Raw genomic sequence first — 54,778 nt, 5'->3', positions numbered from 1 at the left:
GACCCCGCCCGCGACGAGCTGCCACGACGTCATGGCCAGCACGCCGGCGCCCGTTCCCCAGCGCTTGCCGAGCACCGCGCCCAGCGACGACATCGCCATCGCCGCCACGGACGCCGCCACGCCCAGCGCGCCGGCGGCCGTGGTGCCGGCGAGCAGCATGAGGCACACGCCGCCGACGCCGATCACCGCCCCCGCCGCCGGAAGGACCCCCGGGCGCTCGGACAGCAGCAGCCAGGCCAGGAGCATCATCATGACCGGCGACGTCGCCATGATCATCGAGGCGAGGCTGGTGGGCAGCGTCTGGGCGGCGACGTAGACGAGCGCGAAGAACGCGCTCATGTTGAGCGTGCCGAGCACCAGGGACTTCCACCACCACGAGCCGCGGGGGAGCGCGCGGGTGACGGCGAGCAGCAGTAGCCCGGCGGGCAGGGCCCTGACGGCGGCCCCGTAGAGGGGGTACTCGGGCGGCAGGAATTCGCGGGTCACGTAGTAGTTGGCGCCCCAGGCCACCGGTGCGATCGCCGTGACGAGCGCCCAGCGGAAATTAGCTTCCATGGAAGCTAATATAGCTTCCGAGGAAGATATATTGGAGCCCGTGACGGAACCTCTCGACCACGTAGCCCGGATCCAGCGCGAATGGGCCCGCGAACGCCCCGACGTCGACGTCTCCCCACAAGGCGTGATCGGCCGGCTGCACCGGCTGGCCGGCCACCTCACCGAGCAGCTGTGCCTCGTCTACCGGCGCTTCGGGCTGGGGGAGGGTGACTTCGACGTGCTCGCCGCGCTGCGCCGCGCCGGGCCTCCCTTCGAACGCGCCCCCGGCGAGCTGGCCGCCTTCACGATGGTCACCACCGGCGCGATGTCCAAGCGCATCGACCGGCTGGAGCGGGACGGCCTGGTGACCCGCCGGCCGAGCGAGCACGACGGCCGCGGCCGGGTGGTCGCGCTCACCCCGGCCGGCAGGGAGCTGATCGACCGGGCCTTCACCGAGCACATGCGCAACGAGCGCCGCCTCCTGGACGAGCTGAGCCCCGAGGAGGCCGCCCAGCTCGAACGGCTGCTCGCGAGCTGGCTCGCCCGCCTCGAACCGCCGGTGGACACGCCATGAGCAAGCCGCGGACCGAACAAGAAGAACCGACGGCGACGGGCCCGGCCGGCTCAGAGCGGCCGGCCGGGTCACGTGGCTCACGCGGGCGGGTCGAAGCTCCACACGGCGCGGGCCCCGGGCCCCACCGCCAGGGTCGAGCGCCCGATCCGCTTCTCCGTCATGTACGGCAGCAACTTGTTCAACGAGAAGCGCACCTCCTTCAGCCCGGCCTGCTCGCGCGGCACCGCGTCCAGCTGGATGCGCGTGCCACCGCCGTCGGCGACGACGCCCCCGCCCGGGAGTGACCGCACCGCGAAGCCGCCCGCGCGCAGCAGCGGCGTCGCGTTCGCCACGTCACGCGCCGGCACCCCGATCCGGATCGCCGTGACGTCGCGCATCAGGTGCTCCTTGTAAGCGTCCGGCAGGTAACGCTCCCGCCCCACGTCGCCGGGAAAGCTCGCCGGCTCGGTCTGGCTGCGGGGATCGGCGAAGTACTCCGGCAGGTACTCCATCGCCCACGGGTCGAACGCCTCGTACTGCTCGCCGGTTACCCGGACCGTGTCGAACCAGGGCACCCGCACGCCGTCCCCGAAGTCCCGGGTCTGCCGGTACGGGAACGGCTCGGCCACCCCGAGGGCCTTCAGCCGCTCGGTCACCGTCGCCAGGTCGCCCGCCCGCTCCGTCGAGACGCCCAGCCCGGCCGAGCCGAACTCGGCGTCCTGGCCGGGCAGGTCGCCCACGGCGAACAGCTCCAGGTACGTCTCCCGGCCCTTCAGGTAGCGGCCCTTCCACGTCATCCCGCCACCGGTCGTGGTGCGGACCTCGAAGTTGGCGAACTCCCGCAGGTAGGCGGAGTTCTCGATCGCGTCGGCGGTCTCCTTGTCCACCACGCTGTAGGCGTGGTTGTAGAACAACAGCTGGCGCTCCTCGGCCGACGCCGGGCCGGTGAGCGTCCCGGACAGCGCGACGGCCAGCGTGGCGGCCAGGGTTGTGATCGTGCGTAAGGTTCGGCGAATCACCATGGGCGTGATCTTAAGCTGACGAAGATCGCGTCTACTGCCGATCTGACAAAATCCTGACAATCGGCGGGAGGTGCCTTCTGGCATCATGCAACCACTGTCACAAGGAGGCGCGAACGCATGCACACGCCGTCATCGCCATCCGGAGCGGGCGAGGCCGGCGGGCCGGCCGTCCGCGTCGGCGCTCTCGTCCCGCTGACCCGGCCCGGCTGGGTCGAGGCGGGCCGGCACCTGCTCGCCGGCCTCGAACTGGCCACCCGCGAGGTCAACGACGCCGGCGGGATCGGCGGCCGGCCGCTGGAGCTGGTGGTCCGGGACACCGCCGCCGATCCGCGCAGGGCCGAGGCGGCCGTGGACGAGCTGGCCGGCCTGGGCGTGGCCGCTCTGGCGGGTGAGTACCACAGCGTCGTCGCGCGCGCCGCCGCCGCCAGGGCCGACGCCCTCGGCCTGCCGTTCCTGTGCTCGTCGGCGGTGCTCGACGCGCTCACCGAGCGGCCGACGGAACGGGTCGCGCGCCTCGCCCCCGCCCAGTCGCGCGGCTGGCGGGTCTACGCGGACTTCCTCCTGGACGCCGGTCACCGCCACCTCGCCGTGGCCGCCGAGCCGAGCGTCTACTGGGCGTCGGGGATCCGCGTCCTGCGGGAGCACCTGGCGCCGCGCGGCGGTACCGTCGCCGAGCTCGACATGCGCGCGCTCACCCCCGAGGCCGCGTGCGACGAGCTGGCCGGCCACCGCGCGACGGCGCTGCTCCTCCTGGTCGGCCACCCGGAGCCGGCGGTGCCGATCGTCACGTCCGTTCGCCGCGACCCGCGCCTGGCCGGGATCATGATCGGGGCGCCGGCCGGGCAGCCGGAGTTCGGCGCGTGGGCGGACGCGCTGGGAGGCGACGGCGCCGGGATCCCGTTCCTGCGCTACCTGCCCGAGCGCCTCGGTCCGCTCGGCACGCGGGTCGAGGCGGCCCTTCGCGAGCGGCTGGCCGAAGCGCCCTCCTTCGTCGCCTTCGAGGGCTACGACACGGTCGCCGTCCTGGCCGAGGTGCTGCGTGCGCACGGCGCCGGCCGGGCGCGCCTCGCCGGGGGGTGGCCACGCGTCGAGGTCGAGGGCACCCGGGGGCTGATCCGGTTCTCCCGCGTCCCGGGCGTCGGCGTCTGGCAGTGGGCCTGGCCGCCGCTCCAGGTCGCCGACCGGGACCCGGCCCGCCCCGACCGCTTCCGGGTCCTGCACACCGGCTGAGAACACGGGCCGGACCACGGCGACCGGGCGGCGCGGTGGCGCTCGCGTTACGCGTCCCGGGCGCGGAGCAGCAGCCCACCCCCCAGCAGTGCCGCGGCGGCCCACGCGGCCGGCACGCCCAGGCCCGCCCACGGGGCGAGCGGCAGGGCGGACAGGCCGGTGGTGGCCTGGACGGCGAGCCCGGCGTTCATGGGGGACAACTGCCAGAGCAGCCGCTGCCAGTCCCCGTCCGCGACCATGAGGATGAGGGCGGGGAAGAGGTACAGCGTCCCCAGGACGGTGGCGATGCCGGCGCCGGAGTCGCGCACGGCGGTGGCCACCCCCAAGGCGAACAGGGCGATGAGCACCAGGTACGACACGGAGCCGCAGGCCGCGCGCAGCATCGGGCCGCCGGTGAGGTCGAGCAGGCCGGGCGGGAAGCCGCGCGCCAGCAGGACGGGCCGCGCCACCAGCAGGGCGGCGGGCACGGCGGCGATCCCGGCGGCCAGCGTCAGGCCGGCCAGCACGATCGCCTTGGCGGCCAGGACCCTGGCCCGGTGCGGCATCGCGGCCAGGGTGAGGCGGATCATGCCGCTGCCGTACTCCCCGCTGACGGCCTGGACGGCCAGGACGGCGACGGCCGCCTGGCTGATCTGGACCCCGAAGAGGCCGATCCTGGCGGGATCGTAGCCGCAGCCCCGCCCGCCGCAGGTGACCACGGCGGAGGCGGCGGCGCCACCGGCCACGGTGAGCACGATGACGGTGGCCAGCAGCCACCCGGTGCCCGGCGCGGTACGCAGCTTGGTCCATTCGGCGTGCAGGTACGCTCTCACGCGCGCCTCCCGTGGCCCGGGTTCGAGGGGGTCATGCGTCCGTCCCGCGAAGCCGGAGGACGGCCGCGGCGAGGGCGAGCGCGGCGTAGCCGGCCGGCACGGCGAGACCCGCCCACGGCGGCAGCGGGTAGAAGCCGGCGATGGGCGCGTAGTGCGCCACCACCTGCGGGTACGCGGGGACGCTCTGCTGGACGGCGAAACCGGCCGCCGGGGTGAGGCGCAGCAGCCACCGCGCGGCGCCGTCGGGCAGGACCGAGGTGGTCGCCAGGACGTGCGGCACCACGATCACCACGACGGCGGCGATGACCGCCGCGACGCTGCGCCGCAGCAACGCGCCGAGAGCCAGGGCGAGCACGGCGGCCAGCGCGAGCAGCGCGGCCGTGCCCGCCACGACGCGCACCTGGGTGGATAGGGGCACGGGCAGCACGGCGTTGCCGTTGGACCGCAGCAGCCGTCCCCCGACCACGAACGCGGCCGCGACGGCCGGCAGCGTGGCGGCGAAGGTGACCAGGCCGAGCACGAGGGCCTTGGCGAGTAGCGTCCGGCCGCGGCGCGGGCCGGCCAGCAACGTGGTGCGGATCAGGCCGTAGCGGTACTCGGCGGTGACGAACCTGACCGCCACCACGATGACCAGGACCAGGGCGGCCAGGGCGCCGCTGAGCGGGCGCTCGGCGGTCGTCCCCTCGACGGCCGGCGCGATGTCGCCGGCGCCGGTGACGGAGAAGGAGTCGCCCGAGCGGGCGGCACGCCCCGGGTGGTGGACCGACCCGCCGGGGTCGACGGTGGCGCCGAGGTCGTCCTCGCGCCAGGCCCGCACCCCGTCGCCCGTCCCGTCGCCCGTCCCGTCGCCTGCCGTGCCGCCCGACACGGTGACGTGGTCGAACTCGCCGGTGGCCTCGGTGAAACGCTCGGCGGCGACGGACCCGCCGAGATCCCCCTGGGTGACCGTCAGGTCGCCGGGCGAGGTGGCGAACAGGCCGATCCGGACCGTGCGCGGCAGCCCGGCGAGGGTGGCGGTGCCGATCCGGGTCCAGGTGGCGCCGTCGGCGGACTCGTAGCCGGTGAGGGTGTCGCCCGAGCGGGCCAGCCGCAGCCAGCGCGGCGACCGCGGCGAGACCCCGCCCGGCCGGCCGGCCCGGTCGTGGACGAAGTCGTGCTGCATCCGCACGCCGTGCCGCCCGGTCATCATCACCGCCGCGTACGCGGAGCCCTGCCCGGTGCCCGCCTTGATCATGACGCCGGCCTTCGCCCACGGCACGACCCCGGCCACCAGGTTGCGCTCTCCCGGGGTGACGTCGGGCTTGCGGATCCGGCCGGTCATGGACGTCAGGCGCGCGGTGATGCCGCCGTCCCCGGTCAGCGCCCGGTGCACGAAGAAGAACTTGTCGGTCACCGCCTGGCCGCCCGGCCCGGTCACCGGCGGCGGGCAGGCCACCTCGGCACCGCCGGCACCGGCGCACGAGGCGTGGCTGCCCGCGGCGGACGTCACCCCGAGCAGCACGACCACCAGCGCCGCCGTGGCCAGGGTGGCGACCCAGCCGCGTACCGTGCGGAGCTTGGTCCATTCGGCGCGCAGCAGCCGGTGGAAGCCGGCCCGCCCGGACGGGAGCGGCCTCATCGCGCCACCCCCCGGTACTCGGCCGCCCCGCCGGTGAGGTCCAGGTAAGCCTGCTCCAGCGTCACCCGGTACGCCGCTACCTCCGAGAACGGCACCGCGCCGGCGTTGAGGACGGCCACGACGCGCTCGGCGGGCAACCCGGACACCACGAGCGTGTCGCCGTCGCCCGTGGCGACCGCCGCGCCGGCCCGGCCCAGCACCGGCACGGCCTCGGCGCGCGCCGGGGTGCGTACGGTGACCCGGCCCCGGGAGGCGGCCGCGATCAGCTCGGCCACGCCCGTGTCGGCGATGACGCGGCCCCTGCCGACCACCACGAGATGATCGGCCGTGTCCTGCAACTCGCTCATCAGATGGCTGGAGACCAGCACCGCCCGCCCCTCGGCGGCCAGCGACCGCAGCAGGCCGCGCATCCACACGATGCCCTCGGGGTCGAGGCCGTTGACCGGCTCGTCCAGCAGCAGCACGGGCGGGTCGCCGAGCAGCGCGGCGGCGATGCCGAGCCGCTGGCGCATGCCCAGCGAGAAGCCGCCCGCCCGGCGCCGGGCCACCGGCCCGAGGCCGACCTGCTCCAGCACCTCGTCCACCCGGCGGCCGCCCAGGCCCTGGGAGTGGGCCAGCCAGAGCAGGTGGTCGCGGGCGGTGCGGCCCGGTTGCAGCGCGCCGGCGTCCAGCAGCGCGCCGACCTGGCGGAGAGGGGTGCGCAGGCCGGCGTAGGGGCGGCCGCCGATCAGGGCGCGGCCCTCGTCGGGGGCGTCCAGCCCGAGGATCACGCGCATGGTGGTGGACTTGCCCGCCCCGTTCGGGCCGACGAATCCGGTGACCTGGCCGGGCCGGACGGTGAACGTCATCCCGTCCAGGGCCAGGGTACGGCCGAACCTCTTGCGCAGCCCGGTGACTTCGATGGTGGGGTGCATGCGAACCGGTTGTAGTGGCCCGGGCCTAACACGGGCCGAACGGGGCCTGTCACCTCGTTGTTAGGCCCGGCACGGCATCCTGGGACGCATGAGAAAGTGGCGACGCCCGGCACGCACCGCACGCGTGCGCCTCACCGCCCTGTACGGGGTCATGTTCCTGCTGTCCGGCGCCGGGCTGCTGGCCATCGCCAACCTCGTGGGCCTCGGCGGGACGAGGGTCAGCCGCTCCCTCTCCACGGGGTCCCCGCCGGCCGGTCCGGTCACGCTCGCCGACGCCACCGAGCGCATCGCCTGGTTGCAGGCCCGGCTGGCCGACACCCACGCGGCGCAGTCGCGCCAGCTCCTGATCGGCTCGGCCGTGGCGCTGGCGGTCATGGGCGTGCTCTCGCTCGTGCTGGGCCGCCTCGTCGCCGGCCGGGTGCTGCGCCCGCTGCGTACGATCACCGCGGCGACCCGCCGCATCACGGCCGACAACCTCGACGAGCGGCTGGCCGTCCAGGGCCCGGACGACGAGGTCAAGCAGCTCGCCGACACCATCGACGACCTGCTGGAACGGCTGGAGGGCGCCTTCGCCGCGCAGCGCCGGTTCGTCGCCGACGCCTCCCACGAGCTGCGCACCCCGCTGACCACCATCCGTGCCTCGCTGGACGTCGCGCTGGCCAAGCCGGAGCCGGTGCCGGCGCAGACCGTCGCGCTGGCCGGCCGCGTGCGTACCGAGCTGGACCAGGTGGACCGCCTGCTCGAAGGGCTGCTCGCGCTCGCCCGCGCCCAGCACGGCTCGCCGCCCGGCCGCACCACGCTCTCGCTCGGCCACCTGGCGGCCACCGCCCTGCGGGCGCGGGCCGACGCCGTCGCCGCCAAGGACCTCGCGGTCGACTCCTCCGGGGTCGGCGAGGAGGACGCGTGGGTGCGGGGCAACCGGGAGCTGCTCGCCCGGATGGTGGACAACCTGCTCGACAACGCGGTCACCCACAACCGGCACGGCGGCTGGATCCGCCTGGCCGTCACCACGGCCGGCGCCGATGCCGTCCCCACAGCCGGCACCGATGCCGTCACCACAACCGTCACCACAACCGTCACCACAACTGGCACCACAGCCGGCACCACAGCCGGAACGACCGCCCGGCTCGTCGTCGAGACCGGCGGCGACGTCCTCGACCAGGAGCAGGTCGATCGGCTGGCGCGGCCCTTCCAGCGGCTCGGCGCCGACCGCACCCGTTCCGGGCCCGGCTCGGGGCTCGGCCTGTCGATCGTCCAGGCCGTCGCCGCCGCGCACGGCGGCGCTCTCGACCTGCGGGCCCGACCGGACGGCGGGCTCCTGGCCGCCGTCTCGCTGCCCGCCGCCCCGCCGCCCGCCAGCCCGCCGCCCGCCAGCCCGCCGCCCGCCACCCCGCTCCCCGCCGCGGGCGTGGCGGCGGAGGCGACGGCATGAGGGTCCTCGTGGTCGAGGACGCCCGCTCCCTGGCCGACGTCCTGGCCGAAGGGCTCGGCGATCAGGGCATGGCCGTGGACGTCGCCTACGACGGGCTGGAGGCCGCCGCCAAGCTCGACCTCAACGCCTACGACGTGGTCGTCCTCGACCGCGACCTGCCGGGCATCCACGGCGACACGCTCTGCCGCATGATCACCGAACGCGACGACCGGGTCATGGTGCTGATGCTGACCGCCGCCGGCTCGCCCGGCGACCGCGTCATCGGGCTGACCCTGGGGGCCGACGACTACCTGGCCAAGCCCTTCCACTTCCCCGAGCTGGTGCTGCGCATCCGGGCCCTGGCCCGCCGCCAGCCCGCCGCCCGTCCCCGGACGCTGCGGGCGGCGGACGTCACGCTCGACCCGCTGCGCCGCGTCGCCACCCGCGACGGGCGGCATCTGGAGCTGTCGGTCAAGGAGTTCGCGCTGCTCGAAGCCCTCCTGCGGGCGGCTCCCGGCTTCCTCAGCGCCGAGGACCTGCTGGAGCAGGTCTGGGACGAGCACGCCAACCCGCTGACGAACACCGTCACCGTCACCGTCGGCCGGTTGCGCCGCAAGCTCGGCGACCCGCCTCTCATCACCACCACGCCGGGCGTCGGGTACCGGATCGCGGCCCCCGAGCTCCCCTCCTGACGCGCGTCCCGTCCCCGCCGGCTCAGGCCCTGCGGGCGTGGCCGAGGTAGGTGACCACGGGACGGCCGTGCGGGTCCAGGACGAAGCTCACCATCCGCGCGATCTCCTCGTCGCCGATGCGTCCCCGACGGCGGGCCAGGGTGGCCCGGACCAGGGCGCCGGCGCTGCGCGGCTTGAAGCCGCAGACGTCCTGCGGGAGCAGGCCGTGCCGGCGCATCGCGGCGGCGAGCTCCGCCGGCGGCCGCAGCCGGTCGGCGGCGTAGCGGCCGGGCGGCATGATCCTGGTCATCGGCAGTGCCTGGAAGGCGCCGAGGTAGACCAGCCGGGACAGCGGGGTGCGGTTGACGGTGTCGAAGATCAGCGGCGCGCCGGGGCGGAGCAGGCGCGCCGCCTCCGCCAGCACGTCGTCCAGGCTCCGGGTGATCTCGAAGGTGTCGGCGTAGTAGGCCAGGTCGTAGTCGCCGTCACCCAGCGCGGCCAGGGATTCGGCGGGCGCCGTCACGTACTCGATGCTCAGGCCCTCCTGGTCGCCGGCCTGCCGGGCGAGGGCGGTCGCCCTCGGCGAGGGGTCGGCCGCCGTCACCGCCAGCCCCAGGCGGGCCAGCCCCCGGGCCAGCAGGCCGCGCCCGCTCCCCACCACCAGCGCCCTGCCGCCCCGGGGGACCTGGAACCGCTCGATGACGTCCTCGGCGTAGGTCATGCGCACCCGCTGGAAGGACACCGCCCTGAGCTGGCGGCCATCGACGGCCTGCGGCGATGCGGCGTCCAGCTCGATGACGGGGTGATGGCTCATGACGGACTCCCTCAAGGTAGGTTTCCTGAGGAAACCCTACCCATCGCCGGTTTCCTCGGGGAACCCGGGTAGGCTCGCAGCATGACGCGGACCTCGCTGGCGGGCGTGACCTGCTCGATCGCGCGTGCCGCCGACGTTGTCGGCGACGCGTGGAGCCTGCTGATCATGCGGGACGTGCTGGTCGGCATCACCCGCTTCGACGACCTCGCCACGGACCTCGGCATCTCCCGCAAGATCCTGGCCGCCCGGCTGTCCCGGCTGGTCGAGGAGGGCATCCTGGTCCGCGAGCGCTACCAGGACCGCCCGCCGCGCGAGCACTACCTGGCCACCGGGAAGGGCAGGGAGCTCTACCCCGTGCTGCTGGCCCTCATGAACTGGGGCGACCGGTGGTACGCGGGCGAGGACGGCCCGCCGGTCCGCATCCGCCACCTCGACTGCGGCCACGACACCGCCCCCGTCACGGCCTGCGCCCACTGCGGCACCGAGCTGACCACGGACAACACTACGCAGCTCCCCGGCACCGGCGGCCGCGCCGGACCCGGCACACGCGTCCTGGGCCCCCTGATCGGCTCCCGAGCCACCCAGCCGGGCTGATTCCCTCCCGGCGCCGCCGTGAGATGCGCGGTTTTCCGCCCATCCGCTTCACCGTCATGACAGAGTGGTCAAGGCCGGTCAGGCCGAGGCCGGTGGCCGGTGTGCGCGAAATGGCGCGACCCATCCTGAGGTTCGGTCGCTTCAGTCGCTTCCGGAGCTGCCGGACCGCCTCTGAACAGGCCGGATGTCCGGCGTTCCGCGCCGGGTGAGGTGAGTCGCCGGTCCGGCCGCACGGCTTTTCCGGACCGGCGGGAACGCAGGGCCGGGGCGGCGAACGCGAGGCGTGCTCAACTCCAACCTTCAGTCGCTTCGGTCGCTGTCGGGCCGCTTCGTCCGCGAGGGCATCGTCGGGTACGTCGCCACGAGCGGCGCCCCCGCCGCCCGCGTCCACCGGCTGCACCTGAACAACCGCTCGAACCGGCGGGTGGCCCTCACGGCGCACAAGGACTCGATCCTGCGCGACGAGCCCGGCTGGACGCTGGACGGCCCGCTCGGCTCCTTCCTGTAGACCGGCCGGCGGGGCCCGCCACGCGCCACGGGCGGGCCCTGCCGGGCGCCGGGGTACGAGGTCAGCGGGCGGACCCCATGACGAGCCCGGAGACCGCGTCGACGACGGTGTCCACCTCTTCCTCGGTGTTGTAGTAGTGCGGCGACAGCCGCAGGCACCACTCCACGTCCTTGTCGCCGAAGTCGTAGAGCGCGAACTCCCGGAAGCTCAGCGCCGAGTTGATCTTCTGCTCGTCCAGCGCCTGCTTGAACGGCTCCGGCCGCAGTCCCTCCACCGCGAAGGTCACCAGGGCCGCCGGCGCGGGCCCGCGGTCCAGCACCCGTACGCCGGGAAGGGCGGCCAGCCGGTCCCGCAACCGCGCGGCCAGCCACGGCGTGCGGCGGGAGATGGCCGGGACGCCGACCCGCAGGGCGTAGCGGGCGGCGGCGGCGCAGCCGAGGAGCGTGGCGTACGGGAACTCCCACTCCTCGAACCTGGCGGCCGTCTCGACCGGGCGGTAGCTCCGCGGCTCGGTCCAGCGGGCTCCGTACATGTCGATGAAGAGCGGCTCGTAGCCCTCCCGCAGGACGCGGTCCGAGACGTACAGGAAGCCCGAGCCGCGCGGGCCGCGCAGGAACTTGCGGCAGGTGGCGGTGAGGAAGTCGCAGCCGATCTCCTCGACGTCGATCTCGTACTGGCCGACGGACTGGCAGGCGTCGACCAGGTAGAGCAGGCCCAGCTCCCGGCAGCGGCGGCCGATCTCGGCGACCGGCTGCACGAGCCCGGAGTTGGTCGGGACGTGCGTGACGGCGACCAGCCGCGGGCGGCGCGAGCGCATGAGCGCGGTCATCACCTCGACGTCCACGCCGGAGCCGTCCGGGTGGTCGGGGGCGTGCAGGACCTCGACGCCGAAGCGGTCGCGCAGGGACATGAACGCGATCTGGTTGGAGATGAAGTCGTTGCGGGTGGTGAGGATGACGTCGCCGCGCCGGAACGGGATGGCCGACAGGGCCTTGCTGTAGGCGTGGGTGGCGCTGCCGGCGAAGGCGATGTTGTGCGGGCCGGCGCCGATGAGCTCGGCGATCGCGGCGTAGAAGTCCTTCACGGCGGTGGCCTGGGCGGCCGACGCCTCGTACCCGCCGATGCTCGCCTCCAGCTGGAGGTGGTCGAGCATCGCCCGCAGCACGGGGGCGGGCATCAGGCCGGCGCCCGCGTTGTTGAAGTGGATCACCGACGCGCAGCCCGGGGTGTCGGCGCGCAGGGCCTCGACGTCGAGAAGCGATTCTCCGCTAGAGGCGAAAGCGTTATCCGTATTTCTCATGAACAAGGATATCAATCGGTCAAGCGCTTCTCCAGTACGTCCTGCCCCAGAGTCCTGGCGGCGCGGGCGAGCCGGCGCACGCCCTCCCGCAGGTCCGCGGGCTCGGCCGCGGCGGCGAAGCTGAGGCGCAGGTAGTGGGCCGGCGGCTCGTCGGGGAAGTACCGGTGGCCGGCGTCGACGACCACGCCGTGCGCGCGGGCGGCGTCCGCCACCGCCGTGTCCGCGAGCCCCGGCGGCAGGCCGACCCACAGGTGCAGCCCCGCGTCGGGACGCCGGTCGAGGCGCCATCCCGGCAGCTCGGCGGCGAGCGCGCCGGCCAGGACGCCGCACCGCTCGCGCAGCGCCGCGGACAGGGCCCGCCGGTGCCGTTCCCAGGAGGGCGAGCTGAGCAGCTCGACCGCCGCCTCCTGCAGCGGCCGGGCGGTGAAGAAGTCGTCGATGGCGCGCATGTCCCGCAACCGGCGCGACACCGGCCCCCGCGAGATGACGGCCGCGATCCGCAGGCTCGGCGAGGCGGGCTTGGTCAGCGAGGTCAGGTAGATCACCGCCCCGTCGCGGTCGTCACCGATCAGCGGGCGCGGCACCGGCCGTCCGTGGCCGAGGAAGCGGGCGAAGTCGTCCTCGACGAGGAACGCGCCCGCCGCCCGCACGACGTCGATGATCTGGTGGCGGCGCTCGGACGACAGCGCGGTGCCGGTGGGGTTGTGGCAGCCGGGCTGGCAGTAGAGGACCCGGGCGCCGGTCATGCCGAAGGCGTCGGAGAGCAGGTCGGGGCGGATGCCCTCCTGGTCCATCGGCACCGGGATGGGGCGCAGCCCGGCCGCCCGCGCGGCCGCCAGCGCTCCGGGGTAGGTGGGCGACTCGACCAGCACCGGCCCGCCGGGCGCGGCCAGCGCCCGGAAGAGCATCGACAGGGCTCCTTGCCCGCCACCCGTGACGAGCACGTCCTCCGGGGTCGTGCCGTTGCCGACCAGCTTGGCGAAGATGGCCCGCAACGGCGCCAGCCCGCTGGTGGGCGCGCGGTCCCAGGCGTCGGGGCGCCGGGCCGCGCGGGCCAGGGCCGCGCCCAGCGCCTTCCCCGGCTGCAACGCGCGGTGCAGGTAGCCGCCGGCCATCAGGACGCCGCCCTCCGGGAGCGCGGCCGGCGCGTCGTCCGCCTCCGGCGCGGAGCCGCCCTCCCGCGGGCCGCCGGGGTGGACCGCGCCGCCGCGCCCGGCCAGCGTGACCGCCTGCCAGGAGACGTCCCCCGGCACGCCGTCACGGGAGGGGCGGCGCGGCGCGACGTAGCTCCCGCTGCCGGGCTGGGTCGTCACCAGCCCTTCGGCGGCGAGCTGGGCGAAGACCTTGGTGACGGTGACGGGGCCGACCTTGTGGCGGCGCGCGAGCTCGCGGCTGGTGGGCAGCCGCGAGCCCGGAGGGAGCCGCGCGATCTCGGCCCGCAGCCCGTCCAGCAACGCTTCCACGGAAGTGCTGTTCGTCATGCGAGCGAGAGTAGCGCTTCGCACCGGGGCGGGCCCGCGATAGCCGGTGGCTATGACGGCAGGTATTGGCCGTGACCAGGCGGGGCTCGCGAGGATGGGGGCACGTTCGACAGGAGGTTCCCCCATGACCGAGCTCAGCCGAGCCGCCGCCCTGCGCACCCTGGGCGCCGCCGGCCTCACCCTCGCGGCGACGGGCACGCCCGCCGCCGCGAGCACGTCCGCCGCCGCGGGCAAACCCGCCGGCGAGCACCCCAACATCAAGCTGATCCGCGGCTACTACGACGCCTACGCCCGCAACGACCTGACCGCGTTGAGGGAGCGCTTCTTCGCCGCCGACATCGTGTGGACCATCCCCGGCCACCACCCGCTCGCCGGGACCAAGCGGGGAGCCGACGAGGTGCTGGCCTTCTTCACCGAGCTCGCCCGCGCCGGCTTCCGCGCCGACCCGATAGCGCTGGCCGCCGACGGCGACTGGGTGATCGACCTGCACCGGGGGTGGAGCACGCGGCCGGAGGGGCTGGACATCCTCTGGGCGCTCGCCTTCCGCATCCGCGGCGGCCGCATCGCCGAGGCGGTCAACTTCGCCGCGGACCAGCACGCGGCGGACGCCTTCTTCTGGCGCAGGTACCCGCTGGCCGGCATCCCCGCCCGGCTGGCGCCACGGGCCGGCGACTGAGCCGCCCGCCCGTGGCCCGCGCCGGCCCGCATCACCGGCACCGGCGCGGCCGTCCGCTCAGCCGCAGGTGGTGGTCCAGTAGTGCGAGCTGAGGCGGTTGTCGGGCAGCGAGCCGTCCGAGAACCTCTCCCTGCCGAGGGTGAAGTCCTGCCAGTAGTCGCCGTGGCCGAGGCACATGTACACCCCGCGGCTGTACGCCTCGGACCACATCACCACGTCGTCGTAGTAGTCCAGATAGCCCTGGTTGTAGACGGACGAGGCGATGTTGTCCATGTTGCCGCAGGGGCCGGAGCTCGCGTAGTTCGACCAGTCGTCGGGGTAGCCGCAACCCCGGCCGCCGCGGTAAGGATGCTCGTACACCCAGAAATTGCCGTCCTCGGCGGCCGCCGTGAGCTGCTTCTGCCCCTTCTCCTGGTACGCGGGCGTCGGCACGCCCTCGGATCGTACGGTGTCGGTCCTGGCCGGCGCGGGAGCCGGATCGGCGCTCGCGGCCGGGGTCATCGCGAGCACGCCGCCGAGGACGGCGGCGGCGAGCACCGCGGTTCGGATGGCTTTCATGTTCTTCCTCCTGTCGTGAGGGCTGTCGTGCGGGCTGTCGTGGGGGTGGTTCGGTTCGCCGCGGTTCACGGCTGCCGGTCGCCGGCGATCTCGCGGGCTCGTGGCAGGGCGGCGAGCTCCAGGGCGCGCTTGGCGTCGAGGAAGGGGCGGTACCGCGCGGAGATCTCCCGCTCGTACTGCCGGTCCAGCCGGTGGATCGTCGCGGTGAGGCCGCTCTCCGCCGCGCAGGCCGCCTCCGCCGTGGCGACGGCGATCTCCTTCGCGCGGTCGGTGGCGCCGTTCGGTGGCAGGGCGGCCTGCCGCGCCTCGGCCGGATCGGCGTACGGGTGGCCGTGGGCCCGCATGCACGCCGACCAGCGGGCGACGCTCCTTCCGAAGCGGGGGTCCTTCATCACCCGCCCGACGCGCAGCGGTGTCAGCTGCTCGACGACCTTCTTGGCCCGGTACCAGCCGCGAAGATCGCCGTACAGGCGTCTCTCCGCCTGGGAGACGCATCCCTGGTCGCTCCTGCGCATGGTCCCGCCCAGCGGCAGCTCGGCCTCCAGGCCGACGGGCGCGGCGCCGTTCAGCGCCGCCCTGGCCCTGGCCTTGTCGCTCGGTGAAAGGCTGTCGAAATAGCGTTTGTTCGGGTCGGCGGCGGCCAGTTTCGCCGCTTCCGCCCGCTGGTCGCCGCCGTAGCCGTGCCGCTTCGCCCAATTCAGGTCGGTCACGGCGTAGGGGAACGCGCGCAGGCTGTCCACGGGCAGCTCGTCACGGCGAATGAGCCATACCTGAAAACCGTGGGCTTTCATGCAGTCGCGCACCAGTAATTGCTCGGCCAGGTCCAGCACGGCCGATTCCGGCACGCCGGTCCTCCCTCGCGGGGCTTCGCCCGCGCAGACGCCGAGCAGCAGCAGGACGGTCACGGCCAGCGAATTCAGTTTTACCGTTCGCGACGATCTGCGCTGCATCAACGTTCCCGGAATCAGGAGAGCGGACTTCGGCGGTTGAACGACGGCGCCGGGGCCCGGATTTCGGAAAGGCCCGATCGGCATTTCGAGTATGGCAAGGGGCCGGCTCCCCGGATAAGCCGATATACCGTCAATTTCCGGCTGATTCCCGCCTAGATCGTCCTCGTTTTCCGGGAAATCCCGGCCGCCGCGCCCCCGCCGATCCGGGCTAAAATGGCGCCCCATGATCGACGATGATGAGCTGATCCACCTGCGGCGTTGCATCGAGCTGGCCCGGCAGGCGCTGGAGGCGGGCGACGAGCCCTTCGGATCGGTGCTGGTCTCGGGCGAGGGCGAGGTGCTGGGCGAGGACCACAACCACGTGGCCGGAGGCGACCACACCCAGCACCCGGAGTTCGCGCTGGCCCGCTGGGCGGCGGCGCACCTGACGCCGGAGGCGCGGGCCCGGGCGACCGTTTACACCTCGGGGGAGCACTGCCCGATGTGCGCCGCCGCCCACGGCTGGGTGGGGCTGGGCCGGATCGTGTACGTGGCGTCCTCGGCGCAGCTGGCCACCTGGCTGGCCGAGATGGGCGTGCCGCCGGCCCCGGTGCGGCCGCTGCCGGTCCACCAGGTCGCGCCCGGCGTCACCGTGGAGGGCCCGGTGCCGGAGCTGGCCGACGAGGTCCGCGAGCTGCACCGCCGCTACCACGACGGCTGACCCCGGTGACCGGCGTCGGGCGGGGCGCCGGATGCGGGGCCGGCGTCCCGCCCGCGTTCGGCGCTCAGCTCACGGTGAAGTTCTCGCCCACCTCCCGCTGCAGTCCGGTGAGGGCGTCGTCCACCAGCGCCCGCATCACGTCCTGCGCGCCGCCGGGCGCCTGCACGCAGACCTCGACGCGGGCCGCGCCGGCGCCCGCCTGCCCGACCTCCAGCCAGCCGCCGGCGCCCTGCGGCTGCTCGGCGCGGCACTCCATCCGCAGCCGGTCGGCGTCCCTGGAGACCGCGAGCCGCGCCTGCCCCTGCCGGTCGTCGATCCGCCAGCGGAGCTGGACCGTCCCGTCCTCCAGGTGCTCGGCGGTGACGCCGGCCGGCAGCCAGCGGTCCAGCCGTTCCAGGTCGCCTGCGGTGTTGTAGACCACCTCGGCCAGGGCCGCCACGTCGCGGGTGGTGCGGTATTCCGTCATCACGTTCCTTCGGAGAGGGAGAGCGGTGAGCGTTGCGGCCGTCCGCTACCCGGTCCTCGCGCGGGCTATCGCGTTCCCGCCGCCGGACGGGGACTGCGGGCACCGTCGCGGGGCAGGGGCCCGGGATGGAAGCCCCGCCGTCGCCCCGTGTCAGCCGCCCCGTGATGTACCACCAGTGGACGCGGATCACCTTCATCCACTGGCGTTACCCGCCGGAGCGCGTCCAGGCGCTGCTGCCGGACGGGCTCACGGCCGAGACGTTCGACGGCGCGGCGTGGGTGGGGATCACGCCCTTCCTCATGCGGGGCGTCCGGGTGCCGGGCGTGCCCGCGCTGCCGGTGCTGTCCAGGTTCCCGGAGACGAACCTGCGTACCTACGCGCGTGACGCGCGGGGGCGTACCGGCATCTGGTTCCTGTCCCTGGACGCCGCCCGGTCGCCGGCCGTGCTCGGCGGGCGGGCCGGGTTCGGGCTGCCCTACTTCTGGTCGGCGATGGCGGTGGAGGCCGGGAAGGGCCGGATCCGGTACCGGTGCCGCCGGCGCCTGCCCGGGCCGGGCGCGCGGTGCGACGCGGACGTGGAGACCGGCCCGCCGCTGGCGGAGGACGAGCGCGACGGCCTGGCGCACTTCCTGACCGCCCGCTTCCGGCTGTTCACGCGCGTGGCGGGCCGGCTGGCCGCCGCCGAGGTGGAGCACCCGCCGTGGCCGCTGCACCACGCCCGCCTGGCCCGCCTGGACCAGGACCTGATCCAGGCGGCGGGGCTGCCCGCCCCGGCCGGGCCGGCCGTGCTGCACGCCTCGCCGGGCGTGCCGGTACGCGTGGGCATGTGGAGCTGGTGACGGCCCGGCCCGTGGGCCCGGCGGCGGCCGGGCGTCATCCGGCGGGGGCGCGCCCCAGTTCCTCCAGGGCGGTGCCCGGCGGCGGGTAGGGCGCCGGGGCCGGACGAGCGTGCCCGGCGAGCAGGACGACCAGCATCGACAGCGCGGTCATGGCGATGACCAGGAGCAGGACGCACGTCAGCTCGCGCCGGCCGGTGTGGCAGGCGAAGCGTTGCGTTCTCCGCCGCGCGCACGCGGCGTTGAGCGCGTCGATGCGGCAGGCGAAGAGACGGTCCCGGCCGCGCAGGCCCTGCTCGATCTCGGCCAGCATCCGGCGTTCCCGGTCCGACAGGTTCATCGGCCACCTACCGCGCGGGGTGGTCGGCGTAGCGGCGCGGCATGCCGAGCTGCCTGGGCCGGTGCCGCGCCAGGAACGTGGTGGGGAAGCCGATCGCGAACGACATCGGCGTCTCGAAGCTCGTCAGCGCCATGGCCTCTGCCAGGGCGAGGAAGCCGAAGGAGGTGACGAGGCAGAGGTACCCGATGACCTTGTGGTCGGTGGTTCGCCGCCGGGCTTGAGGGTGGTCACGTCACTCTCCGTGATCTTGGGCGGAGCCGTCAGGCAGAGGGGGTGCGGGCCCTGGTGCGGGCCGTCGTGCAGGTCGTGCAGGTCGTGCAGGTCGTGGAGCGGCTGCCCGCCCCTACCCCCGTTATTTCTCGCAAACCGCCACAAGATGGCTTTTTCTTGCGCACCGTTCCCGTCTTGCGCCTTTCCTCTCGCTGCGGGCCGCCGGGTGCGGGCAGGAGCCGGTGATCCAGGCGGATACCATCGATGCGGGCGGACGTCGAGAGAGCGCGGGTGGTGGCCTGGTGGCGAGCAGGGCGACCGTCTACGACGTCGCCGAGCGGGCGGGCGTCTCCATCGCGACCGTGTCCCACACGTTCCGGCAGCCGCAGAAGGTCCGTCCCGAGACGCGGGAGCTGGTCCTGGAGGCGGCCAGGGTCCTGGGATACGTGCCGAGCGGCAGCGCGCGCGGGCTCGCCAAGGGCCGCTCGCAGGCGCTCGGCCTGTACGCCTTCGACATGTTCCTGCCCTCCGATCTCAACGCCCCGCCCGCGAGCCTCGACGCCCTGGTGCGGCGGGAGCTCGACGGGCCCGCCGACGCGCGGCGCTTCCCCCTCTACGTCGACGAGATCCAGCGCGGGTTCGAGCTGGAGGCGCGGCGGATGGGCCGGACGGTGATGCTCGGGTCCGGGGCGAGCCGCGACGCGCTGGGCAGCATCGACCTGGCCGGCAGCGTCGACGGGCTGGCGATCTTCCCGGGCGGCGCGGAGCGCGACCTGCTGGAGTACGTCGGCCGGGGCGTCCCCGTGGTGATCTTCAGCAGCCCGCCGATGGACGACACGCTGCACCACATCACCGTGGCCAACGAGGCCGCCGTCCGGGAGCTGGTCGATCACCTGGTGGGCCGGCACGGCCACCGGTCCGTGGTGTTCCTGGGAGAGCTGGCGGCCCCCGACATCGGCGCGCGGTTCAGGGCGTTCCAGGCCGCGCTGGGCGCGCACGGGCTGCCGGTGCCCGAGGAGCCCTTCGACACCACGACCCTCACGGCCGACAGCCTGCGCTCGCTGCGCGAGGCCATCGCGTCCGGGCGGGTGCCGGACGCCCTGGTGTGCGCCACCGACCAGCTCGCGCTCGCCGTCCTCGACGTGCTGGCCCGGCACGGGCTGCGCGTCCCGGAGGACGTCGCGGTCACGGGCTTCGACGGCATCCTCGCCGGGCGGCTGTCGCGCCCGACGCTGACCACGGTGCGCCAGCCGTTCGCGTCGATGGGCCGGCTCGCGGTGCGCATCCTGATCGACACGGCGGCCGGGGTGGAGCACCCCAGGTCGTACGTGCTGCCGACGCGCCTGGTGATCGGCGCCAGCTGCGGCTGCGGCTGAGGCCGCGCGGGCCCGCGGGGGCCGACCAGAACAAGGTTATGTCTCGATTGAGCAATGATGCTGGATTTGTGTGGAGTTAAGCGCATAAATTCGCACCCTGTCGGGGGCCATCCAGGCAACCAGGAAGGAACTGATCGTGCGTTACAGATCAGCCGTGGCCGCCCTGGCCACGATCCTCGCCGCGGCGACGCTCACAGCCTGCGGCCGCGCAGGCGAGGACACCACGCAACCCCAGCCGTCCTCCACGGTCGCGGCCAAGGCGACCGGCACGATCACGATGTGGGCGATGGGCACCGAGGGCGAGCTGCTGCCCGGCTTCGTGAAGACGTTCGAGGCCGCCAACCCCGGCGTCAAGGTCGAGGTGACGGCCGTGCCCTGGGACTCCGCCTACCAGAAGTTCCAGACCGCCATCGCCGCGGGGAACGTTCCAGACCTGGCCATGATGCCCGGCCTGCCGGTCTTCAAGGACGCCTTCGCGCCCGTCCCCGAGGCCGTCGACACCGCCGGCATGTATCCGGGGGCCGTCTCGACGGGCACGATCGGCGGCCGGCTCCTGGAGGTCCCCTGGTACGTCGACGTCCGCGTGCTCTACTACCGAACGGACCTGGCGAAGAAGGCCGGCTGGGACAAACCCCCGGCCACCTGGGAGGAGCTGCGGCAGCTCGCCCAGGACCTGCGGAAGAAGGCCGGCGCGAAATGGGGCATCCGCCTGCCCGCGGGCACGACCGGGTCGTTCCTGTCCGCGCTGTGGATGCCGTGGTCCAACGGCGCCGAGCTGATGAACGCCGACCGGTCCGCCTGGACGCTCGACACGCCGGAGTTCGCCGCCGCGTACGAGTACCTGGCCTCGTACTTCAAGCAGGGCATCGCCGACCCGAACGCGGACACCGCCCCCGCCGCCGCCGTGAAGGACTTCCTGACCGGCGACACCCCCATGCTCGTCGCCGGCCCGTTCGTGCGCGGCGCCATCACCCAGTCCGCGGGCAAGGCGTTCACCGGCAAGTACACGACCGTGCCGCTGCCCGCGGGCAAGAGCTCGACCTCGTTCGTCGGCGGGTCGAACCTGGTGGTCTTCAAGGCCGCCAAGAACCCGGACTCGGCGTGGAAGCTGGTGCAGTGGCTCAGCGAGGCACGGACCCAGGTGGAGTGGTACAAGCTCAGCGGCGACCTGCCCGCCGTGCAGGCCGCGTGGCAGGACCCGGCGCTGACGGCCGACCCGACGCTCGCCGCGTTCGCCGAGCAGCTCAAGACCGCCAAGGCGCCCCCTCAGATCGTCTCCTTCGACAAGGTCGGCGCGGCGGGCGACGCCGCGATCGAGCAGATCATCAAGGGCGGGACGCCGGTGGCGGACGCGCTGCGCCGGCTCCAGCAGCAGGCAGAGCGCATCGGGGTGTCCTGAGCAGTGCCGAAAGCCACCCTCTCGACCTCGCCCCGGCGGGCACGCGCGTCCTCCGGCGACGTGCCCGCCCGCCGGGCCGCGGGGGCGAACTCCGCCCGCCGGCGCCGGCAGACGCTGGTCGCCTGGCTGTTCGCCGCGCCCTTCGTGCTCATCTTCGCGGCGTTCATGGTCCTGCCGATCGCCGGCTCGATCGGCTTCTCCTTCACCGACCTGACCGCCGGGGACATCCAGACGCCGTTCAACGTGAACGTCGTGGGGTTCCAGCAGTACGCCGACGTGCTCGCCGATCCGGAGTTCCAGCACGCGGCCGGGGTGACGGCGGTGTTCGTGCTCGTCGGCATCCCCGCGACCGTGGCGCTCGCGCTGGCCCTGGCCCTGGCGCTCAACTCCGGGATCCGGCGCTTCCGGCCGATCTACCGGTTGGCCTTCTACGCGCCCGTGGTGACCAGCGTCGTCGCGGTCTCGGTCATCTGGCGCTACATCCTGGCCCGGGACGGGCTGCTGAACATGGCGCTCGCCGCCGTCGGCATCCAGGGACCCGACTGGCTCAACAGCACCACCTGGGCCCTGCCCTCGCTGATCCTGATGGCCGTCTGGCGCAACACCGGGACCCTGATGGTGATCTTCCTGGCCGGGCTGCAGTCCGTCCCGCCCGACGTCATGGAGGCGGCCGCGATGGACGGCGCCGGGCGCTGGCGCCGCCTGCGCAGCGTCACGCTCCCGCTCCTGCGGCCCACGATGCTGCTGGGCGGGGTGCTCATCTCGGTCGGCTACCTGCAGTTCTTCGAGGAGTCCTTCGTGATGACCCAGGGCGGGCCGCTCGACTCCACGCTGTCCATGACCTACTACACGTTCAACACCTTCGGGTTCGGCGACTTCGCCAAGGCGTCCGCCGCGAGCTACCTCATGTTCGTCGTCATCGCCGTGGTCAGCGTCGTGCAGTTCCGCCTGCTGAGGAGGTCCACGTGAGCCCGCTCGGACGCCGGCCGGCCCGGCTTCTCGCCTACGCGGTGCTGACCGCCGGGGCGCTGGCGTGGCTGGCGCCCTTCGCCTGGATGGCGCTGGGCTCGTTCAAGACCCAGGACGAGATCTTCGCCGACCCGCCGACCTGGTGGCCGCACTCTCCGACCAGCGGGAACTTCACCCGCTGGTTCACCGAGCTGCATTTCGGCACCTTCTTCACCAACAGCCTCATCGTCGCGGTGCTCACCGTGCTGGGCAACCTGCTGTTCTGCTCGATGGTCGGCTACGCCCTCGCCAAGATGGACTTCGCCGGGAAGCGGATCCTGCTCGGCGTGGTCCTGGTGACCATCATGGTGCCCGGCGTGGTGACCTTCGTCCCCCTCTTCGTGATCGTCGCGAAGCTGGGGATCCTCAACACCTACGGGGCCCTGGTGCTGCCGTTCCTCACCCAGCCGGTGGGGGTCTTCCTGATGCGCCAGTTCATGCTCGACATCCCGGACTCGCTGCTGGAGGCCGCGCGCATCGACGGCGCGTCGGAGCTGCGCATCTTCACCCGCGTCGTGCTGCCGCTGTGCGGCCCGGCGCTGGCCACGCTCGGCATCCTCACCTTCCTCGGCTCGTGGAACAACTTCCTCTGGCCGCTGGTGGCCGGCCAGTCCGAGTCGATGTACACGCTGCCGGTGGCGCTGTCGCTCTACTCCACCGGCCAGTACGCCACCGACTACGGCACGCTGCTGTCCGGCGCGGTGCTGATCATCACGCCGATCCTCGCGCTCTTCGTGGCCCTGCAGCGCTACTTCGTGCAGGGCATCGCCACGGTGGGCCTCAAATGACGACTTTCCCGACACCGACATCCCCGACATCCATGACAGGAGTGAACATGGCGACCACGCAGCCGGCGGCCTTCCCGGACGGTTTCCTCTGGGGGGCCTCGACCGCGGCGCACCAGGTGGAGGGGAACAACGTCGCGAGCGACTTCTGGCAGGCGGAGAACGACGGCTCCTGGGGCCTCGCCGACCGCTCGGGGGACGCCTGCGACAGCTTCCACCGCTGGCCCGAGGACCTGGACATCGCCCGCGACCTCGGACTCAACGCCTACCGGTTCAGCATCGAGTGGGCGCGGGTGGTGCCGGCCCCCGGCCATCCCTCGCCCGCCATGCTCGCCCACTACCGCCGGATGATCGAAGGATGCGAGGAGCGCGGCCTGACGCCGGTCGTCACGCTGCACCACTTCACCAACCCGGCGTGGCTGACCGCCGAGGGCGGCTGGACCTCCGACGGCGCGATCGCGCACTTCGCCGAGTACGTCCGCGCGGTGCTGCCGATCCTCGACGGCGTGCGGTGGGTCTGCACGATCAACGAGCCCAACATGGTGGCGTTCATGGCCGCCCGCCGCAAGCAGGGGCTCGGGGACGGGTCCCCCTTCCTCAGCCCGCCGGACCCCGGCGTGACCGCCGCCCTGGTACGCGCGCACGCCCAGGCCAGGGAGCTGCTCGCGGCCGTGCCCGGCGTCCGGTCGGGCTGGACGGTGGCCAACCAGAACGTCCAGGACCACGGCGCGGGCCCCGACCGCACCGCCGAGGTCTCCTACCTGATCGACGACCAGTACCTGGACGTGGCCAAGGGGGACGACTTCGTCGGGGTGCAGGCGTACAGTCGGCTCCGCGTGGGGGAGAGCGGCATCGTCCTGCCCGGCCCGGACGACCGGCGCACGATGACGGGCTGGGAGTACTACCCCGCCGCGCTGGAGGACGCGATCCGCCACACCGCCGCGCGGCTCGGCGCGTCGACGCCGCTGCTGGTGACCGAGAACGGCATCGCGACCAGCGACGACGACGAGCGGATCGCCTACACCGGCGAGGCCGTGACGGGCCTGGCCCGCGCCCTGGCCGACGGCATCGACGTGCGCGGCTACCTGCACTGGTCGCTCCTGGACAACTACGAGTGGGGGTCGTGGGAGCCCACCTTCGGCCTCGTCGCGGTGGACCGGACGACCTTCCGGCGCACGGTCAAGCCCAGCGCGCGCTGGTTCGGGCAACTCGTCCGCGACCCCGCGGCGACGCTCGGCGGGCCGGCGGCGTCGTGAGCACGGTCCTCGACGGCCCGGACCTGGCACCGCTCGTCGAGGGCGCGGCCGCCCTCGACCCGGGGGAGCACGGCGGGCTGCGCCCGCGTCGGCTGCCGGAGTGGGCGCGCGCCCAGCACGACGACCCCTGGTTCACCCTCATGGAGCAGGCGCCCGCCGGGGTGTCGCTGCGGCTCGTCACGGGCGCCTCCCTCCTGCGGCTGCGCCTGCACACCCGCTCGCTCCGGCCGGCCGGCGCCGGGCCCGCCAGGCCGCACACGCTCGCCCTGGTCGTGGACGGCGCGGTGGCGGCGCACGTCCCGCTCCCGGAGGGCGACGTCATCGTGGTGGGCCCCGGCCACCGCGTCGTCGGCCACGAGCGCCGCGATCCGTCCGTGGTGACGGTGGCGCTTCCTCCTGGCACTTCCGGTACTTCCGGCATTCCCGGCACCGCCAAGCTCGTCGAGCTGCTGCTGCCGCACGACTGCGCGGTCGAGCTGGTCAGCCTGGCGGCCGACGCCCCCGTGGCGCCCGCGCCGGACGGCGGCGCCCCGCGCTGGATCCACTACGGCAGCTCCATCAGCCACGGGCTGGAGGCGTCCTCCCCGGACCGCACCTGGCCGGCGCGGGTGGCGCTGGAGACCGGACGGCGCCTGTGGAACCTGTCGTTCGGCGGCAACGCGCAGCTGGACCCGTTCGTCGCCCGCATGATCAGGGACCTTCCCGCGGACCTGATCACCCTCAAGGTGGGCATCAACCTGGTCAACGCCGACTCGATGCGGGCCAGGGCGATGCTGCCCGCCCTGCACGGCTTCCTCGACCTCGTCCGCGACGGCCATCCGGACACGCCGGTCATCCTCATCACCGCGATCGCCTGCCCCGCGCACGAGCACGCGCCGGGGCCGACGGTCGAGCGCGGCGGGTCGGCCGCGGGTGCCCTCCGGGACGTGGAGAACGACGACGGCGCCCTCACGCTGGCCGCGACCCGCCGGATCATCGAGCGGGCGCACGCCGTCCGCGCCCCCGCCGACCCCAACCTCCACCTGCTGGACGGCCGGACGCTGCTGGGGGAGGACGACGCAGGCCTGCTCGGCGACGGTCTGCACCCGACGGAAGAGGGCCTGGCACTCATCGCGCGCCGCTTCCGGACCGCACTGGCCGGCCTGCCGGGCGCGGCGGGCAGGGCGGGCACGACCGGTCCGGCGGGCGCGGCGGACCGGCCGCGCCTCCCGGACCTGCGGGCGGACCGGCCACACCTGCCGGGCCTGCGGGCGGGGCGGCCATGAGGCCCCCGCTGGTGCCGTGGCCGCACACGGCCCGGCTCGGCCCCGCGACGACGCCCCTGGACCCCGGCCACGTCGAGATCCGGGCACAGGACCCGCTGCACGAGGCAGGCACCTGGCTCGCGGGCGAGCTCACCCGCCTCGCCGCAGCCCCGCCGGACGGCGGACCTGCGGCCGCCCCGCCGCTGCGGGTCACCTTGCGGATCGGGGAGGCGCCCCCGGAGGTGCCGCCGGCGGACGGGATCGCGCCGGACCGGGACGCGCCCGACGAGCGGCACACCGTCACGATCGCGCCCGGCGAGGTGACGGTCACCGGGCCGTCCCCCCAGGCGGTGCTGCGCGGAGCCGCGACGCTCGTACAACTGGCCGAGGGCACGGCCGGGCGCCTGCCCCTGGGCCGGATCGCCGACGGCCCCGCCCTGGCGTGGCGGGGCCTGATGCTCGACGTCGTCCGGCACCCCTTCCGGGTGGCCGAGATCCGCCACGTCGTCGACCTGTTGACCCGCTACAAGCTCAACGTGCTGCACCTGCACCTCACCGACGCCGAGGGCTGGCGGCTGCAGTCGGCGGCCCGGCCGGGCCTGGACGCCACCTCGCCCGGCGAGCTGATCACCCGCCGCGCCCTGGACGAGCTGGCGGACTTCGCCGCGACCCGCGGCGTGACGATCGTCCCCGAGATCGACCTGCCCGGGCACTCGCTGGCCGCGACCCGCGCCTACCCCGGGCTCACCGGTGGCGGCCCCGCCGCCCGGCTCGGCTACGTGGACCCGGCCGCGCCGGAGGCCGGGGCGTTCATCCAGGAGACGGTCATCGAGTTCGCGCGGGCGTCGCGTGCCCGGTTCGTCCACGTCGGCGGTGACGAGCCGTTCGGCATGCCGTTCGAGGCGTACACCCGGGCCGTCGGCGCCGCCGTACGCGCGGCGCACGACGCCGGAAGGCGGGTCGTCGCCTGGCAGGAGGCGGTGCGCGCCGGCGCGCTGCGGCAGGGCGACCTCGTGCAGCTGTGGATCGGCGCGGAGACGAGCATCGACGCCGACGCCAAGAAGGCCGCGCTGCCGGAGGCCGCCCACCCGCTGGTCGACCAGATGGTGGCGCTGTTCGCCCTGGCGCCCGCCGACGGCCCGGCCGCCGCGGCGGCCGGGCTGCCGGTGCTGCTGTCCTCCAGCGACGTGCTGTACCTCGACCGCCCGTACGCGCAGCCGGCCGCCGGGGCGGAAGGGGAGGCCCGCAGGGCCAGGCTCGGATTCCGCGACTACCCGGCCAAGACGCTGCGCGAGATGTTCGACTGGACGCCGCGGTCGCTGGTGTCCGGGCTCGACGTGCGCATCGCCGGGGTGGAGGCCGCGATCTGGGCGGAGACCATCACCTCCTTCGACGATCTGGCGTTCCTGCTGCTGCCCCGCCTCCCGGGGGCGGCGGAACGGGCGTGGACGCGGGAGCGGACGAGCTGGGAGGACCACCGGGACCGGCTGGAGGCCCACTACACGACGTGGCGGGCGACCGGCTGGGGCGCGGCCTTCCGGCCCGCGACGGCGGGGTGACGCGCGCCGGATGTGAGAAACGCACACGATCCGGTGACAAGCGCCTCTGGGCGGGCCCGGACCGCGGCTCTACGGTCGAGCCATGTCCTTCAAACGCTTCGCCGCCACCTCCTGCGGCGTGCTGCTGGCGGCCTGCACCCTGGCGACGCCGGCGCACGCCCAGGACTACGACTGGGTGTGCCTGCTGGGCGCGCAGACCTTCCCGCCCGTCGGGATGAACTACGACTTGCAGGCCTATGGATGTAACGGCTCGGGCAGCACGAACGTGACGATCTTCGCGGGGATGGCGCACCACTACTGCCACACCGCGCAGATCACCAACACGGCCACGCGGAGACTGTGGGCGACGGACTGCGTCCAGATCCAGTCCTGACGGCCCCGGACGCGGGCACGCGCGGCTCAGCTTCCCGGCGGCGGGTACGCCTCGGGGTTCGTGGCCGGGTCCGGCATCACGCTCCAGCTCGGGTCGGGGACCACCGTGCAGGGCTTGACCGGACCGGTGACGAGGTAACCGGCGAACGACCACACCACTCCTGGCTTCTCCGGCCCCGAGGTCCGGTCGGTGTTCTCGGTGAACTCCATGACGGCCGTCTCCCCTTCCCTGATGTGCCGGGGATCGATACGGACCCGGCCGCCGCCGGCCGGCTTGACGGCCTTGCCGTCCCGCGCCTTCTCGATCGCCTCCCGTACCCTCTTCCGCACCGCGGGGTCCTTGCTCCGGATCTCCTGCTCGGAGAACGACGGGCCGGAGTCGCTCCGGCCCCGGCGAGGGGCGCACCGCGTGCCGGGCCTGAGGTAGGAGACGTCGGCGGTCACGCCGAGCTCGCGCAGGTCCTGCTCCACCTTGCCGGGATCCCTGAACTCCTTGATCTCCAGGGTGATCGTGCCGTCACCGTTCTCGGTGACGGCGTAGGCCGGGCTCCCCCCGCCGGTCAGCACCGGCACCGCGACGGCCGCGGCCACCGCGACCCCGGTGGCCGCCGCCGCGGTCATCAGGTGCCGCCGGACACGTCGTCGCCGGGCGTCGTTCCTGGCCACGATCTCGGTCCTGATCTCCATCAGCACATGCTCCTTGAAACTCATCTCGTTCCTCCTATGACGAAGGGGGCGATCCCCGGCACGTTCCGCAGGGTGCGGCGGGCGCGGTGCAGCCTGGCCCTGGCGGCGCCCTGGCGGATGCCCAGGGCCTCGGCGGCCTCGGCGATCGTGAGCTGGTCGATGACGACCAGTTCGAGCATCGCCCGGTCACCGTCCGGCAGGCCGCTCATGGCCTGGAAGGCCCGCCTGGCCGTGGCCTCCGCGTCGATCCGCTCTTCGAGCTCGGCGAGGTCGTCGGCGTCCAGCGGCCTCCTGCCGCCCACGCGGCCGGCCAGCCGCGTCTCCTTGAACGCCCGCCGCCGCTCGGCCGAGAGGGTGTTGCGGGCCACGCCGTACAGCCAGGCGATCTCGCTGCCGCGTCCGGGCCGGTAGGTGTGAGCCGAGTCGAGCACCGCGACGAAGACCTCCGCCACCAGGTCGGCGACCGTGTGCGGATCCTCGACCCGGCGGGCGAGGAACGAGCTGATCCCGTCGACGTGACGCCGGTAGAACGCCTCGAAGGCGTCCGGGTCCGTCGCGATGTCCGGCAGTCTGAGACGCACCGGCAATGCTCCCTTCGTCGATGACACCCCTTCTTGGTCGGTACCGGCGAAAGCGTTATGAAGCCCGGCACCCGACCTGCACGCCGCCATGCGTAACCAATATGGAACATTCCGTTATATTTGCTGGCTACAGGGTCATACTTCTACTCTCTGTGGCGAACTGGGCGCGGTAGGTAATGTGGGCTCCCCCGAGGGCAGGAGCCGGGAACAGGAACCGGTGCCGAGGGTCCTCAATCGCCCCCGGGGATGATCCCAGGGAGCACCATGTCCCGCTGCAAGATCCTCACGATCGCCACGATCCTGGCCGTCGCAGGTGTGCTCACCGGCGCCGCCACCCCCGCCTCCGCCGACCCCCTGGCGCTGGTCGCCTGCCCCGGCTACGTCGAGCAGACCATCGATCCCGGCCTGACGGTGCTGCCGGCCACCAACACGGTGAAGGTGTCCGGCACCTTCGGCCCCTGCGTGAACCAGATCATCGATCCGGACCACGCCTTCGCCGAGTACAGCGCCACCGCGACAGGGCTGATCAGCTGCACCGTCAACGCGCCGATCACCAACGCCACCGGCACCGTGAAGTGGGAGAACGCGGCCGGCCAGCACACCGGCACCTCGTCCTTCAGCGGCGGCATCACCATCAGCCAGCGGCCGGTCGGCGAGACCGTCGGCATCGTGCTCGCCACCATCACCTCCGGTGACTTCGCGGGCAGCACCCTCCAGCTGACCAGCGCCCGCCTGACCGTCGATCCCGTCGTGTGCCTCACCAGCGGCGTGCGGCGGGTCGCCGGTCCGGGCTCGCTGGAAGTCCTGCCCCTCTGAGTCACGACAGGTGCGGCCCGGCTCCCGGCCCTGCGCCCCACCCCGGCTGGGACGGCAAGGTCCTGGCCGGAGAGGTGGAGCTGCGAACCCCGCTGATCCACCACCCCCGGACGGGGACATGGGGCGGCTGGGCACCCGGGCCGCCATCTCGGTCACCCGCGCCGAGGAGGCCGAACGCCTGCTGCCGTTCCTGGGAGCGCCGCCGGGCGCCGTCCGGATGTGACAGAACCTCGTCATGGCGGACGCCGCTGCGATTCGCGACAATAGAGACATGCCCGCTCCGCACCGTGTTGTCATCGCCGTGTTCCCCGACGTCGATCTCCTCGACGTCACGGGGCCCGCGGAGGTGTTCGCGGTGGCGAACCGGGAGATGCCCGGCCGGACGCCTTACGAGGTGCTGCTGGCCGGCCGGGACGGCGGCCAGGTGCGGACCAGCGCCGGGGTCCGCCTCGCCACCGACCTGACCTTCGACGAGGTCGGCGAGCGGGTGGACACCCTGGTGGTGCCCGGCGCGGTGGACCGCGACGGCGCGCCGGTGATCGACCCGGCCCTGGTCGAGTGGATCGGGACGACCTCCAGGCACGCCCGGCGGGTCGCCTCCGTGTGCGTGGGAGCGCACCTGCTGGCCGCGGCCGGGCTGCTGTCGGGACGTACCGCGACCACGCACTGGGCCACCGCCGACCGGCTGGCCGCCGACCATCCCGACGTGATCGTGGATCCGGATCCGATCTACGTCCGGTCCGGGAAGGTGTGGACGGGCGCCGGCATCAGCGCGTGCATGGACCTCGCGCTCGCCCTGGTCGCCGAGGACCACGGCGAGCGGCCGGCCCTGGCGGTCGCCCGGCAGCTGGTGATGTACCTCAAGCGGCAGGGCGGGCAGAGCCAGTTCAGCGTCCCGCTGTGGCAGGCTCCCGCCGAGCGCCGCGACATCGACGAGCTGCGGGCGTGGATCACCGCCAACCTGACCGCCGACCTGTCGGCCGCGGCGCTCGCCGCGCGGATGCGCCTCAGCGAGCGGCACTTCTCGCGGGTGTTCCGCAAGGAGACCGGCTCGACCGTGGCCGCCTACGTCGAGGCGGCGCGGGTGGAGGCGGCCCGGCGGCTGCTGGAGGGCGGCGACGAGCCGCTGGAGCGGGTGGCCGCCGCGTCCGGGCTGGGCTCGGTGGAGACCCTGCACCGCGCGTTCAGGCGCCGGCTCGGCACCACCCCGGCCGCCTACCGGCGACGGTTCCGCACCGCCGCCTGATCCTGTTCCCCCCTCGGGCCCGGCGGCGATCCGCCATGCCCGGAAGCAACCATGTCCAAGAAGTGAAGAGGAGAGCTGTGATGACCGTTTCGACTACCCTGCGTGACGTGATCGGCCTGGACGGCGACCTGCCGCGGCTGTCGGAGGCCACCCTGATCCTGATCGACTTCCAGAACACCTACCGCACCGGCGTCATGGCCCTCCCGGACGCCGACACCGCCCTGGACGCCGCCGCCCGCCTCCTGGAGCGTGCCCGGGCCGCCGGCGCCCGCGTCGTGCACGTGGTGAACGACGGCGGAGAGGGCAGCCCGTACGACATCCGCGTCGAGATCGGGCAGATCGACAAGCGCGTCGCGCCCGTGGACGGCGAGCCGGTCGTGGTGAAGGGCTTCCCGAACTCCTTCCACGAGACCGAGCTGCTGGAGGTGCTGCGCCGGTCGGCGGCCGGGCCGGAGCTGGTGCTGGCGGGGTTCATGACGCACATGTGCGTCCAGTTCACGGCCCAGGGGGCGTTCAACCGCGGCTACCGGCCCACGGTGGTGGCGGAGGCGTGCGCGACCCGGCCGCTGGCGGGACCTGACGGCACGCCGATCCCGGCCCAGGCCCTGCACGCCGCCGCCCTGACCACGATCGGCGACCTGTTCGGCCGCATCGCCCCCAAGGTCACCGACCTACCCGCCTGAGCCGGACCCGTCCCGGCCGAGGACGACCCCGCCCGGCCACTGTCAACCTTCGGTCGGCCGGACGCAACCCGCGGCCGTACCGGGGGGCGGGCGGTTCTTCCTAGCGTGCTGGTCATGGATGTATCACGAGGTGGAGTCGTCCTGGCAGTGCTCGCGCTCCTGCTCGGGCAGGGGTGTGACGCGGGCCGGGCCGCGGGGGACGGCCGGGGGGCTCCCGGTGGGGCCACGGCGCCCGGCACTTCGAGCAGCGCCCCGGGCAGTGCCCCCAGCAGTGCCCCCAGCAGTGCCCCGGGCGGTGGTCGGGGCGGGCCTGTGGTGAGGCTTGATGGGGGGCGAGTTCGGGGTGTTGAAGATGGAAATGTCGTGAGATTTCGGGGCGTTCGGTATGCCCAGCCGCCGGTCGGTGCGCTGCGCTGGCGGCCGCCCAGGCCCGTCGCCGCCTGGCCGGGCGTCCTGCCCGCGACGGCGTCCGGCCCGGCGTGCCCGCAGGCGAGCGACAACCCGAAGGAGAGCAGCGAGGCCGAGGACTGCCTCACGCTCGACGTGACCGTGCCCAAGGAGGCGGGCCGCGAGCCGCGGCCCGTGATGGCGTGGCTGCACGGCGGCGGGTTCAACGCCGGCCGGGGCGCCGACCACGACCCGCGCCGCCTGGCCGTCCAGGGTGACGTCGTGGTGGTCACCGTGGAGTTCCGGCTCGGCGTGTTCGGCTACCTGGCCATGCCCGGGATGCCCGGCGGGGGCACGTTCGGGTTGCAGGACCAGCAGGCGGCACTGCGCTGGGTGCGGCGGAACGCGGCGGCCTTCGGGGGCGACGCCGGGAACGTGACGTTGTTCGGCGAGTCGGGCGGCGGCGTGGCGACCTGCGGCCACCTCACCTCGCCCGCCAGCCGCGGCCTGTTCCACAAGGCGATCATGCAGAGCGGCGCGTGCGACACGGTCCTGCTGCCGAACACGGTCGCCCCGGGCACGCCGAGGCTGCCGTTCTGGCGGCCGCTGGAGGAGACCTACGCCGCCACCCGGGCGGCCGCCCGGCAGGTAGGCTGCCGTGAGGACGCCGGGGCGCTGGAGTGCCTGCGCGCCAAGCCGGTCCGCGAGCTGCTGACCCTGACCGGTTACTTCGCCGCCGCCTCCTACGGCGGCCCCACCCTGCCCGTCGCTCCGGGCCAGGCGCTGCGCGACGGGGACGTCGCCCGGGTGCCGGTGCTGTCGGGCCGTACCGCGAAGGAGGCCCTGATGATGGCCGGGGTGATGAGCCTGCTCGGCGCGCCGATCACCGACGCCCGCCTGCCCGGCCTGCTCCGCCAGGGCTTCGGCGACCGGGCGGAGGAGGTCGCCCGCCGCTACCCCCGCGACCGGTACGGCACCGCGCACGAGGCGTGGGCGGCACCGTACACGGACGCGATCTTCTCCTGCCCGCACGCCGCCGCCCAGGACGCCCTCGCGAGGCGCACCAGGGTGTACGCGTACGTCTTCGGCGACGACACCGCGCCGCCGTTCGTCCCCACCGTGCCCGGGTTCCCCGCCGGGGCGGGGCACGCCTCGGAGCTGGCGTACCTGTTCGACGTCAAGGACAAGCCGATCGACCTGGACGGCCGGCCCGTCCCGCTCACGGCGGCCCAGCGTGCGGTGGCCCGCGAGATGGTGACCGCCTGGACCACGTTCGCGCGCACCGGCACGCCGGCTTCGGGCGGCACGGCCTGGCCGCGCTGGCGGGGCGGCGAGCCGGTGGCTCGGCTGATCACCGAGCGGCCGGGCGGCACCGCCACCACGCCCGCGCCCCGATGTGACCTGTTCGGCCGACCATGACCGACCCGTCCCAGGCGAACGAGGCCAGGAGGACGCAGACCCTCCTGGTTCTCGCCATGGTCGCGTTCGTGCTGCTCGACCTGGCCCTCTACCGGAACGTGCAGCGCACCAGCGGCGCTCTCGGCCCGGCCGCCGGCCTGGTGCTGAGCCTGGTCGCGGACGCCTGCCTGCCCTTCGCCGGCCGCTTCCCCCGGGCGGTGGCGCTGGTGGCGTGCGCGGTGACGGCGGTGGCCGCGGTGGGGGACACCCTGGCCCCGGGGACGTTCACCCCGTACGAGCAGGCCACGCCGGTGACCGCGCCGCCGAGCACGCCGGTGATCGTGTGGTTCGCGGTCCACCGGCTGCCGAGGCGCGAGGCGCTGGCGTACGTGGCGGTGCTGGCCCTGTCCGCGATCCGGCCGTGGACGCCGGGCTGGGAGGCGGTCTACGCCGGTCTCACCACGACGGTCCTGCCCGCCGCGCTCGGCCTGTACGCCCGCGCCCGCCGCGAGCTGGTGAGCTCGTTGCGGGACCGGGCGGAGAGCGCCGAACGGGAGCGCCGGCTGCTGGCCGAGCGGGCGGAGAGCGCCGAGCGGGAGCAGCGGTTGCTGGCCGAGCGGGCCAGGGCGGCCGAGCGGCAGCGGCTGGCGGGGGAGATGCACGACATCGTCACCCATCACGTCACGGAGATCGTCCTGGCCGCCGGCGCGCTGAAGGTCTCCACCGCCGACGGCGCCGTCCGGTCCGCCGCCGAGCACATCCGCGAGGCGGGCGCCCGTACGCTCGCGGAGCTGCGCGACCTGATCGGCATCCTGCGCCGCGGCCACGACGACCCCCCGGAGTCCCCGGAGTCCCCGGGATCCCGCGAGCCCGCCCCTGTCATGCTGCTGCCCGCCGACCTCGACGCCCTGGTGGACGGGGCCGTCGCGTCGGGCAACCCGACCACCCTGCGCGTGACCGGCCGGCCGGCGGCGGTGACCCCGGCGATCGCGCGGGCCGCGTACCGGGTGTTGCAGGAAGCGCTCACCAACGCGCGCAAGCACGCGCCCGGCGCGCGGGTGGAGGTCGAGCTCGCTCACGGCCCCCGCGCCCTGACCGTCTCCGTCGGCAACGCGGCGCCCGAGGCCGCCTCCGGGCCGGCGGCGAGCGGGCCGGGCCTGGGCCTCGACCTGGCGGCGAGCGGGTCGGGCCTGGGCCTCGACGGGCTGCGGCGCCGCGTCACCCTGCTGGGCGGCACCTTCACCGCCGCCCCCGCCCCGGACGGGGGTTTCCGCGTCGTCGCCACCCTCCCCGCCGCCGTTCCCGCCACTGTCCCCGTACGGGCCGGGCAGGACGCCGCCGTTGGGCAGGATGTCCCTGACGGGCAGCGGCGTGGACGGGAGACGGCATGATCAAGGTGCTCGTGGCCGACGACGATCCCATGGTCCGCCGCCACCTCAAGGCGATCCTCGCCTCCGCGGGCGAGATCGAGGTGGTCGCCGAGGCCGAGGACGGGGCGGAGGCGGTGGAGGCGGTGGTGCGCACGGCCCCCGACGTCGTGCTGATGGACATCAGGATGCCGGGCGTGGACGGCATCACGGCGACCGCCGAGATCGCCGCGTCGAGCACCGCACCGGCGATCGTCGCGCTGACCACGTTCGACTCCGACGTCCACGTCCTCAGAGCGCTGGAGGCGGGAGCGAGCGGCTTCCTGGTGAAGTCCACGCCGCCGGAGGACCTGCTCGACCTGGTCAAGGTCGCGGCCCAGGGGCACACCGTGCTGTCACCTTCGGCGGCCCGCCACCTCGTCGCCCGCTCGGCGAGCACGGACGACGCCCGCCGGGCCGCCCGAGCCAGGATCGACGCGCTGAGCGAGCGCGAGCGCGACGTGCTCGGCTGCCTCGGCGAGGGGCTGACCAACGGCGAGATCGCGGCCCGCCTGTTCCTGTCGGAGACCACGGTCAAGAGCTACGTCTCGCGCCTGCTGGACAAGCTCGGCCTGGCCAACCGGACCCAGGCGGGCCTCCTCGCCCACCAGGCCGGCCCCGAACCACCGGCGGGGAAGGGCACCGGCGACATCGTGCCGCGCTGACGTTCATCAGGTGTGTGCCGGAATGAGACACACACCTGATAAACGGTATTCAAGGGCTTACGCCCTTATTGTTCAGTGAATCTGGATGTCCTCGACGGTGATACGAGGGTTGATGTTCGTCCAGTTCTGGTTCTTGTTGAGCTGCGTCTGCGCAATTCCGCCCGTGCCGTACCTGTACCAGATGGTGATGTTGTTGTTGTTGGCCCTGATTTCGTAGACGTTGGTGATCCAGACGTCCGCGCGGCCGGCATTGGCGAAGCAGTGGCGCTTCTCGTTGAAGATTTCCGTGTAGCCGGCGCCGTCCCTGCAGGTGACGTTGTCGATGGCCTGGGCCGGGGTGGCGGTGAGGCCCATGAACCCGAAAGCCGCCGCGGCCGCGGTGGAGGCGAGGATCGCCGAGCGCTTCAACATGCGAGCTCCATTCGATGGAATCGTGGCACGCATGACCGGCATCCAGCCTGGGGCTGCCGGACGCGATCAGGCGCGCCGCTGACTCCTCAAGACTGTGCGAGTTTACGTGGAGTTGACAGTTCTTTTACTGCCAACTGTCATGGCATTTCTGCCACGGTTCGTGTTGCGGTTCCCGGAGGCGGGACCGATCCTCATCAAAAGCAAAAGAGCCCGGATTTCGCCCGTGCCGTTCGGTGTCCGCCCCCGAGAAGAAATCCGGTGGCGGTGTCGGATCGGGGCGGTCGCGTTCGTAGCAGAAGTGAGGCCGCTCGCGAGGGGTGGCACCGAGGAGGGACGGAGGTCGCGACGATCCAGGTCAACGGTCCGGCCGGGTGCCCACGACATGCGCCCGCCGGAACACCTGCCCGATCGACCACAGCGTCTTGACACCACAGGAGATGATCTCCACATGCGGTACCTGATTTCCGTGATCCACGACCAGGCCGGCCTCGCCACCCCGGACGAGCACGCCGCGATCGACGCGTTCAACGACCGGCTCCGGACGGAGGGCCACTGGGTCTTCGCCGGCGGCCTCGCCTCGCCCGACACCGCCACCGTCATCGACAACCGGGGCGGGGAGGCGCTGATCACCGACGGGCACTTCCTGGAGTCCAAGGAGTACCTCACCGGCTTCTGGATCATCGAGGCCCCCGACCTCGACGTGGCGCTCAAGCTGGCCGCCGAGGGGTCGAGGGCCTGTGACCGGAGGATCGAGGTGCGTCCGTTCCAATGAACAGGATCGACGTCGACGAGGCGGTCACCCGGGCGCACCGCGAGGAGTGGGCGCGGGTGGTGGCCGCACTGACCAGGCGCTTCGGCGATCTGGACATCGCGGAGGAGGCGGCGGCCGAGGCGTTCGCGACCGCCGTGGAGCGGTGGCCGGCCGACGGCGTGCCCCCCAACCCGGGCGCGTGGCTGACCACCACCGCCAACCGCAAGGCCATCGACCGGATCCGGCGCGAGAACAAACGCGACGGCAAGCACCAAGAGGCGCAGATGCTGCACGACGACACCCCACCCGAGCAGCTGGGCGTCATCGACGACGACCGGCTCCGGCTGATCTTCACCTGCTGTCATCCGGCACTGGCGATGGAAGCGCGCGTGGCGCTGACGCTGCGCATGGCCGGCGGCCTGACCGTGCCCGAGATCGCCCGCGCCTTCCTGGTGCGGGGGACCACCATGGAGCAGCGCATCACCCGCGCGAAGGCCAAGATCAAGGCGGCTCGCATCCCCTACCGGATGCCGTCCGCCGACGATCTGCCGGCACGCGTCTCCGGCGTCCTGGCCGTGCTGTTCCTCGTCTTCAACGAGGGCTACCTGGCCAGCGGCCCCGGCACCGATCCGGTACGGCACGACCTGACCAGCGAGGCGATCCGGCTCACCCGCCTGATCCGCGCGCTCCTGCCGCAGGACGGAGAGGTGGCCGGTCTGCTGGCGCTGATGCTGCTCACCGAGGCCCGCCGCCCCGCCAGGCTCTCGGCCGGCGGCGAGCTGGTCCCCCTGCCCGAGCAGGACCGCGGCGCCTGGGACGCGGAGCTGATCGCCGAAGGCCATCGGCTGGTACGCGAGCGCCTGGCCGCGGCCGCCGCCGGGGTGGCTCCGGGCCGCTACCAGATCCTGGCGGCGATCAACGCGGTGCACACCTCCGCCCGCGACGTCCGCGACACCGACTGGTCCCAGATCCTCGCCCTCTACGACCAGCTCGCCCGCCTCGACCCCTCGCCGATCGTCGCGCTCAACCGGGCCGTCGCCGTGGCCGAGCTCGACGGGCCCCAGGTGGCGCTGGCCATCGTCGACCGCCTCGCCGAGCCGCTGGCCGCCTACCACGCCTACCACGCCACCCGCGCCGACCTGCTACGCCGGCTGGGCCACGGCCGGCAGGCACGCGCGGCCTACGACCGCGCCATCGAGCTGGCCGGCAACACCGGCGAGACCGCCTTCCTCACCCGCCGCCGCGACCAACTGAAGTAGAACCGCACCCGGCACCCGGCACCCGGCACCTGGCACCCGGCACCCGGCACCCGGCGCGCTCACCGGGCAACGGTGCCGACGTTCTCCTCGGCCGGCCGTGATGTGCGTCGTCAGGCGATGCCGAACCACTTGGTGCACGTCCAGCGGTTGCTGGACTTCAGGCAGGCGCGGAACCAGCGGCCGCTCGGCTGGTTCACGCCGCGGGTGTGGGCGCCCCCTCCCTTGGCCTTGTCCTGGCAGGCGTGGTAGCCGTGGCCGTAACCGTCGCCCCAGTCGAGCGAGATCCGGTCGCCTTTGTGAAGTTGCCCGCCGTGGACCCAGAAGACGTTCTGCCCCTTGTACGGCCTGTTGGTTGACTTGACCAGAGCCGCGAAGGCTCCGTTGCTTCGCTGGGTGGTGGCCACTTCGATGCCGTTGTGCGCGTTGATGCCCGGCCCGCACGTGTAGTTGATGGGACCCGCGGCAGCCTGCGCCTCCGCGGGCGCAGCACTCATCAGCAGTCCGGCCGCCACTCCGGCGACCATCCATCTCCGCGTCATCTCCCGCTCCTTCGCATCCGTCGATGAACGGAGCATGAACGAGGGCAGGTTGAGGATCCGTTGAGTCGGCGCTTGGTTCCGGTGATCTGTTCAGTCGGTGGTGACGTAACCGCGCCGGGGTGGCCGACCTGCGCCGGGCCGACGGGTTGCGCCGCGAGGAGCTGGCCGCGCTCGCCGGCATCTCGGCCGACTACCTGACCCGCCTCGAACAGGGGCGCGCGACCGCGCCGTCGGCGCAGGTCGTGGAGCCGCTGGCCCGGGCGCTGCGCTTGTCCGACGCCGAACGCGACCTGCTCCACCGGCTGGCGGGGCACGCCGCACCCGGCCCGGACCTCGTGCCGTCGCGCACACCCCGCAGGAGCAGGCCGAACACGAAGCCCGGCTCGTGGCCGACCTGCGTTTGACGGCCTCGCGCTACCCCGCCGACCGCACCCTGCGACGCTTGATCACCGACCTGACCTCCAGCAGCCCGCGCTTCGCCGAACTCTGGGATGCCGGTACGCCGCCGCCCTCGACCGACACGTCCCGACAAAGACCATCAACCACCCGGCGGTCGGCCCGATCACCCTCGACTGCGACACGCTGTTCGTCGCCCTGGACGACCTCCGCATCACCGTCTACACCGCCGAGCCAGGCACCGAGGACGCCGACCGCCTGGCCCTCGCCATCGCCTTGGGCACCCGCTCACTCCGGCTCTGACTGACCACCGCCGCCGGCTGGTGGGAGGCGGTGTGGCCTGGTCAGCGCGGTCGGAGACCAGACCGCAGGGTGCGGTGTGCGCCGCTAGGCACTGGCGGCGCGCTCGCGTTCGTACGCGGCGTTGATCCGCAGCGCCTCGGCGAGCTGGTCCTCCAGGATGATGATCCGGCAGGCGGCTTCCACGGGAGTGCCCTGATCGACGAGCTCTCGGGCCCGCGCGGCCAGGCGCAACTGGTAGCGGGAGTAGCGGCGGTGGCCGCCGCTGGAGCGTTTCGGCTCGATCAGATGGGCGGCGCCCAGGGCCCGCAGGAACGTGGGGGTGACGCCGAGCATCTCGGCGGCCGCGCCCATGCTGTAGGCGGGGTAGTCCTCGTCGTCGAACCGGTCCTCGGCCGTGCGTTCGGCCGTCGGTTCCGTGATTCTGCCGGGAGCCAGCGTGTCACCCTCGGCAGCCGAACGGCGTTGATCCATACATTCCCTTCTCGCCACGCGTACAGGGGCCCCGGCGCCTGTCGCGCCGGGGCCCCGAAAGAGTTCAACACCATCTACCGGCCGTCCGGCCGGCTTCCTGTTGTGCGCCTCCGCCGTACTGAGCGGCGGTGATGCGCGGATCGCGGATGCGTGACCGTAGACCACCTACCAATCCCGTGGAACTGCGGTACCCGAGCGGCGCACCTTCAGCCGGCAACGGGCGATCCCGATGGCGTCAATACTCCCTTCCTCTTCTTTCTCTTCCGGACCACTTGCCAACTTCATCTTCGGCAGCGCGTCCACGGTCAGGGCCCCTACCTACTGCGCTGGCCCGTCACGTCCGACCTTCTGCCGTCAACCTCTGACTTCATCGTGCTGCGGGCAGTTCGTCGTGATGCAGGAACTACTTTCGCTGCCCGGTAGATCCGTTTCTTGCGATGTCAGAAAACATAGCACCCACGCTCAGGAATGTCTACCACCGCGACTACAGATTTTCGGCTTCGGGTACGGCAGCCTTCGGCGGGGCGTGAGAGGGGAGACGCGGCTGGACGACACCGGGCGCCATTCGTCACGACCCGCACGCCCTGGCCTGGCCCGGCCGCGCGGCCGGGCTCCTGCTCGTCCGCGGATGGGTCGTGTTCCGCCGGCGGCGCACGCGCCGGAAGATCTCGCCGAGATTTTTCCGCCGGAGGTGTCGGATCGGGCCGGGGACGTTCGTGGTGAGGGTGAGAGGCCGCCCGAGAGGGGCGTCCCCACGGAATAGAGAAGGACGTTCCTCATGACCACCACCTTGACGGAGCCGGGCACCGTCGCCACACCCCGCTCCAGCCGGCCGATGTGGGCGATCCTGGGGCTGGTGCTGCTCGCCGACGCCCTCGACGTGATCGACGCGACCGTGACGAACATCGCCGCCCCCACCATCGCCCGCGACCTGCACGGCGGCGAGAGCCTGATCAAGTGGCTGGGGCCGGCGTACCTGCTCGCCATGGGAGTCCTGCTCGTGGTCGGCGGGCGGCTGGGGGACAAGTTCGGCCAGCGCCGGCTCTTCCTGGTCGGCATGGGCGGGTTCACCCTGGCCTCGGCGGTCGCGGGGTTCTCGCCTGACCCGGCCCTGCTGATCGGCGCCCGGATCGCTCAGGGAGCGTTCGGGGCGCTGCTCATCCCGCAGGGCATGGCGATCATGACGAAGGCGTTCGACCGGGACATGCTGGCCAAGGCGTTCGGGCTGTTCGGTCCGGTTCTCGGGCTCTCCAGCGTCGGCGGCCCGGTCCTGGCCGGTTTCCTCATCAGCGCCGACCTGTTCGGTCTGTCCTGGCGCCCGATCTTCCTCGTCAACATCGTCCTGGGCGTCGTCGGGCTGATCATGGCCGTCAGGATCCTGCCGCGTGACGACGACGCCGACCGGTCCACCGTCGTGGACGTCCGGGCCTCCGGCCTGCTCGGGGTCACCATGCTCGGGCTGCTGTACGGCCTGATCGAGGGCTCGACCAACGGCTGGGGCGTCGTCCCGATCGTCTCGATGGTCGTCGGTGTCCTGTTCTTCGCCGCCTTCGCCCACCGCCAGCGCACCGCGGCCCACCCGCTCATCATGCCCTCGCTCATGAAGAACCGGAGTTTCACCTCCGGGCTGCTCGTGTGCCTGGTCGCCGTCGCCGCCGGCGGTGGCCTGCTCTTCGTGCTGTCGCTGTTCCTGCAGGAGGGGCTGCACGCCGGGCCGCGCGAGACCTCGCTCGGCCTGCTGCCGCTCACCCTGGGGTTCGTCGCCGCCGGGTTCGCCGCCATGGGCGGCCTGATCGTCAAGCTCGGCCGCCGGCTGATCTTCATCGGCCTCACCGTCGTGCTGGCCGGTTGCGGCTGGATGCTGGGCCTCGTCGTCCACTCCGGTACGGACATCAGCCTCTGGGCGCCGGCCCCGGCGTTCTTCGTCATCGGCGTCGGCATCGGCCTCAGCTTCGCCACGATCCCGACCGTCGCTCTCGGCGACGCGAGCCCTGCGGAAGCCGGCAGCGCCAGCGGCTCCTTCAGCTCCATCCAGCAGCTCGCCTCGGCGATCGGCTCGGCCGCGGTCACCTCGGTCTTCTTCCAGGCCGCGACCTCCGGACCGGCCCACGCGATGAAGGTGAGCCTCGTCGTCGTCCTGGCCGTCACGGCCCTCAGCCTTCCCGTCGTCGCCCTGATGCCCCGCAAGGCGCCGTCAGAGCCCCAGGAGTGAGCGCCCGCCTGACGTGGCGGGGATGGCCGGTCGGCGAGGTTCTCTCACCTCGCCGGCCGGCCTTTCTGCGCGAGCCGTTCCGGCGCGGGGGCGGGGGAGCCCGGCGCGGTGGGCGGGTGGAGGGTGGTGATGCCGGTGAGGACGAGATCGACGCCGGTGAGGAACTGTTCGCGGTCGTCGTGCCCGCGCATCTGCTCCGCGATCGCCCGTACGAACGGGTAGTCGTCGGGGTCGAGCTCCTGCCACGCCCTGGAGGCGGTGTCGAGGAACGCGGCGCGGTCCGCCGCGGAGAGGGGGGCGGCGTTCTGGGAGGTCTGGGTGGTGGCGCCGAGAAGGTAGTGGACCAGCGTCGAGGCCACGGCGAACCACTCGGACCGCGGCACGCCCAGCGCGCGGACCGGCCGGCCGATGCTCTCGAAGATCCGCAACGTCACCGGCCCCCAGGGGTTGCGGGTGAACTGGACCGCGAGCTGGGCGGCGAGCCACGGGTGCCGGGTGACCGCGTCGAACAGGCCGAGCGCGGCGGCGCGGATCTCGTCCTGGGGCGTGGCCGCGGCCTCGCCGGCTCCGGCGGGCTCCGCGGGCTCGGCGGAACGTGGGGCCAGGGCGGTGGCGACGACGGCGTCGGTCGCGGCTTCCAGCAGCTCGCTCATGTTGCCGATGTGCCAGTAGATCGCGCCGGGACCGGTGGCCAGGCGGCTGGTCAGCGCCCGGACCGTCAGGGCGTCCGCGCCCGTCGTGTCCAGCAGCTCGACGGCGGTCTCGATGATGCGCTCCCGGGTGAGCACCTGCCTGCGTCGCTCCGACCGGCGTGTCCGTGTGGCCATGCGGGTCATTCTGGCAGGTTTGGAGCATCGATCCACAATGGAGTACCGTTCCAGAGTTGGAGCGTTGCTCCACAAGCCGCCCGGGTCTCGCCGGGCGGCCGTGATCGAGGAGGCTCGACGTGTACGACGTGTACGACGTGGTGATCGCGGGAGCCGGCCCGGTGGGCCTGTTCCTGGCCGGCGAGCTCGCGCTGGCGGGCTGCTCGGTCCTGGTGCTGGAGCGGGAGCAGGAGGAGACCTCGCCGTGGAAGGCGCTCCCGCTGGGGATGCGGGGCCTGAACGCCGGATCGGTCGAGACGTTCTACCGCCGCGGGATGCTGGAAGAGCTGCTGGAGGCGTCAGGCGCCGACGGGGCGCGGATCGGCGCGGACCCCGCCGCGCACGAGCCGCCGGCTCCTCGCGGGGTGAGCCACTTCGCAGGCATGCAGCTCGACCCGGCCGCCGTCGACACCGCCGCGCTCCCGTTCCGGCTGCCGGGCCCGGCGATGGAGGGCATCGTGACCAGCCTCGACGCGGTCGGGAAGGTGCTGGCAGGGCGGGCGGCCAGGCTCGGCGTACGGATCCTGCGGGGCGTTCCCGTCGAGGCCGTGACCCAGGACGGCGACACCGTCGTCACGCGGGCCGGCGGGCACGACCACCGGGCGCGCTGGCTCGTGGGGTGCGACGGCGGGCGCAGCGCGGTGCGCGCGCTGGCGGGCTTCGGCTTCGTCGGCACCGAACCGCTCTTCACCGGCTACGTCGCCCACGTCACCTTCGCCGATGCGCGGAAGCTGAAGCCGGGCTTCAACCTGACACCGGCGGGCATGTACCTGCGGACGCCCTTCGAGGGGCACCTGGGCATGATGGACTTCGACGGCGGCGCGTTCGACCGCTCCCGGCCGCTGACGCGCGAGCACCTTCAGACGGTCCTGCGCCGGGTCTCCGGCACCGACACGACGCTCACCGACGTCCACCTCGCCTCCAGCTTCACCGACCGCGCGATGCAGGCCACGACCTACCGGAACGGCCGCGTCCTGCTCGCCGGCGACGCCGCCCACATCCACTCCCCGCTCGGCGGCCAGGGCCTCAACCTCGGCATCGGCGACGCCGTGAACCTCGGCTGGAAACTCGCCGCCACCATCCGCGGCACCGCGCCGGAGGGCCTGCTCGACACCTACACCGCCGAACGCCACCCCGTCGGCGCGGCGATCCTCGACTGGTCGCGCGCCCAGGTCGCGACCATGAACCCCGGCCCCAACGCCCCGGCCCTGCGACGGCTGGTCCGCGACCTGCTCGGCACCCGCGACGGGACCACCCACGTCTTCCGCAGCACCTCGGGGCTGTTCCACCGCTACGACCTGGGCAGCGACCAGCCGCTCGTCGGCCGTACCGCCCCGGACTTCCGCCTCGCCGACGGCACCCGCCTCGGCGACCTGCTGCGCGAAGGGCACGGCGTCGCGCTCGACTTCACCACCGGCCGGCGCCTGCACGACGCGGCGACGGGCTGGAAAGGCCGGATCCGCTACGCGGCCGGGCCGGTGAGCGACGACCTCGGCTTCGGCGCCCTGCTGATCCGGCCCGACGGCATCGTCGCCTGGACCGGCGACCACGACCCCGACCCGGAGGCGTTCCGTGGCGCCGCGACCCGCTGGTTCGGCGATCCGGCCCTCTGACAGGGCGCCGCAAGGGGGAAGGCGGTGGTGGCGGGCGGCGTCGAGTTCTGCGGCACCCTCACCTTCGCGGCCCTCCTCTCCTACGAGGCGTTCCCGGCAGGGGCGCCCGCGCCGCCGCCGCACAGCGCCTGCCGCTTGAAGGCGGACAGTGCCTCATCGATGGGGTGGCGCTGCGGCTCGCCCGAGGGGCCGATCCTGTTCCACCTCGCGAGGTTCATCGCGACGGAGACCTGGCGCCGGCCGTCGGCGCGGATCCAGGACTCCGTCTGGGCGCCCCAGACCGTCCCGTCGTGGCCCCAGAAGGTGCCGCAGCCGGGGATCCTGAGCACGTGCAGGCCGAGGCCGTAGGAGATCCGCTGCCCGGACTGGCTGATGACCGGGCCGGTACGCCGCATCCGGGCCAGCGACGACGGCTTGACGATCGTGCCGTCGAGCAGCTTGGCGTAGAAGCGGTTGAGATCCTCCACGGTCGACACCAGCGAGGCCCCGATCCCCGTCCACGACATGTCGTAGACGCTGTAGTCGCGCGGGGGGTCGACCAGGCCGAAGAACGCCTCGTACATCCGGGGATGCGGTCCCTTGAGGCGCGCTCCCGCCGGGAACGCGGTGTGCCGCAGGCCGGCGCGTTCGATGACGTTCCGGGTGATGTACGTCTCGGCGGCGGTGCCGGTCACCTTCTCCAGGAGCTCGCCGAGGATCAGGTAGTTGGTGTTGGCGTACACCCCCGGCGAGGCTCCGGGCCTGCCGACGGCGGGGGCCTTGAGTCCCATCTCGATCAGCTCGGCCGGGGTGAACCGCCTGAACCGGTTGTCGTCCAGGCTTTTGGGCGACATGTCGGGCAGGGAGGGGAACTTCTGGAGGGACGGGAACGCGGAGCCCAGGTACTCGGATATGCCGCTGGTGTGGTTGAGCAACATCCGGACCGTGATCCTCCTGCCGCGTTCGCCCGGCACCAGGCGCGGCAGGTAGCGCCCGATCGGCGCGTCGAGCTCGACCCGTCCCTTCTCGACCTGTTGCAGGACGGCGGCGGCGACGAACGTCTTCGCGAGGCTGCCGACGCGTTGCAGCATGCCGGGCGTGACGGGGCGGCCGGTCCTCAGATCGGCCACCCCGGAGGCGCCCCGCCAGACCCGGCCCCCGGAGCGCACCTCGGCGAACACCCCGGGCATGCCCGCGCGGTGGACCTCGTCCATGGCGGACTTCAGCCGCGCGGGATCGACCCCGGTCACCGCGTCCGTGGCGCCCGCAGTCCCGCCCGCCGTCCCGACCACCGCCCTGCCCGCCGTCCCGCCGGACGCGGGTACCGCCGTCACCGTGCCCGCGCCGACACCCAGCACGGCCACGCTCGCCCATGCCACCAGCCGGATCCTCATCCCGTCCGTCCTTTCGTCGTCCAGGGCCGGCCGCCGCGCTCGTGCCGCCGGCCGCTGATCGTGCACCTGCCGGACATCGTGGCCCGCTGGCCGGTCACAAGTCGTCCTGCCTCGGAAGACGCCTCGGACCGGCACCGGGGGAGCAGGGGCTCCGCGCGACTACATCGCGGGAAGTAGCGCTTCCTCGCGCTGGTTCCCCGGCCGGAGCGGGCGCCCCGCCGCGGCCGGAAGGTGCCCGCCCTTGGGAACCCCTTGGGTTTGGATCGCCGCTCCCGTGGGTGGCGCAAGCCGATGTTGGGGCAGCCGTGCCGCGCGGTTGGCCCGGCCGGACGGCCTGCCGGGAGACCATGAACACGTCAGAACGAAACCGGACATCTAGGGGTCGTTCATGCGAATCATCAAGAGCACATCGCCGGCTGCCGTGCTGGCAGCGGCCCTCATCGCCGTCGGAGGCCCGGCCGGCGCCGGATCGGCCGCCTCGTACCGCGCGGACGAGATCAACTGCGGTCCCGGTCCCGGGGGCGACGTCTTCGCGGTGGTCCAGCTGGACAACGAGCCCCACCCCGAGACGTGCGCCGTCGCGCAGAACGTCGCCAACGCCTGGGCGGCGGCCGGCAGCAGCACCGTGACCGTCTACGTGGACGGCAAGGACTGGATGTGCGGCGAGCGCCCGTCCGGCCCCAACTACTACACCGAGTGCGTCAACGGCGCCATGAAGGTGCAGATGCGCTCGTGACGCGCCGCCCTCGCGCGGGAGGGTTCCGGACGGACGGCTGACCGCGAATCAGCAAATCTGAGTATGTGGGTACTCATGTGCTCATTCATCAGGACACCGGATGCTGAGGCCACGTTCAGCCGTCCCGATGGGAGACCTGTCATGTGGCGATCGCTCCTTCCCGCGCGGAAGGCCGGGAAGATGCTCTTACGACGACGGCGCTGGACGGCGGTGACCGCCGTCACGGCGGTCCTCCTCACGTCGATGGTGGCGTTGAGCCCCCCGGCCGGCGCGGACACCGGTGTGAAGGTCACCGTGAGCGTGGACTACCTCAAGCAGATCGAGAGCCCGGACGGAACCGGTGACTTCTACACGGTCGTCAGCATCGCCGGCGAGACCTTCCCGCGCAGCCCGCGCATCGAGGACGACGAGTTCGAGCCGAAGGGCACCCCGGAGGCCCCGAACGGCTGGGTCTTCTCCAAGGACGTGACCCTGTCGGGCGGCAACACCACCGTCCCCGTCGTGATCCAGATCTGGGACTACGACAGCGGCGCCAACGGCGGCGACGACCACGTGGACATCAGCCCCAAGGACCGCAACGTGGACGTCGACCTCACCTACGACGTCCTCACCGACCGGTGGACCTCCTCCGACGACCTCACCTGGGGCGTCCCGTGCCTGCGCGGCACGGTCCCGAAGGGCCAGAGCTGCGCCACCGGCGACGGCGACGCCGACTTCCCCGACGTCAACGACGGCGCCGCGACCCGGATCGGCTTCACCGTCTCCTCCGAGGTCACCAGCAGCAGCGACAGCGACGGCGACGGGCTGAGCGACCTGGCCGAGCTCAACGGGATCCGCAACCCCGACGGCTCGATGGCGCTCGACCTGCCGGCGTTCGGCGCCGACCCGCGCCACAAGGACATCTTCCTCGAACTCGACTACACCCTGGGGCAGCAGCCGACCAAGGCCGACATCCTCGCCATGAAGGCCGCCATGAACGCGGCCCCGGTGACGAACCCGGACGGGACCGACGGCATCCATCTGTGGGTGGACACAGGGCCGCTCGTCGACACGACCGCGCGCAAGGGCGCGGCGACCGGCACGTGCGCGGACGGCATCGACAACGGCGCCGACGGCTGGATCGACGGCGCCGACGGCGACTGCACGTACCTGGACGGCAGCGCCGAGGACCCGTCGGGCACCCGGTGCGCGGCCACCGACACCGGCGACCGGACCTGCCTCGTGGGTGACAACCTCGGCGGCGGCGGCGCCGTCCCCGCGCTGAACAACTGCGGCATCGACGGCACGTTCCGGACCGCGGCCCGCAACACCGCCAACTTCGCGGCCGTACGGCGGGGCGTCTTCCGCTACGCGATCAGCACCTCGAAGGCCGGCAGTTGTGCCAGCGGCGGGCAGGCGAGCACCGACAACCGGTCCTTCGTCGAGTACAACCACGACGGCGGCACGTTGCTGCACGAGCTGGGCCACCTGCTCGGCCTGGAGCACGGCGGGTTCGAGATCGCCAACTGCAAGCCCAACTACGTCAGCGTCCTCAACTACGACCTGCAGGGCGGCATCCCGCGGGTCGGCGGCGGCCGCATCCTCGACTACTCGCCGCCGCGCACCGCGCTCAACGGCACCGGCCGCGGCAAGGTGCCCGGGCAGCTCGTCGAGACGGCGCTCAACGAGGGCGCCGCGCTCGACCCCACCGACCCGCGCAACCGCTTCGTGTTCGTCAACGGGCGTGACCAGTTGCCGGGCACGCCAGGAGTCCAGGGCCGCAAGGTCACCGAGGACCTCGACCGCGCCCCCGACTGGAGCGGCGACGGCCCGAACGTGCAGAACCCGGTCGTCCCGGCCGTCAACGTCAACACCGCCGGCCCCGACGGCCGGCCCAGCGACTGCGCGAAGAACACCTCGAGCACCGACACGCTGCGTGGCTTCGACGACTGGGCGAAGGTCGCGGTCTCCATCCCGTACGCCGGGTTCCGCGGCCTGCCGCGCCAGGCGAGCGACGAGACGCCCCCCGACCCCCAGCCGCTGGACGAGCCGAACCTGCCGACCCGGGAGGAGCTGGACCAGAGCTGGACCGACCTCAACACCACCGACCTCGGCGTGACCATCACCGGCAGCCCCGACCCCGTACGCGGCGGCCAGACCCTCACCTGGACGGTCACCGCCACCGACCACGGCCCCAACCCGGCCAGCTCGCCCCAGGTGGACGTCACCCTGCCCGCCGAGGTGACCTACGCGGGCAGCAGCATCCCCTGCGACCGCACCGGCCAGAAGGTGCACTGCGTCCTGGACGAGCTGACCTGGAACGCGTCCAAGACGTTCACCATCAAGGCGCAGGTCCCCGGCGACGTCGTCCACACGGGCGACGGCTGCACGATCACCGCCACGGCGGTCGTCGACAACCTCGCCGGACCCGACCCCAACCCCGGCAACGACACCGCCGAGGCCGACACCACCGTGCTGGTGAGGACCGACCTGGCGATCAACGGCCCGGCCAACGTCGCCAACGACGCGCCCGCCACCCTGCGCGCCACCCTCACCGACGCCAAGGGCAACCCCGTCAGGAACCGTACGGTCACCTTGACGCTCGGCAGTGGCGCGACGGCCCAGTCGTGCACGGCGGTCACCGGCGCCGACGGCGTCGCGCAGTGCGTGATCACGAGCGTGGCCCAGCCCGCCACGGCCACCAGCGTCCCGCTGACGGCCGCCTTCGCCGCCGACGGCTGCTACCTGCCCTCCGACGCCGCCGGTACCGCGAAACTGCTCTACTACACCGGCCGCTCGTACGCGCTGTCGCTGAAGCCGGCGCTGCTCGCGCAGACCATCGTGTCCGACACCGGCGAGGTCTCCACGGCCGCCGCCTCGACCAGGCAGAAGACGGCGGCCTCGGTCGACCTGCTGCTGGCCGGCGCCACCGGCCTGACGGCGGGCGTGGAGACCGGCCACGGCGTGTCGACCGGCCAGGCCGCGACGGGCGCGGTCACGGTGGGCCTGCCGGGCCTGCCGGTCATCCGGGCCACCGAGGTGCGCGCCACGTCCACCAGCACCTGCCACATCGGCCCCTACACGGCCGGCTCGACCGGCTCGGTCACCCTCGGGACGCTCACGGTCGGCGGCGTGTCCCAGGCGGCCGGCACGATCGCCCCCAACACCGTCATCCGCGCCGGGGTCCTGACCATCACCTTGAACGAGCAGGCCCCGGTGCCGGGAGCGTCGGCCGGGATGCAGGTCAACGCCATGCACATCACCGCCCCCGGCGTCGCCGACGTCGTGGTGTCGTCGGCGAGGAGCGACGTCCACAACTGTCCCTGACCATCCGCGAGACGTGAGCTCCGGCCCCGCCGCCGCGCGGGGCCGGAGTTCACGCGTCCACGGCGACGACCCGGGCCGGGCTGGTGACGTCCATGAGCATCGAGCACGAGAGCGTCCAGATCCGACCCGTCCGCGACGAGGACCGCCCCGCCGTCATGGAGCTCGTCTCCCGGCGCCGCCGTGGGTCACCGGGAGGAGGCGGTCCGGTTCACCCGCGTGCTCGACTGACCGGATCCCGGCGCAAACAGAATGGTTGTTCTGCTTGTAGGGTGTGACAAGAAGAACAGCCATTCTGTTTGGGAGGATCGTGATGCCTCGGCTCACCGACGCGCGCAAGGAACTCCGGCGCGCCCAGATCGCCGAGGCCGCCGTACGCTGCTTCGGCCGCCACGGCCTGAAGCGGACCTCGATCGCCGACATCATCGCCGAGTCCGGGCTCTCGGCCGGCTCGATCTACGCGCACTACCGCAACAAGGCCGAGCTGGTCCAGGAGGTCGCCCGCGAGGTGCTCGCCGAGCGGGCCAAGGTGCTCGGCGAGCACGCCGCGAGCGACACCCCGCCCGCCCCCGACGAACTGCTCGCCCGCCTGGTCGCGGCGATCGACCCCGCCAAGGCCCGGGTCGGCGTGCAGACCTGGGGCGAGGCGACCACCGACCCGGCCGTCCACGACATCGTCGTCGACATGACCTGCCGGATGCGCGCGATGCTGCACGACTGCGTCACGGCCTGGCTGGTCAAGGTCGAGCGCCACGAGCCGGCCGAGGCCCGGGAGCGCGCCACCCCGATCGCCCACCGGGTGATGGCGCTCTACCAGGCCGAGCTGCTCTACGCCGCCCTGGGATCGACGACCGGCGGGACAGCCTCATGATCACCGGGATCACCCGCGGCGCCGCGACCCTCCTCCACCCCTGCCTCATCTAAGGACGATCATGAAGGCCATCATCTACCGCGACAACGGCGCCCCCGACGTTCTCCGGCTCGTCGAGCGTGACCTGCCCGTGCCCGGCCCCGGCGAGGTCCGCGTCCGGGTCGCCGTGTCCGGGGTCAACCCGACCGACTGGCAGGCCCGCTCCGGCACCGCGCACCCCAAGCACTTCGCCGAGATCACCCCGCACCTCGACGGTGCCGGCGTCATCGACGCCGTCGGTGAGGGGATCGACCGGAGCCGGGCCGGCCAGCGGGTGTGGTTGTTCATGGCCGCCGCCGGGCGGCCCACCGGGACCGCCGCCGAGTTCACCGTCGTGCCGGCCGAGCGGGCCGTGCCGCTGCCCGACGAGGCCGGCTTCGACGTCGGCGCCTCGCTCGGCGTCCCCGCGCTCACCGCGCACCGCGCGCTCACCGTCGCCGAGGACGGGCCGCGCCGGCTGCGGCCCGGGGCGCTCGACGGCAGGGTGGTGCTCGCCGCGGGCGGGGCCGGGGCGGTCGGGCACGCGGTGATCCAGCTCGCCCGATGGGCCGGCGCCACCGTGATCAGCACGATCAGCAGCCCGGAGAAGGCCCGGCTGGCCACCGCCGCCGGCGCCCACCACGTGATCGACTACCGCGAGGGCGACCCGGCCGCCCGCATCCGCGAGGTCGCCCCGGACGGCGTGGACATCGTCGCCGAGGTGGCGCTCGGCGCGAACCTCGCGCTGGACCTGGCCGTGCTGCGGCCCCGCGGCACGATCTCGACCTACGCCAACGAGGGCGGCAAGCCGGTCGAGCTGGACGTGCTGCAGAACATGGTGCTGAACACCCGCCTGCAGTTCCTGGTGCTCTACACGGCCGGTCCTGAGGCGCGGGCGGCGGCCGTCGAGGACGTCGCCGCCGCGCTCCGCGACGGCGCCCTGCCGGTCGGCGAGGAGCACGGCCTGCCGCTGGTCCGGTTCCCGCTCGACCGCACCGCCGACGCGCACCGGGCGGTGGAGCAGGGCGTGGTCGGCAAGGTCCTGGTGGACGTCGGGCCGTGACGGCCGGCCGGCCGGTTCCGCCCCCGGGATCAGCGGGATCGCAGGGCGAGCAGCTCCGACACCGTGACGAAGCGGTACCCCTCCTCGCGGAGACCGCTGATCAGGCCCCTGAGCGCCGCACGGGTGTTGCGGCCGGTGGCGTACCACGGGTGGAGCAGGATGATCGACCCTGGCTCGGTCTTCTCGCGCACGGTCGTGACGATCTCGGCGGGAGTGGGAGTGGTGCCGGAGTCCGGCTCCACGTCCCACATCACGGTACGCCTGTGGTGATCGGCCAGGTAGAGCGGGAGGGCGAGCAGCTTCTTGCCCGTCGGCGGGCGGAAGAGGATCTCGCCGCGCTGGCCCGCCCTCCGGATCGCCGCATCGGTGCGCTGCACCTCGTCCGCCACGGTGGCGGCCGAGACGAAGACCATCCGCCGGTGCGTGTAGGTGTGGTTGGCGAGCTGGTGACCTCGGGCGACCAAGGCCCGCGCGGCCTGCGGCTGGGCCTCGACCTTGGAGCCGATGACGAAGAACGTCGCGCGGACGCCCTGTTCGGCGAGGAGGTCGAGGATCTCGGGGGTGTGCTCGTCGGGGCCGTCGTCGAAGGTCAGGGCGACGACCTTCTCGTCGGTCGCGACGCGGTTGACCAGCTCCCCGGCCACCTGAAAAGTCCGTGCGTTCATCAGCTGGTACAGGCCCAGCGCCGCCAAGAGCAGGAGGGCGACAAAGGCCGCGAGCAGCTTGGACCATCTGCCTCGCGTGCCGGTTTTCGCATTCATGGATGATCATGGAACCAGAGATCCGGCGAGCCCGGTAACCGCGCCTCGGGACGGCGCGGAGCGGAATCGGGTCGCGGGGTCGCGTGCCGGGCCGGGAGGGTGGCACGATGACGGAGATCGTGCTGCTGCCCGGCGGCGGGCGCAGGTCCACGGACTGGCGGCTCGCCGGGCCGCTGCTGGAGGCGGCTGAGGATCGTCGCGGCCCTGTGGGCCTCGGAGCATCCCGAGTGCCCGCTCGCGGTCAACCTGGACGGTCACACCAATCCCACCGGGCCCTTCGACGCCTACGTCCGCGGCTTCGCCCGCGAGCTGGCGGCGGTCGCCGGGCGGACTCCGCTGCTCTCCCTCGCCGATCTGGCCACCGGCCACGACATGCACCTGGAGGCTCCGCACGAGGTGGCGCGCCTCATCCTCGGCCGGCTGGGCTCCGGCGCCCTCAGGTGACGCGCCAGGCGAGGGCGTACGGCTGGGGTCCGGTGGTGATGCGGTGGGCGCGGACGGTGATGGTGGCCTGCCCGGCGGGGACGCCGGTCCACCAGACCTGCTCGACGTTGTTGTGCCGGTCGTAGCCGGTGGCGCTGCCCATGTTGCCGTGCCGCTCCTGGCCGTCGCCGGCGCGGACGACGAGGTCGAGGTCGTTCTGCAGGCCGGCCCCGGGCGGGTCGGTCCAGACGAGGGTGACCTTCAGCGTGGCGGCGGCGCCGGCGGCCCGGTTCTGGAGGGTGATCGTGGTGGTGCGCTCCTGCTCCTGATCGAGAGGGTCGCCCTGCAGGAAACCGGCGTCGCGGGTCCTGCCGGGGATGACGATGGAGCGGGCCAGGTCGGCCCGGCCGAAGCCGGAGTCGTTGTTGGGGCTGCTGCCGGCCTCGGTCTGGGCGTACTGGCCGGTCAGCTCGACGGCGCCGTTGATGAGCAGGGCCTTGACGAGGGCCGCCGTGGGATCGGGGGTGCCGTTCCTGACGAGGCTCTCGCGGACGACGGCGGCGCAGCCGGCCACCAGCGGGCAGGCCATGCTGGTGCCGCTCTTGAACGACAGCAGCGGATCGCGGGAGACGCCGTCGTGGGTGCCCGGCTCGGCGACACGGGACTGGGCCGACAGCACGCTGGTGCCGGGGGCGACCAGGTCGGGCTTGTAGCGGCCCTCCTTGGTCGGGCCGCGGTTGCTGAAGGCGGCCATGCCGTGGGCCGCGGCGGCCATCTGGTCGGAGCGGATGGGCTCGGCGGGGAAGGACTGCGGCTTGCGCTCGCCGTAGGTGACGGGGATGTCGGGGCGGGCGTTCTCGCTGGCGCCGACCGTGATGCAGTTCTTGGCCGCGGCCACGCCGCCCACCGAGCCGTGCTCGACCACGCCGTCGCCGTCGGTGTCGGCGGCGTCGTTGCTCGCGCAGAAGCAGATCACCATGTCGGGGTGGCGCCAGACGAAGTCGTCGACCTCCCAGCCGCCGTACTCGTAGGGCAACCCGGCCTCCAGCGGGCCCCAGGAGTTGTTGTGCACCCGGACGCCGTCGGCGTAGTAGACCGGCGTGAAGAGCTCGCGTACGTCGTCGGGGATGCCGCCCCACGTGCCCTCGTCGTCCAGCATGGACTGGAGCACCAGATGGGCGCGCGGGGCGGTGCCCTCGATCCGGCCGCCCATCTCGGGCGAGTCGATGCTGCCCAGGACGGAGCCGGCCACGTGCGTGCCGTGGCCCTGCGGGTCGTCGGTCCTGCCGGGGCGGCCGAAGGCGTACAGCTTGCGTACCCGGCCGGTGAAGGCGGGGTGCACGTCGGTGGTGGAGCCCCTGTCGAAGCCGCTGTCGGCCATGCCGACGACCTGTCCCTCCCCTTGGTAGACGGTGTCGCCGACGAGGACGTCGGCGTTGAGGATGACGCGGGCGATGTTGTTGGCCGGGCCGTGGCGGGGCACGCGCAGGACGGCGCGGACCTCGTCCCAGGAGGCCAGCTCGGCGACGGCGGTGGCGGACGCGACGAGACGGGCCTTGCGCGCGCTCACGCGCGGCGGGCCCTGCGCGGGATCGGCGACGCCGGCCAGCCGTCCGCGCAGGCCGGGCGCCGTGACGTCCACGCCGTCGTGGAAGATCACGTCGATGAGCACCGACCCGGCCGCCTCCGGCTCCGGCGCGTCCCGCGGGCCGGTGCCGCCCTGGAGGCCGGTGCGGCTCTGGAGGCCGGCGTCGATCTTGAGGTCGGCGTGCAGGACGTCGGCCCACACCACGTACGGCAGGCTCCGCACCGCTTGCAGGTCGGCGGGACGGTAGCGGCACAGGTAGGCGTCGTCCGGGACGTATTCCAGGATCTGGACGCCCGCCCGCGCCAGCTCGGCCTTGCTCTCGGCGGTCAGCGGGCCGTTCACCTGCACGAGGATGTGGTCGGATCGGGAGGCGTCGGCGGCGGGCAGCCGTCCGGTGCCGCGGGCGGGGTCGAAGGTGTGGCCGTTGATGGAGATGCGCGTCATGACGCCGCCAGGGGGATGACAGACACGGAAGTCGCCTTTCGCGAAGTTCCTTGCTCAGGGGGACTTGAGCCCCTTGGTGTAGTTGCCCACCCGCGTCCATCACTTACAGTTACTTCTAGTTACAATGTGTATTCGTCATGGGATGCGCCGCCGACCGGCAGGTTCCATCCGGAACGTACGACATCGAGGTCGGCGGCGAGCCGCGGAACGTGGTCCAGGCCCTGCGTCACCTCGACGTCGCCACCGCCGCCCGGGCCCGCTCAGGGCTTCACCACCGGCGTGGTCTGGGCCAGCGCGATCCGCCAGGTGCC

The 54,778-nt window shown here is 73.2% G+C and carries 55 protein-coding genes and 2 pseudogenes (2 of these 57 only partly in view); 34 read left to right on the top strand and 23 right to left on the bottom strand.

Going from position 1 to position 54,778, the window contains the following annotated elements:
- Window positions 1–555: the 5' portion of a DMT family transporter gene (locus tag AB0H75_RS29780; protein WP_367801855.1), read on the bottom strand. 435 nt of this gene lie to the left of the window's left edge; 555 of the gene's 990 nt are visible here — the first part of the coding sequence; its start codon is at window positions 553–555; its stop codon lies beyond the left edge, outside the window.
- 40 nt (window positions 556–595) lie between these two features.
- Between AB0H75_RS29780 and AB0H75_RS29775 the strand changes: the two genes are divergently transcribed.
- The gene (locus AB0H75_RS29775) at window positions 596–1,108 is read left to right on the top strand and encodes a MarR family winged helix-turn-helix transcriptional regulator (protein ID WP_367801853.1); all 513 of its coding nucleotides are present in this window, start codon (window positions 596–598) and stop codon (window positions 1,106–1,108) included.
- A 77-nt stretch (window positions 1,109–1,185) separates the two neighbouring features.
- Here AB0H75_RS29775 and AB0H75_RS29770 read toward each other — a convergent pair whose 3' ends face one another.
- On the bottom strand, window positions 1,186–2,109 hold the full coding sequence (locus AB0H75_RS29770) for a DUF5829 family protein (protein WP_367801852.1): 924 nt from the start codon (window positions 2,107–2,109) through the stop codon (window positions 1,186–1,188).
- Window positions 2,110–2,226: 117 nt separating this feature from the next.
- On the opposite strand from AB0H75_RS29770, the gene AB0H75_RS29765 reads away from it, so the two are divergent.
- A complete protein-coding gene (locus tag AB0H75_RS29765) occupies window positions 2,227–3,339 on the top strand; it encodes an ABC transporter substrate-binding protein (RefSeq protein ID WP_367801850.1) in 1,113 nt (370 codons plus the stop codon).
- 47 nt (window positions 3,340–3,386) lie between these two features.
- On the opposite strand, the gene AB0H75_RS29760 is transcribed toward AB0H75_RS29765, so the two are convergent.
- The 3 genes from AB0H75_RS29760 to AB0H75_RS29750 are packed head-to-tail and all read right to left on the bottom strand — an operon-like array spanning window position 3,387 to window position 6,683.
- Complete coding sequence (locus AB0H75_RS29760) at window positions 3,387–4,151, bottom strand: ABC transporter permease (RefSeq protein ID WP_367801848.1); 765 nt, start codon at window positions 4,149–4,151, stop codon at window positions 3,387–3,389.
- 31 nt (window positions 4,152–4,182) lie between these two features.
- Window positions 4,183–5,769, bottom strand: coding sequence for a hypothetical protein (locus AB0H75_RS29755; protein ID WP_367801847.1), 1,587 nt, complete (start codon window positions 5,767–5,769; stop codon window positions 4,183–4,185).
- Window positions 5,766–6,683, bottom strand: a complete 918-nt coding sequence (locus tag AB0H75_RS29750; RefSeq protein WP_367801845.1) for an ABC transporter ATP-binding protein — start codon at window positions 6,681–6,683, stop codon at window positions 5,766–5,768. The genes AB0H75_RS29755 and AB0H75_RS29750 overlap by 4 nt, the downstream gene beginning before the upstream one ends.
- Before the next feature lie 88 nt (window positions 6,684–6,771).
- Between AB0H75_RS29750 and AB0H75_RS29745 the strand changes: the two genes are divergently transcribed.
- Both AB0H75_RS29745 and AB0H75_RS29740 read left to right on the top strand, forming a co-directional pair.
- On the top strand, window positions 6,772–8,115 hold the full coding sequence (locus AB0H75_RS29745; protein WP_367801843.1) for a sensor histidine kinase: 1,344 nt from the start codon (window positions 6,772–6,774) through the stop codon (window positions 8,113–8,115).
- A complete protein-coding gene (locus AB0H75_RS29740) occupies window positions 8,112–8,786 on the top strand; it encodes a response regulator transcription factor (RefSeq protein WP_367801841.1) in 675 nt (224 codons plus the stop codon). The genes AB0H75_RS29745 and AB0H75_RS29740 overlap by 4 nt, the downstream gene beginning before the upstream one ends.
- A gap of 22 nt (window positions 8,787–8,808) precedes the next feature.
- Here the strand turns inward: AB0H75_RS29740 and AB0H75_RS29735 are convergent, their stop codons facing one another.
- Entirely contained in the window at window positions 8,809–9,579 is a 771-nt protein-coding gene (locus AB0H75_RS29735) for a class I SAM-dependent methyltransferase (RefSeq protein WP_367801839.1), read from the bottom strand.
- A gap of 81 nt (window positions 9,580–9,660) precedes the next feature.
- On the opposite strand from AB0H75_RS29735, the gene AB0H75_RS29730 reads away from it, so the two are divergent.
- Window positions 9,661–10,173 carry a winged helix-turn-helix transcriptional regulator gene (locus AB0H75_RS29730; RefSeq protein ID WP_367801837.1) on the top strand — a complete coding sequence of 171 codons (513 nt, stop codon included), beginning with the start codon at window positions 9,661–9,663 and terminating at the stop codon, window positions 10,171–10,173.
- 283 nt (window positions 10,174–10,456) lie between these two features.
- Window positions 10,457–10,681, top strand: a complete 225-nt coding sequence (locus tag AB0H75_RS29725; RefSeq protein WP_367801835.1) for a hypothetical protein — start codon at window positions 10,457–10,459, stop codon at window positions 10,679–10,681.
- 61 nt (window positions 10,682–10,742) lie between these two features.
- On the opposite strand, the gene AB0H75_RS29720 is transcribed toward AB0H75_RS29725, so the two are convergent.
- Both AB0H75_RS29720 and AB0H75_RS29715 read right to left on the bottom strand, forming a co-directional pair.
- Complete coding sequence (locus tag AB0H75_RS29720) at window positions 10,743–11,981, bottom strand: aminotransferase class V-fold PLP-dependent enzyme (protein WP_367801833.1); 1,239 nt, start codon at window positions 11,979–11,981, stop codon at window positions 10,743–10,745.
- A gap of 11 nt (window positions 11,982–11,992) precedes the next feature.
- Window positions 11,993–13,462: a PLP-dependent aminotransferase family protein gene (locus tag AB0H75_RS29715; protein WP_367801831.1), complete on the bottom strand. Its 1,470-nt coding sequence runs from the start codon at window positions 13,460–13,462 to the stop codon at window positions 11,993–11,995.
- Window positions 13,463–13,586: 124 nt separating this feature from the next.
- On the opposite strand from AB0H75_RS29715, the gene AB0H75_RS29710 reads away from it, so the two are divergent.
- Window positions 13,587–14,138 (top strand): nuclear transport factor 2 family protein, encoded by a 552-nt coding sequence (locus tag AB0H75_RS29710; RefSeq protein ID WP_367801829.1) that lies wholly within the window; start codon window positions 13,587–13,589, stop codon window positions 14,136–14,138.
- Window positions 14,139–14,195: 57 nt separating this feature from the next.
- On the opposite strand, the gene AB0H75_RS29705 is transcribed toward AB0H75_RS29710, so the two are convergent.
- Together AB0H75_RS29705 and AB0H75_RS29700 are read right to left on the bottom strand one after the other, a co-directional pair.
- Window positions 14,196–14,696 (bottom strand): hypothetical protein, encoded by a 501-nt coding sequence (locus AB0H75_RS29705; RefSeq protein WP_367801828.1) that lies wholly within the window; start codon window positions 14,694–14,696, stop codon window positions 14,196–14,198.
- A 65-nt stretch (window positions 14,697–14,761) separates the two neighbouring features.
- Window positions 14,762–15,601 carry a hypothetical protein gene (locus AB0H75_RS29700; protein WP_367801826.1) on the bottom strand — a complete coding sequence of 280 codons (840 nt, stop codon included), beginning with the start codon at window positions 15,599–15,601 and terminating at the stop codon, window positions 14,762–14,764.
- A 268-nt stretch (window positions 15,602–15,869) separates the two neighbouring features.
- Between AB0H75_RS29700 and AB0H75_RS29695 the strand changes: the two genes are divergently transcribed.
- Window positions 15,870–16,346: a nucleoside deaminase gene (locus tag AB0H75_RS29695; RefSeq protein WP_367801824.1), complete on the top strand. Its 477-nt coding sequence runs from the start codon at window positions 15,870–15,872 to the stop codon at window positions 16,344–16,346.
- Window positions 16,347–16,410: 64 nt separating this feature from the next.
- On the opposite strand, the gene AB0H75_RS29690 is transcribed toward AB0H75_RS29695, so the two are convergent.
- A complete protein-coding gene (locus tag AB0H75_RS29690; protein ID WP_367801822.1) occupies window positions 16,411–16,812 on the bottom strand; it encodes an SRPBCC family protein in 402 nt (133 codons plus the stop codon).
- Between the two features lie 125 nt (window positions 16,813–16,937).
- Between AB0H75_RS29690 and AB0H75_RS29685 the strand changes: the two genes are divergently transcribed.
- On the top strand, window positions 16,938–17,651 hold the full coding sequence (locus tag AB0H75_RS29685) for a YqjF family protein (RefSeq protein WP_367801820.1): 714 nt from the start codon (window positions 16,938–16,940) through the stop codon (window positions 17,649–17,651).
- A 34-nt stretch (window positions 17,652–17,685) separates the two neighbouring features.
- On the opposite strand, the gene AB0H75_RS29680 is transcribed toward AB0H75_RS29685, so the two are convergent.
- Both AB0H75_RS29680 and AB0H75_RS29675 read right to left on the bottom strand, forming a co-directional pair.
- Window positions 17,686–17,988: a DUF3040 domain-containing protein gene (locus AB0H75_RS29680; RefSeq protein WP_367801818.1), complete on the bottom strand. Its 303-nt coding sequence runs from the start codon at window positions 17,986–17,988 to the stop codon at window positions 17,686–17,688.
- Between the two features lie 7 nt (window positions 17,989–17,995).
- On the bottom strand, window positions 17,996–18,121 hold the full coding sequence (locus AB0H75_RS29675; RefSeq protein WP_367801816.1) for a hypothetical protein: 126 nt from the start codon (window positions 18,119–18,121) through the stop codon (window positions 17,996–17,998).
- Between the two features lie 379 nt (window positions 18,122–18,500).
- On the opposite strand from AB0H75_RS29675, the gene AB0H75_RS29670 reads away from it, so the two are divergent.
- From AB0H75_RS29670 to AB0H75_RS29635, 8 genes are all read left to right on the top strand, one after another.
- The gene (locus tag AB0H75_RS29670; protein ID WP_367801814.1) at window positions 18,501–19,574 is read left to right on the top strand and encodes a LacI family DNA-binding transcriptional regulator; all 1,074 of its coding nucleotides are present in this window, start codon (window positions 18,501–18,503) and stop codon (window positions 19,572–19,574) included.
- 136 nt (window positions 19,575–19,710) lie between these two features.
- The gene (locus tag AB0H75_RS29665; protein WP_367801812.1) at window positions 19,711–20,973 is read left to right on the top strand and encodes an extracellular solute-binding protein; all 1,263 of its coding nucleotides are present in this window, start codon (window positions 19,711–19,713) and stop codon (window positions 20,971–20,973) included.
- A gap of 3 nt (window positions 20,974–20,976) precedes the next feature.
- A complete protein-coding gene (locus AB0H75_RS29660; RefSeq protein WP_367801810.1) occupies window positions 20,977–21,942 on the top strand; it encodes a carbohydrate ABC transporter permease in 966 nt (321 codons plus the stop codon).
- Complete coding sequence (locus AB0H75_RS29655; protein ID WP_367801808.1) at window positions 21,939–22,769, top strand: carbohydrate ABC transporter permease; 831 nt, start codon at window positions 21,939–21,941, stop codon at window positions 22,767–22,769. Before AB0H75_RS29660 ends, AB0H75_RS29655 begins: the two co-directional genes overlap by 4 nt.
- A 47-nt stretch (window positions 22,770–22,816) precedes the next feature.
- Window positions 22,817–24,022: a glycoside hydrolase family 1 protein gene (locus AB0H75_RS29650; RefSeq protein ID WP_367801806.1), complete on the top strand. Its 1,206-nt coding sequence runs from the start codon at window positions 22,817–22,819 to the stop codon at window positions 24,020–24,022.
- A complete protein-coding gene (locus tag AB0H75_RS29645; RefSeq protein WP_367801804.1) occupies window positions 24,019–25,287 on the top strand; it encodes an SGNH/GDSL hydrolase family protein in 1,269 nt (422 codons plus the stop codon). Before AB0H75_RS29650 ends, AB0H75_RS29645 begins: the two co-directional genes overlap by 4 nt.
- Window positions 25,284–26,825, top strand: a complete 1,542-nt coding sequence (locus tag AB0H75_RS29640) for a family 20 glycosylhydrolase (RefSeq protein ID WP_367801802.1) — start codon at window positions 25,284–25,286, stop codon at window positions 26,823–26,825. The genes AB0H75_RS29645 and AB0H75_RS29640 overlap by 4 nt, the downstream gene beginning before the upstream one ends.
- An 82-nt stretch (window positions 26,826–26,907) precedes the next feature.
- Window positions 26,908–27,198: a hypothetical protein gene (locus AB0H75_RS29635; RefSeq protein ID WP_367801800.1), complete on the top strand. Its 291-nt coding sequence runs from the start codon at window positions 26,908–26,910 to the stop codon at window positions 27,196–27,198.
- A gap of 26 nt (window positions 27,199–27,224) precedes the next feature.
- Here the strand turns inward: AB0H75_RS29635 and AB0H75_RS29630 are convergent, their stop codons facing one another.
- On the bottom strand, window positions 27,225–27,908 hold the full coding sequence (locus tag AB0H75_RS29630) for a hypothetical protein (RefSeq protein WP_367801799.1): 684 nt from the start codon (window positions 27,906–27,908) through the stop codon (window positions 27,225–27,227).
- Window positions 27,905–28,465, bottom strand: a complete 561-nt coding sequence (locus AB0H75_RS29625) for an RNA polymerase sigma factor (protein WP_367801797.1) — start codon at window positions 28,463–28,465, stop codon at window positions 27,905–27,907. The genes AB0H75_RS29630 and AB0H75_RS29625 overlap by 4 nt, the downstream gene beginning before the upstream one ends.
- 264 nt (window positions 28,466–28,729) lie before the next feature.
- On the opposite strand from AB0H75_RS29625, the gene AB0H75_RS29620 reads away from it, so the two are divergent.
- From AB0H75_RS29620 to AB0H75_RS29595, 6 genes are all read left to right on the top strand, one after another.
- Window positions 28,730–29,281, top strand: a complete 552-nt coding sequence (locus tag AB0H75_RS29620; RefSeq protein ID WP_367801795.1) for a hypothetical protein — start codon at window positions 28,730–28,732, stop codon at window positions 29,279–29,281.
- A gap of 271 nt (window positions 29,282–29,552) precedes the next feature.
- Window positions 29,553–30,527: a GlxA family transcriptional regulator gene (locus AB0H75_RS29615; RefSeq protein WP_367801793.1), complete on the top strand. Its 975-nt coding sequence runs from the start codon at window positions 29,553–29,555 to the stop codon at window positions 30,525–30,527.
- Window positions 30,528–30,607: 80 nt separating this feature from the next.
- Window positions 30,608–31,210: an isochorismatase family protein gene (locus AB0H75_RS29610; protein ID WP_367801791.1), complete on the top strand. Its 603-nt coding sequence runs from the start codon at window positions 30,608–30,610 to the stop codon at window positions 31,208–31,210.
- Window positions 31,211–31,324: 114 nt separating this feature from the next.
- Window positions 31,325–33,016, top strand: a complete 1,692-nt coding sequence (locus AB0H75_RS29605) for a carboxylesterase/lipase family protein (RefSeq protein WP_367801789.1) — start codon at window positions 31,325–31,327, stop codon at window positions 33,014–33,016.
- Entirely contained in the window at window positions 33,013–34,386 is a 1,374-nt protein-coding gene (locus AB0H75_RS29600) for a sensor histidine kinase (RefSeq protein WP_367801787.1), read from the top strand. Before AB0H75_RS29605 ends, AB0H75_RS29600 begins: the two co-directional genes overlap by 4 nt.
- Window positions 34,383–35,066 carry a response regulator gene (locus AB0H75_RS29595; protein WP_367801786.1) on the top strand — a complete coding sequence of 228 codons (684 nt, stop codon included), beginning with the start codon at window positions 34,383–34,385 and terminating at the stop codon, window positions 35,064–35,066. Before AB0H75_RS29600 ends, AB0H75_RS29595 begins: the two co-directional genes overlap by 4 nt.
- A gap of 72 nt (window positions 35,067–35,138) precedes the next feature.
- On the opposite strand, the gene AB0H75_RS29590 is transcribed toward AB0H75_RS29595, so the two are convergent.
- A complete protein-coding gene (locus AB0H75_RS29590; protein ID WP_367801784.1) occupies window positions 35,139–35,477 on the bottom strand; it encodes a beta/gamma crystallin domain-containing protein in 339 nt (112 codons plus the stop codon).
- A gap of 448 nt (window positions 35,478–35,925) precedes the next feature.
- Between AB0H75_RS29590 and AB0H75_RS29585 the strand changes: the two genes are divergently transcribed.
- On the top strand, window positions 35,926–36,249 hold the full coding sequence (locus tag AB0H75_RS29585; protein ID WP_367801782.1) for a YciI family protein: 324 nt from the start codon (window positions 35,926–35,928) through the stop codon (window positions 36,247–36,249).
- Window positions 36,246–37,487 carry an RNA polymerase sigma factor gene (locus AB0H75_RS29580; RefSeq protein WP_367801780.1) on the top strand — a complete coding sequence of 414 codons (1,242 nt, stop codon included), beginning with the start codon at window positions 36,246–36,248 and terminating at the stop codon, window positions 37,485–37,487. The genes AB0H75_RS29585 and AB0H75_RS29580 overlap by 4 nt, the downstream gene beginning before the upstream one ends.
- Before the next feature lie 110 nt (window positions 37,488–37,597).
- Here the strand turns inward: AB0H75_RS29580 and AB0H75_RS29575 are convergent, their stop codons facing one another.
- Window positions 37,598–38,026 (bottom strand): hypothetical protein, encoded by a 429-nt coding sequence (locus AB0H75_RS29575; protein ID WP_367801778.1) that lies wholly within the window; start codon window positions 38,024–38,026, stop codon window positions 37,598–37,600.
- A 119-nt stretch (window positions 38,027–38,145) separates the two neighbouring features.
- On the opposite strand from AB0H75_RS29575, the pseudogene AB0H75_RS29570 reads away from it, so the two are divergent.
- The 3 genes and pseudogenes from AB0H75_RS29570 to AB0H75_RS29560 form a co-directional block, all read left to right on the top strand.
- A pseudogene (locus AB0H75_RS29570) lies at window positions 38,146–38,310 on the top strand (helix-turn-helix domain-containing protein); the annotation flags it as partial.
- A gap of 44 nt (window positions 38,311–38,354) precedes the next feature.
- Window positions 38,355–38,480: pseudogene (locus tag AB0H75_RS29565) on the top strand (hypothetical protein); the annotation flags it as partial.
- A gap of 32 nt (window positions 38,481–38,512) precedes the next feature.
- A complete protein-coding gene (locus AB0H75_RS29560) occupies window positions 38,513–38,725 on the top strand; it encodes a hypothetical protein (protein WP_367802060.1) in 213 nt (70 codons plus the stop codon).
- Window positions 38,726–38,809: 84 nt separating this feature from the next.
- On the opposite strand, the gene AB0H75_RS29555 is transcribed toward AB0H75_RS29560, so the two are convergent.
- Window positions 38,810–39,076: a MerR family transcriptional regulator gene (locus tag AB0H75_RS29555; protein ID WP_367802058.1), complete on the bottom strand. Its 267-nt coding sequence runs from the start codon at window positions 39,074–39,076 to the stop codon at window positions 38,810–38,812.
- Window positions 39,077–39,974: 898 nt separating this feature from the next.
- On the opposite strand from AB0H75_RS29555, the gene AB0H75_RS29550 reads away from it, so the two are divergent.
- Entirely contained in the window at window positions 39,975–41,408 is a 1,434-nt protein-coding gene (locus tag AB0H75_RS29550; RefSeq protein WP_367801776.1) for an MFS transporter, read from the top strand.
- 44 nt (window positions 41,409–41,452) lie between these two features.
- Here the strand turns inward: AB0H75_RS29550 and AB0H75_RS29545 are convergent, their stop codons facing one another.
- Window positions 41,453–42,235 (bottom strand): TetR/AcrR family transcriptional regulator, encoded by a 783-nt coding sequence (locus AB0H75_RS29545; RefSeq protein WP_367801774.1) that lies wholly within the window; start codon window positions 42,233–42,235, stop codon window positions 41,453–41,455.
- Window positions 42,236–42,354: 119 nt separating this feature from the next.
- Between AB0H75_RS29545 and AB0H75_RS29540 the strand changes: the two genes are divergently transcribed.
- Window positions 42,355–43,887 (top strand): FAD-dependent oxidoreductase, encoded by a 1,533-nt coding sequence (locus AB0H75_RS29540; RefSeq protein WP_367801771.1) that lies wholly within the window; start codon window positions 42,355–42,357, stop codon window positions 43,885–43,887.
- Window positions 43,888–43,967: 80 nt separating this feature from the next.
- On the opposite strand, the gene AB0H75_RS29535 is transcribed toward AB0H75_RS29540, so the two are convergent.
- Window positions 43,968–45,260, bottom strand: coding sequence for a serine hydrolase domain-containing protein (locus AB0H75_RS29535; protein WP_367801769.1), 1,293 nt, complete (start codon window positions 45,258–45,260; stop codon window positions 43,968–43,970).
- Window positions 45,261–45,648: 388 nt separating this feature from the next.
- On the opposite strand from AB0H75_RS29535, the gene AB0H75_RS29530 reads away from it, so the two are divergent.
- The 4 genes from AB0H75_RS29530 to AB0H75_RS29515 all read left to right on the top strand — a co-directional run bounded on the left by AB0H75_RS29530 (window position 45,649) and on the right by AB0H75_RS29515 (window position 51,251).
- On the top strand, window positions 45,649–45,996 hold the full coding sequence (locus AB0H75_RS29530) for a hypothetical protein (protein WP_367801767.1): 348 nt from the start codon (window positions 45,649–45,651) through the stop codon (window positions 45,994–45,996).
- A 180-nt stretch (window positions 45,997–46,176) separates the two neighbouring features.
- Window positions 46,177–49,302 carry a choice-of-anchor P family protein gene (locus tag AB0H75_RS29525; RefSeq protein WP_367801765.1) on the top strand — a complete coding sequence of 1,042 codons (3,126 nt, stop codon included), beginning with the start codon at window positions 46,177–46,179 and terminating at the stop codon, window positions 49,300–49,302.
- A gap of 310 nt (window positions 49,303–49,612) precedes the next feature.
- The gene (locus AB0H75_RS29520; RefSeq protein ID WP_367801763.1) at window positions 49,613–50,170 is read left to right on the top strand and encodes a TetR/AcrR family transcriptional regulator; all 558 of its coding nucleotides are present in this window, start codon (window positions 49,613–49,615) and stop codon (window positions 50,168–50,170) included.
- A 61-nt stretch (window positions 50,171–50,231) separates the two neighbouring features.
- Window positions 50,232–51,251: an NADPH:quinone reductase gene (locus AB0H75_RS29515; protein WP_367801762.1), complete on the top strand. Its 1,020-nt coding sequence runs from the start codon at window positions 50,232–50,234 to the stop codon at window positions 51,249–51,251.
- A gap of 29 nt (window positions 51,252–51,280) precedes the next feature.
- Here the strand turns inward: AB0H75_RS29515 and AB0H75_RS29510 are convergent, their stop codons facing one another.
- The 3 genes from AB0H75_RS29510 to AB0H75_RS29500 all read right to left on the bottom strand — a co-directional run.
- Window positions 51,281–52,012, bottom strand: coding sequence for a polysaccharide deacetylase family protein (locus tag AB0H75_RS29510; RefSeq protein ID WP_367801760.1), 732 nt, complete (start codon window positions 52,010–52,012; stop codon window positions 51,281–51,283).
- A gap of 436 nt (window positions 52,013–52,448) precedes the next feature.
- Window positions 52,449–54,467 (bottom strand): S8 family serine peptidase, encoded by a 2,019-nt coding sequence (locus tag AB0H75_RS29505; protein WP_367801758.1) that lies wholly within the window; start codon window positions 54,465–54,467, stop codon window positions 52,449–52,451.
- Between the two features lie 260 nt (window positions 54,468–54,727).
- Window positions 54,728–54,778, bottom strand: the final stretch of a protein-coding gene (locus AB0H75_RS29500) for an SgcJ/EcaC family oxidoreductase (protein ID WP_367801756.1). The gene runs 315 nt beyond the window's last position; only the last 51 of its 366 coding nucleotides appear in the window; its start codon lies off the right edge, out of view; the stop codon is at window positions 54,728–54,730.

Origin of the sequence: Nonomuraea sp. NPDC050783, from assembly GCF_040802095.1 — a bacterium.
GTDB lineage: Bacteria > Actinomycetota > Actinomycetes > Streptosporangiales > Streptosporangiaceae > Nonomuraea.
Note: the sequence above shows the minus strand (reverse complement) of the source record. Positions and strands in the feature narration are given on the sequence as shown.

Coding starts and splice junctions, on each gene's coding strand:
- AB0H75_RS29715 (WP_367801831.1), bottom strand. CDS start 13,462: ATGACGAACAGCACTTCCGTGGAAGCGTTGCTGGACGGGCTGCGGGCC.
- AB0H75_RS29535 (WP_367801769.1), bottom strand. CDS start 45,260: ATGAGGATCCGGCTGGTGGCATGGGCGAGCGTGGCCGTGCTGGGTGTC.
- AB0H75_RS29615 (WP_367801793.1), top strand. CDS start 29,553: ATGCCCGCTCCGCACCGTGTTGTCATCGCCGTGTTCCCCGACGTCGAT.
- AB0H75_RS29520 (WP_367801763.1), top strand. CDS start 49,613: ATGCCTCGGCTCACCGACGCGCGCAAGGAACTCCGGCGCGCCCAGATC.
- AB0H75_RS29600 (WP_367801787.1), top strand. CDS start 33,013: ATGACCGACCCGTCCCAGGCGAACGAGGCCAGGAGGACGCAGACCCTC.
- AB0H75_RS29595 (WP_367801786.1), top strand. CDS start 34,383: ATGATCAAGGTGCTCGTGGCCGACGACGATCCCATGGTCCGCCGCCAC.
- AB0H75_RS29765 (WP_367801850.1), top strand. CDS start 2,227: ATGCACACGCCGTCATCGCCATCCGGAGCGGGCGAGGCCGGCGGGCCG.
- AB0H75_RS29735 (WP_367801839.1), bottom strand. CDS start 9,579: ATGAGCCATCACCCCGTCATCGAGCTGGACGCCGCATCGCCGCAGGCC.
- AB0H75_RS29755 (WP_367801847.1), bottom strand. CDS start 5,769: ATGAGGCCGCTCCCGTCCGGGCGGGCCGGCTTCCACCGGCTGCTGCGC.
- AB0H75_RS29530 (WP_367801767.1), top strand. CDS start 45,649: ATGCGAATCATCAAGAGCACATCGCCGGCTGCCGTGCTGGCAGCGGCC.
- AB0H75_RS29640 (WP_367801802.1), top strand. CDS start 25,284: ATGAGGCCCCCGCTGGTGCCGTGGCCGCACACGGCCCGGCTCGGCCCC.
- AB0H75_RS29720 (WP_367801833.1), bottom strand. CDS start 11,981: ATGAGAAATACGGATAACGCTTTCGCCTCTAGCGGAGAATCGCTTCTC.
- AB0H75_RS29730 (WP_367801837.1), top strand. CDS start 9,661: ATGACGCGGACCTCGCTGGCGGGCGTGACCTGCTCGATCGCGCGTGCC.
- AB0H75_RS29550 (WP_367801776.1), top strand. CDS start 39,975: ATGACCACCACCTTGACGGAGCCGGGCACCGTCGCCACACCCCGCTCC.
- AB0H75_RS29745 (WP_367801843.1), top strand. CDS start 6,772: ATGAGAAAGTGGCGACGCCCGGCACGCACCGCACGCGTGCGCCTCACC.
- AB0H75_RS29740 (WP_367801841.1), top strand. CDS start 8,112: ATGAGGGTCCTCGTGGTCGAGGACGCCCGCTCCCTGGCCGACGTCCTG.
- AB0H75_RS29675 (WP_367801816.1), bottom strand. CDS start 18,121: ATGGCGCTGACGAGCTTCGAGACGCCGATGTCGTTCGCGATCGGCTTC.
- AB0H75_RS29525 (WP_367801765.1), top strand. CDS start 46,177: ATGCTCTTACGACGACGGCGCTGGACGGCGGTGACCGCCGTCACGGCG.
- AB0H75_RS29580 (WP_367801780.1), top strand. CDS start 36,246: ATGAACAGGATCGACGTCGACGAGGCGGTCACCCGGGCGCACCGCGAG.
- AB0H75_RS29505 (WP_367801758.1), bottom strand. CDS start 54,467: ATGACGCGCATCTCCATCAACGGCCACACCTTCGACCCCGCCCGCGGC.
- AB0H75_RS29690 (WP_367801822.1), bottom strand. CDS start 16,812: ATGACGGAATACCGCACCACCCGCGACGTGGCGGCCCTGGCCGAGGTG.
- AB0H75_RS29635 (WP_367801800.1), top strand. CDS start 26,908: ATGTCCTTCAAACGCTTCGCCGCCACCTCCTGCGGCGTGCTGCTGGCG.
- AB0H75_RS29630 (WP_367801799.1), bottom strand. CDS start 27,908: ATGAGTTTCAAGGAGCATGTGCTGATGGAGATCAGGACCGAGATCGTG.
- AB0H75_RS29515 (WP_367801762.1), top strand. CDS start 50,232: ATGAAGGCCATCATCTACCGCGACAACGGCGCCCCCGACGTTCTCCGG.
- AB0H75_RS29695 (WP_367801824.1), top strand. CDS start 15,870: ATGATCGACGATGATGAGCTGATCCACCTGCGGCGTTGCATCGAGCTG.
- AB0H75_RS29575 (WP_367801778.1), bottom strand. CDS start 38,026: ATGACGCGGAGATGGATGGTCGCCGGAGTGGCGGCCGGACTGCTGATG.
- AB0H75_RS29510 (WP_367801760.1), bottom strand. CDS start 52,012: ATGAATGCGAAAACCGGCACGCGAGGCAGATGGTCCAAGCTGCTCGCG.
- AB0H75_RS29705 (WP_367801828.1), bottom strand. CDS start 14,696: ATGAAAGCCATCCGAACCGCGGTGCTCGCCGCCGCCGTCCTCGGCGGC.
- AB0H75_RS29685 (WP_367801820.1), top strand. CDS start 16,938: ATGGAAGCCCCGCCGTCGCCCCGTGTCAGCCGCCCCGTGATGTACCAC.
- AB0H75_RS29605 (WP_367801789.1), top strand. CDS start 31,325: ATGGATGTATCACGAGGTGGAGTCGTCCTGGCAGTGCTCGCGCTCCTG.
- AB0H75_RS29585 (WP_367801782.1), top strand. CDS start 35,926: ATGCGGTACCTGATTTCCGTGATCCACGACCAGGCCGGCCTCGCCACC.
- AB0H75_RS29610 (WP_367801791.1), top strand. CDS start 30,608: ATGACCGTTTCGACTACCCTGCGTGACGTGATCGGCCTGGACGGCGAC.
- AB0H75_RS29680 (WP_367801818.1), bottom strand. CDS start 17,988: ATGAACCTGTCGGACCGGGAACGCCGGATGCTGGCCGAGATCGAGCAG.
- AB0H75_RS29555 (WP_367802058.1), bottom strand. CDS start 39,076: ATGGGCGCGGCCGCCGAGATGCTCGGCGTCACCCCCACGTTCCTGCGG.
- AB0H75_RS29620 (WP_367801795.1), top strand. CDS start 28,730: ATGTCCCGCTGCAAGATCCTCACGATCGCCACGATCCTGGCCGTCGCA.
- AB0H75_RS29770 (WP_367801852.1), bottom strand. CDS start 2,109: ATGGTGATTCGCCGAACCTTACGCACGATCACAACCCTGGCCGCCACG.
- AB0H75_RS29650 (WP_367801806.1), top strand. CDS start 22,817: ATGGCGACCACGCAGCCGGCGGCCTTCCCGGACGGTTTCCTCTGGGGG.
- AB0H75_RS29710 (WP_367801829.1), top strand. CDS start 13,587: ATGACCGAGCTCAGCCGAGCCGCCGCCCTGCGCACCCTGGGCGCCGCC.
- AB0H75_RS29545 (WP_367801774.1), bottom strand. CDS start 42,235: ATGGCCACACGGACACGCCGGTCGGAGCGACGCAGGCAGGTGCTCACC.
- AB0H75_RS29750 (WP_367801845.1), bottom strand. CDS start 6,683: ATGCACCCCACCATCGAAGTCACCGGGCTGCGCAAGAGGTTCGGCCGT.
- AB0H75_RS29590 (WP_367801784.1), bottom strand. CDS start 35,477: ATGTTGAAGCGCTCGGCGATCCTCGCCTCCACCGCGGCCGCGGCGGCT.